This is a genomic window from Candidatus Zixiibacteriota bacterium, from assembly GCA_036480375.1.
GTDB lineage: Bacteria > Zixibacteria > MSB-5A5 > GN15 > JAAZOE01 > JAZGGI01.
The window spans coordinates 1-56,934 of record JAZGGI010000007.1 but is presented as its reverse complement, the minus strand read 5'-3'; the positions used below and the strand labels follow the sequence as shown (position 1 = coordinate 56,934).

Annotated in this window: 46 protein-coding genes, 2 tRNA genes and 1 pseudogene; 15 read left to right on the top strand and 34 right to left on the bottom strand. The window is 44.2% G+C overall.

Annotated elements, in window-relative coordinates; translation table 11 throughout:
• Positions 1-374: 374 nt before the first annotated feature.
• The 6 genes from V3V99_01635 (at position 375) to V3V99_01610 (ending at position 3,965) form a co-directional block, all read left to right on the top strand.
• A complete protein-coding gene (locus V3V99_01635; protein ID MEE9441351.1) occupies positions 375-683 on the top strand; it encodes a hypothetical protein in 309 nt (102 codons plus the stop codon).
• Complete coding sequence (locus tag V3V99_01630) at positions 680-940, top strand: hypothetical protein (protein MEE9441350.1); 261 nt, start codon at positions 680-682, stop codon at positions 938-940. The genes V3V99_01635 and V3V99_01630 overlap by 4 nt, the downstream gene beginning before the upstream one ends.
• Before the next feature lie 106 nt (positions 941-1,046).
• Positions 1,047-1,457 (top strand): hypothetical protein, encoded by a 411-nt coding sequence (locus tag V3V99_01625; GenBank protein ID MEE9441349.1) that lies wholly within the window; start codon positions 1,047-1,049, stop codon positions 1,455-1,457.
• 177 nt (positions 1,458-1,634) lie between these two features.
• A complete protein-coding gene (locus V3V99_01620) occupies positions 1,635-1,775 on the top strand; it encodes a hypothetical protein (GenBank protein ID MEE9441348.1) in 141 nt (46 codons plus the stop codon).
• Between the two features lie 280 nt (positions 1,776-2,055).
• Positions 2,056-2,607 (top strand): CHC2 zinc finger domain-containing protein, encoded by a 552-nt coding sequence (locus V3V99_01615; GenBank protein ID MEE9441347.1) that lies wholly within the window; start codon positions 2,056-2,058, stop codon positions 2,605-2,607.
• On the top strand, positions 2,604-3,965 hold the full coding sequence (locus tag V3V99_01610) for a hypothetical protein (GenBank protein ID MEE9441346.1): 1,362 nt from the start codon (positions 2,604-2,606) through the stop codon (positions 3,963-3,965). Before V3V99_01615 ends, V3V99_01610 begins: the two co-directional genes overlap by 4 nt.
• A gap of 1,800 nt (positions 3,966-5,765) precedes the next feature.
• Here the strand turns inward: V3V99_01610 and V3V99_01605 are convergent.
• From V3V99_01605 to V3V99_01595, 3 genes are all read right to left on the bottom strand, one after another.
• Positions 5,766-5,843: transfer RNA gene (locus V3V99_01605), tRNA-Glu, on the bottom strand.
• 84 nt (positions 5,844-5,927) lie between these two features.
• Positions 5,928-7,613, bottom strand: a complete 1,686-nt coding sequence (locus V3V99_01600; protein MEE9441345.1) for a protein kinase — start codon at positions 7,611-7,613, stop codon at positions 5,928-5,930.
• An 83-nt stretch (positions 7,614-7,696) separates the two neighbouring features.
• Positions 7,697-8,530, bottom strand: a complete 834-nt coding sequence (locus V3V99_01595) for a T9SS type A sorting domain-containing protein (protein MEE9441344.1) — start codon at positions 8,528-8,530, stop codon at positions 7,697-7,699.
• A gap of 222 nt (positions 8,531-8,752) precedes the next feature.
• Here V3V99_01595 and V3V99_01590 point away from each other — a divergent pair, with 222 nt between their 5' ends.
• Entirely contained in the window at positions 8,753-10,159 is a 1,407-nt protein-coding gene (locus tag V3V99_01590) for a hypothetical protein (GenBank protein ID MEE9441343.1), read from the top strand.
• Between the two features lie 16 nt (positions 10,160-10,175).
• Positions 10,176-11,573 carry a hypothetical protein gene (locus V3V99_01585; GenBank protein ID MEE9441342.1) on the top strand — a complete coding sequence of 466 codons (1,398 nt, stop codon included), beginning with the start codon at positions 10,176-10,178 and terminating at the stop codon, positions 11,571-11,573.
• 9 nt (positions 11,574-11,582) lie between these two features.
• Here V3V99_01585 and V3V99_01580 read toward each other — a convergent pair whose 3' ends face one another.
• Together V3V99_01580 and V3V99_01575 are read right to left on the bottom strand one after the other, a co-directional pair.
• Complete coding sequence (locus V3V99_01580; protein ID MEE9441341.1) at positions 11,583-13,001, bottom strand: PDZ domain-containing protein; 1,419 nt, start codon at positions 12,999-13,001, stop codon at positions 11,583-11,585.
• Positions 12,994-14,352: a trypsin-like peptidase domain-containing protein gene (locus V3V99_01575; protein ID MEE9441340.1), complete on the bottom strand. Its 1,359-nt coding sequence runs from the start codon at positions 14,350-14,352 to the stop codon at positions 12,994-12,996. The genes V3V99_01580 and V3V99_01575 overlap by 8 nt, the downstream gene beginning before the upstream one ends.
• A gap of 175 nt (positions 14,353-14,527) precedes the next feature.
• Here V3V99_01575 and V3V99_01570 point away from each other — a divergent pair.
• Positions 14,528-14,611 (top strand) — tRNA-Leu (locus V3V99_01570).
• A gap of 524 nt (positions 14,612-15,135) precedes the next feature.
• On the opposite strand, the gene V3V99_01565 is transcribed toward V3V99_01570, so the two are convergent.
• From V3V99_01565 to V3V99_01555, 3 genes are all read right to left on the bottom strand, one after another.
• Positions 15,136-15,384: a hypothetical protein gene (locus tag V3V99_01565; GenBank protein ID MEE9441339.1), complete on the bottom strand. Its 249-nt coding sequence runs from the start codon at positions 15,382-15,384 to the stop codon at positions 15,136-15,138.
• Positions 15,374-15,703: a hypothetical protein gene (locus tag V3V99_01560; GenBank protein ID MEE9441338.1), complete on the bottom strand. Its 330-nt coding sequence runs from the start codon at positions 15,701-15,703 to the stop codon at positions 15,374-15,376. Before V3V99_01560 ends, V3V99_01565 begins: the two co-directional genes overlap by 11 nt.
• 540 nt (positions 15,704-16,243) lie before the next feature.
• Positions 16,244-17,611, bottom strand: a complete 1,368-nt coding sequence (locus V3V99_01555) for a sigma-54 dependent transcriptional regulator (protein ID MEE9441337.1) — start codon at positions 17,609-17,611, stop codon at positions 16,244-16,246.
• A 442-nt stretch (positions 17,612-18,053) separates the two neighbouring features.
• On the opposite strand from V3V99_01555, the gene V3V99_01550 reads away from it, so the two are divergent.
• Positions 18,054-18,650 carry a fibronectin type III domain-containing protein gene (locus V3V99_01550; protein MEE9441336.1) on the top strand — a complete coding sequence of 199 codons (597 nt, stop codon included), beginning with the start codon at positions 18,054-18,056 and terminating at the stop codon, positions 18,648-18,650.
• A gap of 103 nt (positions 18,651-18,753) precedes the next feature.
• Here V3V99_01550 and V3V99_01545 read toward each other — a convergent pair whose 3' ends face one another.
• From V3V99_01545 to recG, 25 genes and pseudogenes are all read right to left on the bottom strand, one after another.
• On the bottom strand, positions 18,754-20,166 hold the full coding sequence (locus V3V99_01545; GenBank protein ID MEE9441335.1) for an alpha/beta hydrolase: 1,413 nt from the start codon (positions 20,164-20,166) through the stop codon (positions 18,754-18,756).
• A gap of 305 nt (positions 20,167-20,471) precedes the next feature.
• A complete protein-coding gene (gene tgt, locus V3V99_01540; GenBank protein MEE9441334.1) occupies positions 20,472-21,608 on the bottom strand; it encodes a tRNA guanosine(34) transglycosylase Tgt in 1,137 nt (378 codons plus the stop codon).
• A 101-nt stretch (positions 21,609-21,709) separates the two neighbouring features.
• Positions 21,710-22,144 (bottom strand): GNAT family N-acetyltransferase, encoded by a 435-nt coding sequence (locus tag V3V99_01535; protein ID MEE9441333.1) that lies wholly within the window; start codon positions 22,142-22,144, stop codon positions 21,710-21,712.
• A gap of 56 nt (positions 22,145-22,200) precedes the next feature.
• Positions 22,201-23,568: a DNA repair protein RadA gene (gene radA, locus V3V99_01530; protein ID MEE9441332.1), complete on the bottom strand. Its 1,368-nt coding sequence runs from the start codon at positions 23,566-23,568 to the stop codon at positions 22,201-22,203.
• Positions 23,569-23,629: 61 nt separating this feature from the next.
• Positions 23,630-24,451, bottom strand: coding sequence for a methyltransferase domain-containing protein (locus V3V99_01525; protein ID MEE9441331.1), 822 nt, complete (start codon positions 24,449-24,451; stop codon positions 23,630-23,632).
• Between the two features lie 564 nt (positions 24,452-25,015).
• On the bottom strand, positions 25,016-25,762 hold the full coding sequence (locus V3V99_01520; GenBank protein MEE9441330.1) for an ABC transporter ATP-binding protein: 747 nt from the start codon (positions 25,760-25,762) through the stop codon (positions 25,016-25,018).
• Complete coding sequence (locus V3V99_01515; protein ID MEE9441329.1) at positions 25,759-26,535, bottom strand: ABC transporter permease; 777 nt, start codon at positions 26,533-26,535, stop codon at positions 25,759-25,761. The genes V3V99_01520 and V3V99_01515 overlap by 4 nt, the downstream gene beginning before the upstream one ends.
• A gap of 5 nt (positions 26,536-26,540) precedes the next feature.
• Complete coding sequence (gene dnaB / locus V3V99_01510) at positions 26,541-27,956, bottom strand: replicative DNA helicase (GenBank protein ID MEE9441328.1); 1,416 nt, start codon at positions 27,954-27,956, stop codon at positions 26,541-26,543.
• On the bottom strand, positions 27,943-28,812 hold the full coding sequence (locus V3V99_01505) for a uracil-DNA glycosylase (GenBank protein MEE9441327.1): 870 nt from the start codon (positions 28,810-28,812) through the stop codon (positions 27,943-27,945). Before V3V99_01505 ends, dnaB begins: the two co-directional genes overlap by 14 nt.
• Positions 28,805-30,001 (bottom strand): bifunctional phosphopantothenoylcysteine decarboxylase/phosphopantothenate--cysteine ligase CoaBC, encoded by a 1,197-nt coding sequence (gene coaBC, locus V3V99_01500; protein MEE9441326.1) that lies wholly within the window; start codon positions 29,999-30,001, stop codon positions 28,805-28,807. The genes V3V99_01505 and coaBC overlap by 8 nt, the downstream gene beginning before the upstream one ends.
• Before the next feature lie 14 nt (positions 30,002-30,015).
• The gene (locus V3V99_01495) at positions 30,016-30,489 is read right to left on the bottom strand and encodes a DUF494 family protein (GenBank protein MEE9441325.1); all 474 of its coding nucleotides are present in this window, start codon (positions 30,487-30,489) and stop codon (positions 30,016-30,018) included.
• 73 nt (positions 30,490-30,562) lie between these two features.
• Positions 30,563-32,137, bottom strand: coding sequence for a bifunctional phosphoribosylaminoimidazolecarboxamide formyltransferase/IMP cyclohydrolase (gene purH / locus V3V99_01490; protein ID MEE9441324.1), 1,575 nt, complete (start codon positions 32,135-32,137; stop codon positions 30,563-30,565).
• Positions 32,138-32,165: 28 nt separating this feature from the next.
• The gene (locus V3V99_01485; GenBank protein ID MEE9441323.1) at positions 32,166-33,056 is read right to left on the bottom strand and encodes a phosphoribosylaminoimidazolesuccinocarboxamide synthase; all 891 of its coding nucleotides are present in this window, start codon (positions 33,054-33,056) and stop codon (positions 32,166-32,168) included.
• A gap of 4 nt (positions 33,057-33,060) precedes the next feature.
• Positions 33,061-33,666 carry a phosphoribosylglycinamide formyltransferase gene (purN, locus tag V3V99_01480; GenBank protein ID MEE9441322.1) on the bottom strand — a complete coding sequence of 202 codons (606 nt, stop codon included), beginning with the start codon at positions 33,664-33,666 and terminating at the stop codon, positions 33,061-33,063.
• A gap of 25 nt (positions 33,667-33,691) precedes the next feature.
• Positions 33,692-34,156: pseudogene (locus V3V99_01475) on the bottom strand (hypothetical protein).
• A gap of 40 nt (positions 34,157-34,196) precedes the next feature.
• Entirely contained in the window at positions 34,197-34,763 is a 567-nt protein-coding gene (locus tag V3V99_01470) for a hypothetical protein (protein ID MEE9441321.1), read from the bottom strand.
• Positions 34,760-35,551, bottom strand: a complete 792-nt coding sequence (locus V3V99_01465; protein ID MEE9441320.1) for an alpha/beta hydrolase — start codon at positions 35,549-35,551, stop codon at positions 34,760-34,762. The genes V3V99_01470 and V3V99_01465 overlap by 4 nt, the downstream gene beginning before the upstream one ends.
• A gap of 99 nt (positions 35,552-35,650) precedes the next feature.
• A complete protein-coding gene (locus tag V3V99_01460; protein ID MEE9441319.1) occupies positions 35,651-36,976 on the bottom strand; it encodes a glutamine synthetase family protein in 1,326 nt (441 codons plus the stop codon).
• Between the two features lie 157 nt (positions 36,977-37,133).
• A complete protein-coding gene (locus V3V99_01455) occupies positions 37,134-38,723 on the bottom strand; it encodes an amidohydrolase (protein MEE9441318.1) in 1,590 nt (529 codons plus the stop codon).
• Positions 38,704-40,605 carry a selenocysteine-specific translation elongation factor gene (gene selB, locus V3V99_01450; protein ID MEE9441317.1) on the bottom strand — a complete coding sequence of 634 codons (1,902 nt, stop codon included), beginning with the start codon at positions 40,603-40,605 and terminating at the stop codon, positions 38,704-38,706. Before selB ends, V3V99_01455 begins: the two co-directional genes overlap by 20 nt.
• Positions 40,605-41,987 carry an L-seryl-tRNA(Sec) selenium transferase gene (gene selA, locus V3V99_01445; GenBank protein ID MEE9441316.1) on the bottom strand — a complete coding sequence of 461 codons (1,383 nt, stop codon included), beginning with the start codon at positions 41,985-41,987 and terminating at the stop codon, positions 40,605-40,607. The genes selB and selA overlap by 1 nt, the downstream gene beginning before the upstream one ends.
• A 110-nt stretch (positions 41,988-42,097) precedes the next feature.
• Positions 42,098-48,037, bottom strand: coding sequence for a cell surface protein SprA (sprA, locus tag V3V99_01440; GenBank protein ID MEE9441315.1), 5,940 nt, complete (start codon positions 48,035-48,037; stop codon positions 42,098-42,100).
• A gap of 189 nt (positions 48,038-48,226) precedes the next feature.
• Positions 48,227-49,153 (bottom strand): UDP-N-acetylmuramate dehydrogenase, encoded by a 927-nt coding sequence (gene murB / locus V3V99_01435; protein ID MEE9441314.1) that lies wholly within the window; start codon positions 49,151-49,153, stop codon positions 48,227-48,229.
• 86 nt (positions 49,154-49,239) lie between these two features.
• Positions 49,240-49,605 (bottom strand): DUF1844 domain-containing protein, encoded by a 366-nt coding sequence (locus V3V99_01430; GenBank protein MEE9441313.1) that lies wholly within the window; start codon positions 49,603-49,605, stop codon positions 49,240-49,242.
• A 21-nt stretch (positions 49,606-49,626) separates the two neighbouring features.
• Positions 49,627-51,711 (bottom strand): ATP-dependent DNA helicase RecG, encoded by a 2,085-nt coding sequence (gene recG / locus V3V99_01425; protein ID MEE9441312.1) that lies wholly within the window; start codon positions 51,709-51,711, stop codon positions 49,627-49,629.
• Positions 51,712-51,973: 262 nt separating this feature from the next.
• On the opposite strand from recG, the gene V3V99_01420 reads away from it, so the two are divergent.
• The 5 genes from V3V99_01420 (at position 51,974) to V3V99_01400 (ending at position 56,575) form a co-directional block, all read left to right on the top strand.
• On the top strand, positions 51,974-52,858 hold the full coding sequence (locus V3V99_01420; protein ID MEE9441311.1) for a DNA/RNA non-specific endonuclease: 885 nt from the start codon (positions 51,974-51,976) through the stop codon (positions 52,856-52,858).
• Between the two features lie 258 nt (positions 52,859-53,116).
• The gene (locus tag V3V99_01415; GenBank protein ID MEE9441310.1) at positions 53,117-53,578 is read left to right on the top strand and encodes a prepilin-type N-terminal cleavage/methylation domain-containing protein; all 462 of its coding nucleotides are present in this window, start codon (positions 53,117-53,119) and stop codon (positions 53,576-53,578) included.
• 16 nt (positions 53,579-53,594) lie between these two features.
• Positions 53,595-54,167, top strand: a complete 573-nt coding sequence (locus tag V3V99_01410) for a prepilin-type N-terminal cleavage/methylation domain-containing protein (GenBank protein ID MEE9441309.1) — start codon at positions 53,595-53,597, stop codon at positions 54,165-54,167.
• Positions 54,168-54,183: 16 nt separating this feature from the next.
• Positions 54,184-55,353, top strand: a complete 1,170-nt coding sequence (locus V3V99_01405) for a pilus assembly PilX N-terminal domain-containing protein (protein ID MEE9441308.1) — start codon at positions 54,184-54,186, stop codon at positions 55,351-55,353.
• A 52-nt stretch (positions 55,354-55,405) separates the two neighbouring features.
• On the top strand, positions 55,406-56,575 hold the full coding sequence (locus V3V99_01400; GenBank protein MEE9441307.1) for a hypothetical protein: 1,170 nt from the start codon (positions 55,406-55,408) through the stop codon (positions 56,573-56,575).
• A 251-nt stretch (positions 56,576-56,826) separates the two neighbouring features.
• Here V3V99_01400 and V3V99_01395 read toward each other — a convergent pair.
• On the bottom strand, positions 56,827-56,934 hold a 108-nt coding region (locus V3V99_01395; protein ID MEE9441306.1), incomplete at its 5' end, for an IS110 family transposase.

The window sequence follows — 56,934 nt, the reverse complement described above, 5'->3', positions numbered from 1 at the left end:
ATGCCTCAAGCGCAACTCGGGACTTAAATTCGGCGGAAAAACTTCGTCGCTTTCTCATACTTAAGCTCCTCATAATAATGTCTCATTTCCACCTTAACACATTGTCCAAAATCCTGCAACCACCTCTCTGAGTGATAAAAAATAAATATTGACAAGAAATAAAATATTTTGTAATAATGAGTTATATAACCAGGGAGTGTGGTTAGTAGTATTGATTGCCAAATAAAGAAATTGTTGCACTGACTCTGGTTCAAGACGCTTGGAAAAGAGCGCACGAAGTACAGAATCATAGGAATAGCGATTATAAGTCGCCGTATTAAAGATATAAATGCATAAATAAAACTATCTTTGATGCGGACAGGTCTAATATCGTTATGCCTAAACTGTACTCCATCATTGAAACGATGATTCCCCGCCTACATAAAGCTCTCATGGGGAGTCGGCCCTACGTTCCAATAAATTGCGAAAAATCACCTGAAGCTGCCGAAGCGATTGAATTTGCTTTAGATACTTATCTCTACAAAGACCATTTTGAAGACAAAGGCTTACAGGGAATCAAAACCGGAAGTCTTTTTGGTACTGTATTCCTTGAACCGTTTCCGTTAAAGGAAATAAGTGGATATAGTCGAATAGGACTTTATTGGCAATATCAGAGTATTGTATCGAAAGAGGTGACAATATGAGGAATTTCGAAGCTCGTTTGAATAGACTTGAGGATAAAGCGACATCAAAGTTAGGAGCTATTGATCCGGTAATCATTGAATTAAGGCGACAAAAGGCTCGCCAGGGTTTATTAAGATATGGCATACAAATGATTCCTTCTTCGGTGGATGAGTTTGTTATCGAATACTTGAAACGGTTTGGCGGAGTTCATAAAACAGAGATTGAATTTATGTTGGCAAATCCCTGGAATGGAGGAGGTGTCGATGATATCAATTGAATGGAGATTAATGAAAATGGCAATGCGATTGGTGAATTATGTCAGTATTTCGTGAGACAAGAATATTAAACATAAGTAACTATCTCCCAGGGGGTTGGTTAAACGAATGAAAAATCCAAAATGTAATCATATTAAAGAAGATGGAAACCAGTGTGGAGCGTTTGCAATTGGCGGACGACCATATTGCTGGTATCACGACCCTGATTTGGCAGAAGAACGCAGCAGGGTTGGAAGGATTGGGGGCAAGAAGAGTAAAATTGCATCGACAAAAGTCCTGACCGAAGATACTCCGGATGTTTTAATAACTTCCGCACAGGATATCGAGGCGTTAATATCGGTAACAATTAGCCAGGTTAGACGCGGTGATATTGCGCCTAATGTTTCTAATGCCATCACTCTGCTTATCAATTCATGGATTAAAATCCGTGAGGTATGCGATATTGAAGATCGTTTGAAGCGACTTGAGGAATCGTCAGACAATGATTCAACTCAACCGTTATTCGTTAAAACTGGTTAAATGACAATGAGTTATGATGATTTATAAACATAATCTTAAACCAAAGTGTTAGCATAAGGAGATTGTATGAGAACAAATAAAAGTCCGCCTTGATGCGGGGAGAAACATAATAAAAAATAAAAACATTTTAACAAGGGGGTGCCCAATCTTACAATAGATTATTAAGGGGTGATTTTATTGAAACAACTTGATTCAAAAGTTAATAACCAGCTTCCAAGAGAACTGGATATGCTGGCAGATGTAATTGCAGAGATTCTCGTTAAGGAGTATCTGCGTGAACAAGGGGGACTAATTATTAAAGGTGGTGTTTATTACTAAATGTCGATACACAAAAAAAACAGTAAAAATGAGTACAGAACGACAGACATTTATCTCACTTCATTCCTCATTGCGGCCAAGCATGCTCGGCTTGTCCGTGTAGAATCATCGGGTATACGTCGCAAAACATTTGTTTTACACTCCTCTCCCGGTGAAGAAATTTTGCAATCATTTTATTCCAAGGGAGAATCTTCAAAAATTGTAGCTCTTGATATAATGAATGAGCTCCGCAATTTGAAAGTTTTAGTAATGAACCAGAACACTCCTAAAGGGGGTGGTAATGGTGAATGGAGTTGATTTAATTCTCAACAGTGTAACTATCAGTGATATCCTGGAGAACCATGGAATTGAAACCTCCAGGATAGGTCGTATTCCATGTCCAATTCATGGTGGTAACAATCCGTCATCATTTTCCCACAGGGATTCAATATTTAATTGCTTTTCATTCGGCGCGAGCGGTGGTCTGATTGATTTAGTCTGCCGCCTTCAAAATTGCAGGCGAAAAGATGCAATGGATTATCTTGCAAACATGACAGGCATTGAGTTGAAACGCGAAGAAGTGACTTCTTCCGGACCGTTACCGAAACGGAAATCCAGGAAACGATCAGCTATTATCGAGGGATTAAAATCGGATATATACGCCATCAATGCTCTTCGAGATAGTTACGGAGTAAGAATGCGCATCCTCGGTCAATTGCTCAAAGAAAACCAATTATTATTGGCAAAGCATATCGCTGGTATGCAATATTGCGAATATGAATTAGAGTATTGGGGTGCTGAGGTAATATGGCTGACACACCGTGTCCACTCCCTACAAAAGGGGGTAAAATGATGCAGGAAATCGCCCCAAGAGAATTTGGATTAGATGCTGATGGACATGAAACCTCCATCATTAAAAAGTACCAGGTAATAAAAGAGGTAATTACAGCCAATTTTGATGAGCGAGTCTGGTTTCTTGCCGATGCATGTCTGTCAGTTATTGCTACTCTCGGATTGAAGGATCAGCAGAATCCAGTTGGATTGAATATTATTGGTCCTGCATCATCAGAGAAAACTACAGTGTTGTCGTTTTTCTATGGCAACGATGACCTGATATATCACTCGGACAATTTCACTCCAGCATCATTTGTATCCCATTCGGCCAAAACTAAAAAGGAAAAACTCTCCGATGTAGATATGCTTCCAAAAATAAGAGGGAAATGTCTCGTTGTGCCAGAATTGGCTCCGATATTCGGCACTAACAAAGACGAGCTGCTACATAACTTCTCGGTATTGACCCGCGTATTTGACGGTGAAGGTCTAACAACCAATTCCGGAGTGCATGGAAAACGCGGCTATGAAGGCGATTACTATTTCGCTTGGTTGGGAGCATCAACGCCAATCCGGCAGGCTGTATGGAATACTATGGGCCAATTTGGCAGCCGCTTGTTATTTCTAACCGTTCCATCCAATCTCTCTATTGAAGCTAAACAAAACAAGATGCTGCAGGAGTTTTATGACCGGGAAGCTTATCGTGATCGTGTAAAGGCTTGTCACGCTGTTGTGCGAGATTTCCTTGAATATTTCATGGCTCAGTTTGATGGTGATGGTCCTAATCGGTATTATCGGGAAGTTGATTGGGACAGACACAACGAATCAAAGGATATTGTGGGGCAGATTATCAAATTGTCTTCGTTTACTGTCAAGGCACGTCAGGCTATTACTAACTGGGACGAAGAACGCGGCGGCAAAGTAGAAGTAAATTACAGCCAACCGATTCCCGAAGAACCCGATCGGCTGTTTTCTGTGCTCTATGGTCTCGCCCGCGGTCATGCGATTCTTAATGATCGAAAACGTTTGTCAGTGGATGATATGCCGCTGATTGTCGAAGTTGCGTTATCAACCATGCCTGATGATCGTCGTGATACGGTTGAGCTTCTCTTGGACAACCATCCTGATAAATCTACCGGTTCAGGCAGTTTGACATCATCAGATTTAACCGGCATCAAGAGTATCAGCAAACCAAAGGCATTGCGGATATTCGAGAAACTGGCCGTACTTGGACTGGTTAGCTTGGACAGATCAGAAGGCCCCGAGCCAAGTAGGATCACATTAAAAGCAGATTTCAATTGGCTTTTGAGTGATGATTTTCAGAAATATCGCTATACTTGGCAAAATCGGCAGCAATTTGATCCAGACCTTCCGTTTTGATTTAATATTGGAAATGGGAGTTTTGTGTCTCCCATTTCCTCAAATTTAAAGAAAGATAACAGCTTATAAGAAAAAGGAATGTAAGCATGGTGGTTACTTTAACACTTTTTAGGGTTGTGAGGGAAAACCGACACTTGCATTTTAATGACGTTCGGTCTATAATGAATCAACTCTTGGATTGGGGGAATTAAAATGAAATGTGCGATATATGCACGATACTCTTCAGATAATCAAAAAGAGACTTCGATAGAAGATCAGATACGAGAATGTAAATCCTATATTGATCAGCATGGGTGGGAATTGTCAGAGGAGCACCTCTACAAAGACTATGCTCTAAGTGGGGCCGACACTTCCCGCCCAAATTATTTGGCTCTCAAAAAGGCAGCATCGCTACAACAATTCGAAGCCATCATTGTCGATGACCTCAGTCGCCTCGGTCGTGACATGGGAGAATCAATCGTAATTTTCAAAGAGCTTCAATCATACGGTGTATTTACTGTCTCCGTTGCCGATGGCATCGACACCTCTCTCCCCTCAGGCAAGTTACCCTATTATTTTAAAGGCATTATGAACGAGGTTTTCCTTGATGACATGAAAGCTAAGGTCATCCGGGGACTCAAAGGTCAAGTCATGCGGGGATATTCTGCAGGGGGCCGCGTATATGGATATAAGACTGAATCCGTATTAGACCCGTCCGGTGAATTGGATAAATTTGGGAATCCTCGAAAATTGGGCAGTAAGATATTTGTTGATGCTGAGCAAGCCAATGTCGTGAGGCGAATCTTTGGGCTCCGATTAAATGGTTTAGGGTACCGCGCAATAGCACATAGTTTAAATCAAGAAAACGTGCCAGCTCCCCGCGCGGACACACCAACCGGAAATAGGCACTGGTCGCCCGGAACTGTTAGAACCATATTGATGAATAAAAAATATATTGGCGCATGGGAATACAATAAGGTCAAGCGACTCAATAAGCGCGTTCCCGACATGCGACGTTCGGTAGTGAATAAAGTTACTGACTGGGTTGAATATAAGTCGGAAGATTTACGCATTGTACCTGACTCTGATTTCTACGCGGTGGCGGCTCTCGTTAAATCGAGAAGTACCAAGACTGCTGCAGGCGCAAAGAAGTATTTACTCTCTGGGTTATTGCGATGTGCTAATTGTGGCGGCTCTATGGTTGTAGTAAACGCAGGGAGGTATTCAAGCTTAACCTGCAATACCGCCCGGAATAAGGGTCGCTCGGTATGTGAAAATGGTTATAAACTTGAAAGGTCAATAGTCGAAACTGAATTTCTCTCTGAATTACGAAAGGTACTTCTCGCACCATCCATGACAAAGCTCATACTAAAAAAGATACAAGAGAGAATAGATGTTATTATGACGGGTTCAACCCTCGACCCTAAATCACTGCAACGTGAAAAGCGAAAAGTGGAAGGGCAGCTCAACAATTTATTGCAATACATTGAGGCTGGAGATTCGTCCGAATCGGTGCGTTCTCGTATCGCACAGCGAGAAGAAGACCTTCGAGCATTAAACAATAAAATCGAACATGCCAAACAATCCCCGGTACATGTCAAAAAGGTAACACTGGAAAAAGTCCAAGATATGATTTTAGGATTTAATAAAATCATTACTAAACAGCAGGACAATATCCCACTGCTCAGAAGTGCACTATCAAAAGTCTTCCCGGAGAAAATTTCCGTAAGCCAAAAATTGGCGAGTAATGGCGTAAAATTTAAGTTATTGGGGAACGCTTACTTAGGGAATCTATTTGAGCCGATATTTACCAAAAATGTTTGGCGTCCCCAGGGGGATTTGAACCCCCGTCGCCGCCGTGAAAGGGCGGTGTCCTAGGCCGGACTAGACGATGGGGACGCGTACAATACAGGCCCTATAATATCAGTTTTGCACTCGCTGTCAAGGAAAATACACCTAATTAGGAAAGAATAATTAGTAGCCTCAATTAAATATCATATCCCCGTAAACCGCCAATAGAATGCCTATAAAGATTGCTACCAAGGCAAGAAAAACCGGTACCAGATTTCTGTGCTTTTTCTTCTCGGCCTCTTTCCGGGCTATTTTGACTTTGGGTTTCCCTTCCTCAGCTATAAATTCGGAATATTCAATCAACATCTCTTCCATTGATTGATACCGATTGGCGACTCGTATTTGCAGCAGTTTTTTAAGAATGTCTTTTACTTTATCCGATACCTTATTGCCGATTTCGGTTAGGTAAGGATTTCCCGACCGGTCATGTTGAGGAATCTTATTGGTTAAGAGAGAATGGAGAATGACACCCAGAGAAAACATATCCCCTTGCTTGGATCTTTTCTTCTCCGGCGGAGCGTACCAGTCCTTTTGCTTGGAATAATGGGGCGGTAAACCGAAATCGGTCAATTTCACTACGTCATTTTCATCGAATAGTATATTTGAGGGCCGCAGATTACCATGAATTATATTGTTATGATGAGCAAATTCCAATCCTTCGGCAATCTGGACCACGATTTTCATAGCCTCTCTCCAGGAATACTGCCGGGCCAGCCTGTCCGCTAATGATCCACCCTGAGCGTACTCAGTAACTACAACCGTTTTAGAGTTGTCTCCACCGGCACCCAGTATTGAGATAATATGTTTGTTTCGGAGACTGGAAAGGATCTGCGCCTCGCGCTTGCCTGCTTCTCCCTTTTTATTCTTTTTTATAATGTACAGTTTCTTGGTTTCCTTGTTCTCCACCAGAAACGTTGAGCTAAAACGATCTTCCTTTATGGTATCGAGAAAACGGCATTTGCCCATAAACGACTCGGCTCGTGCCATTGTTGCTTCGGCCTGTCCCGAAGTATATAATTGGCCGGAGAAGGCATTCAGGAGAGCGTCCTTGAGAGTCCCGGCGGAGGCAAAGCGTTCGCCCGGATTTTCGGCAAGACAGGTGGTGATAATCGAATCCATAGCCGTCGGGATCATCGAATTAATCTCAGACGGCATCTTAAAATGTCCTTCCGGTTTTTTACTGCAGCAGATTTCGTACAGAATAATTCCCAGAGCATATATATCAGTAGCCTGATCTACATTAGCAGATGAGAATTTCTGCTCGGGGGACATATACGCGACAGTGCCCATTACGATATCGGACGAAGTCATTTCGACGTCGGTTTTATCCCGCAGCTGGGCGATCCCAAAATCGGCAATCTTGGCGTTGCCCTGTTTATCAATGAGAATATTGCCCGGCTTTATGTCTCGGTGAACCACATCATTTTTATGAGCAAAATCAAGAGCCTTGCAGACTTGAACCATTAGCTCGATTTTTGCCTTAATATCTATCCGGGGATTATAAATTATATGCTTAAAATCGGTGCCGTCGACATACTCCATGACAAAATAATAACGCCCACCCTGAATGCCTTTATCGATCACATGAACAATATTGGGGTGATTAAGCTTGGCAATCATGATTGACTCGCGCTCAAATCTCTGGACAATATCCGAATCATGAGCCAAGTCCGGAGATAATACTTTTATGGCGACTTCCCGCTGGAGGGATGTTTGGAGAGCTTTATATACTTCAGCGATGCCCCCCTTGCCAATCCTGGAAATTATTTCATAATCGCCTATCCGTGGCAATTGCTGTTTAACCGCTTGTTCCGGCATTCCTTATTCCCCAATCAAAAAAATATAAGAGGGCTGGCAGAAACCTGACCCTCTTATTCTTTTCGGAAATAAGGAACAAATTTTTACTTCAGCAGCGTCATTTTTTTGGTGAGGATTTTGTCCTCAAAGGCCAGCCGATAGAAGTAAATGCCCGAGGCCGCCGTTCCGGAGCTCCAATCGATTTCATGATGTCCCGCCGGTTTGGTTTCATCTATCAGAGTCTTAATCTCCTGACCCAGGATATTATATATCTTGAGAGAAACATGGGCCTGTTCCGGCAAAGAATAAGAAATTGTGGTCGACGGATTGAATGGATTGGGGTAATTTTGTTTCAATTCCAGTACCGTCGGAATTCCGGCGAAACCCTCATCGGCGTCAAGAGGCGAAAAAATTGCAAGCGAACCCTCGTCAAAATCAGGGAAATATGTATTCAGGCCGGTAGAATCAGCTAATTCCAGTCGCGTCCAGAGTTCCAATTCCCCAAAATATTCAACGCTGTTAATCGAATCAATACTCACAATTTGTTCCAATGAACTGGCTGAAACTGAAAAATGTATATTGGCCAGGAGTCCATCGGAGGCGGTTATTAAAGGAATACCGCTTTGGGGCACGTAGGTAAATCTCACGGTTTGATTGCAATTATCAATATGAGCCAGGGCGGCCATATTGGGCTGAACCAACGAGCCGACAAACGAAATTGAATCCACATATACATCAGGACTCGAATATTTGAGCGGAACCGTCATAGAAGCTATATCTATATTATTATCGCTCAAATATACCGGAACAACTACCTCTTCTCCGGGATAGGCGTTAATCGACTCGACCGTAACCGTTCCGGCCTGCGATTCGGCACAAAACAACCCAAATAGGAAAAATAATGCCAGAAGGGTGAAATGCTTTGCCAGTTGTAACATGCGGGACTTTCCTTTCTATGTCTAATATATATTACAAATTACAGAGCTAAAAGTTTGCCTTTCTTTGAGTTTTAGCAAAATCCGTATTCCATTCTGCAAACCCTATGCCATAAATTCATTGCAAAACATAATAAATTCATCTATAATACTGGATTCGGGAGGACTGTAAGTAAAAACACTTCCACAAAACATATCAAATTTTTATTCTTCAAGGAGGATTTTATGCAATCCAAAATTACGAAGGTTTTAATCTGTTTGCTGAGCGCCAGCCTTTTTATATTTGGTGCCTGCAGTGAAGATGATACTACAGGGGGCCCCACGCCGCCAACCGTTGAAACCGATATGGATTCGATCATAGTTGCTTTTGGAGCCATGATGCAGGCCATGTTCGATTCTATGGAGTATGCGGAAAATCCGCAACTGGACAATTTCGACTTTTCACAAATGCATCAGATTTTTGTCAATTATGAAAATCTCAATCCCGGCAATCCTCAGGCCAGTTTCGGCGCGGCCATAACATCAATGTTATCGATCACCCAGAGTCAGGATTTAAATGATCTAATCGATACGATATTGGTCATGGATGAGTCCGGCATGTTTTTTAAAAGGCATATTCCTCTTCCCGACAAAGTCTCCGGTACCGGCGCGATGATCGGATTTCCGACTGATTTTGAGTCTTCGGGGGTTGAAAAGAATTTCCTCGCTCAGACAAATCTGGCTCTGGCCTCATTGGCGATTTCAAATCCGCCCAAGTTTTCTGAAATTCAGGCTATCATTCGCAACGATCTAATGCCGGCCATCACAAGCGCGACAACTTATATGGACCACGTTCTGGACGTTCCCAATTATGTTTTCTGGGTTACTCCCGAAATGATCGGCGAAACTTCTGATTCGATAGAAGTTGACCGAGCCGATTTCCTGACTTTTGCCGCCGGATTGCGGGTCGTTAAGAGCTTTTTCCACATGGCGATTGCCTATGATATTGACTTGCCCAGCTATGACGGCGCCGGACTGGCATATATGCTTGACCAAAGCAACAACTGGATGTCTTTGGCTGATGATGGCGAGACTCAGATGTCTTCAGCCAAAACCGGTTTTCTTGAAGCCATCACTTTTGTGGATAACGCCTTGACTGCCCTGGCCGCTGAATTAATATCCGATCCCGATCAATCAAATGAATTAATCGTTACCGACTGGACAGCCTATGACTTTATCGAAGCACATGTTATCATTGATTCGGTCCAGTTTTATATGAGCGGGACACAATGGGTCGTCGCCGATTTTGATAACGATGGTTTTGCTGACTCTTTGCAGGTAGATGCCGCAAATTTGTTTGACAATCCCATCGACGGCATCTTTTCCCTCCTGCCACCGTACAGCACCGAAATATCATCATTTATCGATACCACATGGATTTCCTATGATTACAATATCTTCTATGTCGACACATGTGATATGGTTACGATTACATGGGATGCCAACTCATATGAAGAATGGATCTTCCCCAATCCTTCGATAAATGGAATCTTTCCCGGCATTACAACCGACGCTGATCTGAAAGAATTTATCGAAGTAACCGCTCTTGATTGGGAAAAAACCATCAGTTTTGATTTGTGCATTTTTGAATAAGGCAGTTTGTGATTAAATGAGACTACGATCTCTCATAATAATATTCGGTCTGCTTCTGGCTCTGACGCCAGGTTCTGACGCGGCAGCCGAATCGGTCGAACTAATTGATAATGGAAGGAGCCTGACAAGTTCCTTCCGCCATTATATGTTTATCAATCATGATGAACATCACAGCCGGTTCGTTACATCCCGGGTGGGCGGCATCCTCGAATCTACTCCTTACAAAGGAGCCCGTATTGGCTGGTTAATCTCGGATAATAGACTGAATTTAAGAGATAATGGTCTCAATAAAACCAATATAAATATCACGCATCATGATAAATCGGGCTCAGTGTATATCGATATGCCCTTGTTTTCGGTCCTGGAACTAAGAACCCGGGCAACCGTATCCCGCAGTATTTCTCGAACTCAATTTATATTTGGAACGAAACTCTCATATACGCCGGTCGAAGCGCTCCTTTTAACTGTAGATATAGGAAAAAATTCAAAATCGCTGTTCTTAGACAGCTCCTATGACACCGAATTAATATCAATCCCATTTTCAGTCGATTGGTATCATTACGGGCTTTCGGTTAGAATAAAGCTCCACGAAAATCTAACTCTTTTCAGTGTCGTTAATGATATCGATCTTATGGAAGATATAATCCCAAATGACGAACCTTATAGCTCAAATATATCCGGTTCAGGAAATTACCGTTACTTCGGGATAATGTTTGAAAAAACAAACAGGGGCTATGTCAAATTCAGTGTCAGTCAAGTTAACGGTGGCGGGAAGATAAATCTTCATTATGACAATGTCCGGTTTGGTCAACTGTCAAAAATAATCGGAAATCTGAGCGAATGGCAATGTGATGTATCTTACAATCCGGTTTTGAGAAATTGGAAATTGTCTTTTGAGCGAATGCACTTTGCCGGAGATCTTTCCGGAAATGTTCAAAGCTGGCCTTTTGGGGATCAATTAACCGATCTATTGGGATTACGCCGTAATTTTACCGCCCAAGCTGATATAGTTTTGTGGAAGTTGACCGTCGACAATGATTTCAAGATTGGACGCAATGGCTTTTTCCGTCCTGCGTTAAATCTATTTCGGGCTTATCCTGATATGAGATTCAGTCATTGGCAGCCGGCATTTCTTGTATTCGGAGTCGCCGATTTGCAAAAATATGTCAGTAATTTGAAACGAGTTGATTTCGGCAGATTATTTATCTCCGCCGGAAAAAAATGGAATCGTTTTGTCTTAAGTTGCGATATTTCGCAGTTCTTCCCTATAAAAATCACTAAGTTTGAATCCGATGATAACGGTACTTCTTCCGCCCCGACTGAACCGGCAGAAGCATCAAATGGATCAAAGAAAAATCCGCTGAAATTAAACAGCGGGCGAAATATCCAGGTGCGTCTCCAATATCTTTTTTAATCTAAAGATTTATTCCCAGTGCGTCTTTACGTGTTTAAATTGTGTCTTGTGACGCCTCCAGACCATGAATACGGTTTCGCTTTCCTTGTTGGCTTCAATCTCCTTCATAATCGTCTCAAAATCTTTAACCGATTTTACTTCCTGATCATTAATCTTCATAATAATATGGCCGCCCCCAACTCCACCGACGTAGGCCCAACCTCCGGATTCAGATTTTTCTACAACAATCCCCTGAATTTCACCTTCATCCAAGTCGCGGTTATTAAAATCGGCGAAAACCAAATCCCGAACGGTTAGGTCATAATTTTTATCTTCGTAGCGCGGAGCGTCATTAGGAGAAATCGGACGCTGCGTTAATACAATCGTTACATGCCCGGTGTCGATCTTATCACCGCCCGGGCGAATATATTTCAAATTAATAGTGCCCCCGGCTCCGGCATCGGATATTTTTTTCTGAAAGACCGATAGACCGGCTTGTTCAGTAACTTCGATCGGTTTGCCATCAAATTCAACGATAAAATCTCCGGTTCTTATTCCAGCTTTTTCCGCGGGAGTATTTTTCAAAATATCGGTTACGATTATGCCACCCGAAACTTCGAAACCGAGCATACTTGCCACATCCGGATCAAGAGCCTGCATAGATACTCCCAGCCATCCCCGCTTGAATTCGTCCGGAGCGGGAGGATGCGCCAGGAGATTCTTGAATTTTTCCAGCGGCATAATCCCTACGGGCGGGCCAAAAACTGTTCCATAATCGAAAGGCGAGCTCGACGCCTGACCGGCCAGTGAGACTACTCCCGCCAGTTTTCCGTTACGCATTATAACCGGGGACATTATAAAATCCTGATTTATTTCACCGGTCAAATAAAACTCTTCGGGTTTTGACAGGACGTTAGTTATTACACTTTTCGCCACCTGGAACCGAGGCTCATAATTCTTCGGCAATAGCCAAAAGATATAAATACTGGTACCTAACTTCAAATCGGTATCCACAAACTCGGCCGGGATCACTTTACCGACATCGAATTCTTTCAGCCGCCCGAATGCGATTGAGGTGTAATCATCCACACCGATATAATCGAGCTCATAGGTATCGCCTTTATAATCCTTGATTTTCAAGGAGGTCGGCTTATCCACCCGGGGAGCCCCAAACATACTCGCTCCGAAGCCTGCACCATGACCGAACGGACTTCCATCAAAGATGATCAAATTCTCTCCGACTGCCAAACCAAGTACGCGACCTTCCATCCGTTCGCTCTGGCCCATGAAATTCATTTCTGCGACATATTCAACAACTACCAATGATTTGTTTATTTTATCATATACCTGTTTAATATCCGTTATAGACTCAGAGTCATTCGCGAAAACCAAACAGCCGGATAAAATTAAAATGCAGCTTAGCGCAATCGTAAATAATTTATTAATCATTTTCCACCTCGATTCCATCCAGTTTTAGCAAAACATAACGGGTTTCATCGCGTCTATTGATGGTCAATAAAATCTTTTCCTCACCGTTTAGGAATTCATATTGGTCTTTCAGGTTATTCAAATCCACCACTTTATCTTTATTGATTTTCTTGATCACGTCACCCCGGCGCAACCCGCCGTTAAAAGCCGGACCGGGTGCGGCCGCCTGTGTTATGTACACTCCAATTGTATCAGTCAGGCGATCATCTATTGCCATTTGCCTCGTTATCGATTTGGCCGTAAATCCCCAGCGGTCAAAATCAAAATCATCGCCCTGCAAAGCGCCCAATAATCGCGGAGTTATCTTGAGTCTTTTGTTATTTCCGTTGGACAGGATTACGACTTCCGTCTCTTCGCCCGGATTTGCCATCGATATTCGCTTGTAAAACGACGGCAGCTCTTCTTCAAATCGGGCCGAAACCTCATGCCCGTCAAAGCTAAGAATTATCTGGCCCGCTTCAATCCCCGCTTGCTCGGCAGGCGATCCGGGGTCAACCGAAGCAATGAGAACGCCCTTATTGGTTTCAGTGCCAAAGAAGTTTTCCAATTCCTGTAGAGGCTGCGCATGAACCCCAATCCAACTACGGTCAACGTTTCCTTTTTCGATTAGAATCGTTGACACCTCTTTAACGATATTTATTGGTATTGAAAATCCGATATTTTCGGCATAAAAAACGCCTCGGGTATTTATTCCCACGACTTCCCCGCGGAGATTTACCAGTGGTCCACCAGAATTTCCGGGATTGATGGCCGCATCGGTCTGAAGCCAGGTATTAAAGCGGCCCGTCTGCTCCCCGGAAGGCAGCCTGATTTCCCCCGAAAAGAAACGATTGAGAGTGGATATAACGCCGATTGAAACCGACCGGGATAACGCCAGCGGCGAGCCCATAGCCAGAACTGTCTGCCCCACCTGCAAATCATCGGAATTGCCCATCGTGGCCGGTTCAATCCTGCCCTTATAATCGGATAGATCGAGCTTTATAACCGCCAAATCAGTCGCCGGATCGCCGCCGATTAATTCCGCCGGAATCTGCTCTCTATCATGCAGAGTACATATAATTCTCTCGGCCCGACCGGCCACATGGTAATTAGTGACGGCATAGCCATTCCTTGAAATTATAACCCCGGAACCGACCGTTGAATGCTTTTTCTCCCGGCCGGATACATAATCATAAACTACCGGTTGAATATGAATCAAAGCCGGTAAAACTTTATCACGAGCGTCGTATATATCTTTTTGATAGCCTGATTGAGCGAAAATCGCGGATGACAACATTATCACCGCGGATGAAATTATGCATAGTTTTCTCATCAACTCTCCTTCGGTTCAATTAGCAAAAGAATACTTCTTTATTGCCCATCCAACAATAAAAAAAGTCGTTATTGCTTATAATTGAAAGACGGATAAAATGTTCCATTGTCCAAACATCTAATTCAAAAAACTATTGCCCTGACAGGTAATTTATATATATTGGAAGGTTCAAAATGCCGAAGTGGTGGAATTGGTAGACACGCTGTGTTCAGGGCGCAGTGTCCTTACGGGCGTGGGGGTTCGAGTCCCCCCTTCGGCATAAAGATTACATCTATCCCATTTTCCCCCGAGTTATCCCGATTTTTTTTGGCGAATGACTAAGATCGTGGACAATATTTTGGACACTTTTTAGGCAACATGAAGTTAAGGTAAGATATTATTAGGAGATCCTTGTCAACGTGAATTCGATTTAGTAATGTCCCAATTTGAGAAAACAGATATTATGTAATACTGGGCAGTCTTACTACTTTTTTATAGAAGTCCTTGCGAGTTCCTATGAATAGAAAAACTATTTCATTCTGTCTATCTTTTCTAATATATGCCAAACGACAATCTTGGGTTGGCTTGAATTTTCGTATGTTTCCATGCTTTCTTTTTAGCTTTTTATCTTGGAATTTTTCGTCTTTAAAATCGGCTGGGGGATTCAGCGGGTCTTTCATAAAGGTTTTAATTGACAGGGTTATTTTCTCTTCGATTTCAGGAGTACTTTTGATTAGTTTTTTATAGGCAGAATCAAACTTGGGTGTTTTCCTTAATGTAAAAAACCTATTTGGGGCCAACTGTCTATTCTCTGCATTTTAATGATTCTAAAAAACCCTCTACGGTATCATAGGTTGGGCATTGACTTAGATCATCAAGCTGATCGACGGCTTCATTAATATTCCTGATAGCCGACTTTTTTAAAATTACTTGACTTGAAGTATCCTGGTCAAAAACAAGAGAGGCGAATGGATTTTCACCAAAAGAAAACAATATGGCCACGGATGCAGTATCTAAGTCTAAATCAGGAGAAAATGTTAGGTTATTCATCATCCTTAACCTCTTTATTTTTCTTTTTTGAAGGTTTCTCGATATTAATTAGACCGCTTTCTTCCATTTCATCAAATTGGTTTATCAAAATATCTTTTAGACTGTAGGCCACATCCAAAGGTATTAATATTTCCTTAAAAATAATAAACTCATTGGATTCGGGATGGCTCTTACCAAACGATAAAAGCGATCCTCGCGCCCCCGACCTAACCCTAACATAGTCAAAAAACGCGAAATCTTTTGCGTGTTCGTCGATATATCTATAATTAGGAGCCTTCTTTGACTGCTTAGGGTTACTATTTTTCTTCGTAGTAGACTTCATTATTTAATCCTTTTTAATTCATCTCTTTTCTACTACAATATCGTCAATCATTGCTTGTTGCTTTAGATAAGTATTTCTACCCACATTGCTCACGTTTATTATACGCCCAAAATGCCAATTTGGCAATAAAATTATCGGCTGGCAACCAAAATTTTAAGTATATATCCAGGCAGAATTTTGGAGGTTTTGCACTGTTATTTAATGCAAAAGTGGGTTATTTTAAGCCAAATGCATAATATCTCGTTGTATTTCAAGCGGTTGCAATGTATTGAGACAGCGGAAATTTCAGAACCAGTATGCCATTATGGCGTTCTACATTGCAAACAAAATTCATGTGAATAGGAATCAGCTGTAATCATTCATACGTAAATCTCCAAATTCTTATTTGATTATTCTATATAATATGCAGAATTCATAATTAAAGGCACACTGGTAGAAAAATCGTTTATATTTATTCACTTCTAACCACTTTTGCCACTTCTTCTTTTCCCCATAAAAAAAAACCCGCCCAACGAGGCGGGTTTTTTGGCAATTGAATTATTATCTCTTTGCGTCAATCTTGTATCTCTTAATCTTATCGAACAAAGTTGTGTAGTCAATTTGTAGAATTTTGGCACAACGGCGTTTATTTCCTCGAACCTGATTCAATACTCTGAGAATTGCGGCTCGCTCCGCCTGTCCTTGGGCATGAGCCCCGATTTCCTTGAGTCCGGCGCCTTCACGAAGCTGTATTTCGTTGTTGCTTTTTAATCTAATAGCCATATGTTCCGGCTTGATTTTTTTGCCGTCACAGAGAATTATTGCCCGCTCTATAGTATTTTCCAACTCTCGGACATTACCCGGCCAATGATATTTTTCCATCAAGGTCAGAGCGTCTTTTGATAATGATTTGGATTTCTTGTTCATCTCCCGACAATAACGAGCAATAAAGTGATTGGCCAAAGATTCCAAATCATTTATCCTCACCCGCAATGGCGGAATTACTACCGGAAACACCGATAATCGATAATACAAATCCTCCCTGAATTTCTTCTGAGTTATTAAATCTTTCAGATCTGCATTCGAGGCCGCTATAACGCGCGTATCTATTTTTGTCGAACGAGTTCCTCCCAGCCGTTCGACCGTTCTTTCCTGCAGGACCCGAAGCAGTTTAGCCTGAAGCCCAATATCCATGTCGCCGATTTCGTCCAAAAATATCGTACCGCCGTCGGCAATCTCAAATTTCCCAATCTTGCGTGCCACCGATCCGGTAAAAGCCCCTCGTTCTGAACCAAACAATTCGTTTTCCAAAAGCTCGCGGGGAATGGCAGCGCAGTTAATTGCTATAAACGGCCCCTTCTTGCGAGGCGATAAATTATGAATCGCACGGGAGAACAGTTCCTTACCAGTGCCCGACTCACCCTGAAGCAAAACCGATGTGTCCGATACTGCAACCTTTTGGATAAGTTTGAGAACCTCGATCATTTTTTCGTTTGAGCCTATTATTTCACCCATCCCGAGACGATTGCCAAGCTCCTCTCGGAGGATTTCATTCTCGGCAATTACTCGTTGAGATTTCAGCGCCCGTTCAACCAGAAGCAACATATGCTCCGTATCGAACGGTTTAGTTAGAAAATCCTCAGCCCCTTTTTTCATAGCGTCCACGGCGGTTTCTATGGTGCCATAAGCGGTCATTACGATTACAGCCGTCTCATCATTGATTTCTTTGACGTTGGAGAGGACCTCCAAGCCATCAACGTCGGGCATCTTCAAATCGGTAATGACAAGATCAAATTGCTTATCCCGTGCCAAATTCAGACCTTCCGAGCCATTGGCCGCCATAGAAACATTATACCCTTCCTCGCTTAGAGTCTGGGCCACCATTTTGCGCATAGAATCCTTATCATCAATTACAAGTATTGAGGACATTTTTACTCCAGTGATAATGGTCTTTGAATATACGTTTCTACTGTAATTATCGGCTTTTCCCCATACTCCTGCATCATCTTAACTGTTCGAAATTAGCACAATTTTATGTTTGGCAAAAGGTTACAAATCACAAAGAGATTACCTGCCACATCATCTCCCATATCTACGAATACTTTTCTAAGTTAAATTTGATATATTTTACTAATAACCTTATTTTTAGCTTGTATTGCACTTTACGAATTACTATACTTGACGACGTTAAGTTACTTGGGAACAAACGGGCCATTATACGGCCCAAGGGAAGCCGCATATCGAGTGTTAGTGCTCACGCATACTTACTGATACTTGCTGAGTAATATCTTCAGCATGATGACATAATCGCTTGCCGAAAAAGGCTAAATGGATCCGGCCTAAGAGGTGAATAACGCCAGGGATAGGATACGTGAGGACATTTTGTAGATTTCTTATTTTGGCAGGGATTGGCCTGGGACTGACGGGTGTAAGCGCGAATACGGTCGATGAAGAAAACATCGCCCGGAGCGTTTCTATTCGACTTACCTGGACCGCTCCCAGGGATATCGGACCGGAATCAAAGGCGGCCGCCTATGATCTGCGGTTTTCAACAGATTCAATCACGGAAGAAAGATGGTATCGAGCCGCGCAGGTTTCCGGAGAACCCTTCCCCGAAATCAAAGGTGTTGTGCAGAGTTGTTATGTTTTTGGTTTGGTCGAAAATACCAAATACTATTTCGCCATTAAATCCGTAGATCGGGCCGGTAACTGGTCAAAAATCTCAAATGTTGTCTCACGGACAGCTCAAAGATATGCTCGGGGAGACATCAATGATAATGGTATCGCTTATGAGGCCGCCGACGCCATAATGCTTACCAATTTTTTCATTATTGGTCTCAGGGCTCTTGGAGACAAATACCTGGATGATTTTGTTTATGATATTAACGCCGATGGTACGCCCCTGAGGCTTGCCGACCTGATTTATATGATTCGTATTATCAGCGGCGACGCCAAGCCATTACCGTAATCATATTATCTTGTAGCGACAACTCCGGAGTTGTCGCCACAACGAAACAATACTATTTGATAGCCACCTTTATCGGCCTGAAGAACGGCTTCCTTGTCGTCTTCTATTTAATATTTTTATGAATCCAATCCGATATTATATTAAGCGCGATCGGTGAAAACGTCTCCTCAATCTCACTGTATTCCGATACCGCCCCGGTCTTACAGGTTTGGAACAAGTGATTCAAATCAGGTAATTCTTCTATGCGATAATTGGAATTACCGCCCTCTTTAAGAGCTTTCTCAATTGCAGACAAATTATCCCTGGCGTAAACCTGCACATCCTTTTCGCCATTGATGGCAAGAACCGGGCATTTTGTTTTCTGCAAAGCCGGACGCGGATCATAAGCCACGAAATATCGCATCCACGGCAATAAAGCCTGCTCAAAACTTTGCTGCATCTGAAAAATCATGGTCGAATCAAGGTCTTGAGAAATTTCCGGAGGTAATGCTTCTTCCCATGATTTGAATATCTGCTTCATTTCGATAACGGCTTCTTCATTTGAAATATCTTTGACGATCACACCGAGAATTTTCTTCTGCAGATCGCCATAGAGTGCAACTTCCTCTTCGCTTTTTCCGTCCAGTTTCATAATATCTATTGCCTGTCGTGTCAAAATCTCATGTCCCGGCACTCCCGGTCCGGCTAAAAGTACTATGAAGGCAATATCATCAGATTCTGAAGCTATCATTGGCGCGATCATCCCGCCTTCGCTATGCCCGATGAGCCCGATTTTATTTTTATCGACATCATCACGCGACTTGAGATACTCCACGCCCGCTTTCACATCTCCGGCAAAATCTTTTGAAGTAGCAGTCATTACTTCGCCGGTTGATTTTCCGGCTCCACGGTCATCGACGCGCAAAACGGCAATTCCGTTTCTCGTTAGATGATCGGCCAAAACCCAAAACGGCCGATGGCCAAATACCATCTCATCACGATCCTGCATGCCCGATCCGGTTATCAGAAGGACTGTCGGGAATGGCCCGCCGGTTTTCGGTTTGGATAACGTCCCCGCCAAAGATGAACCGCCTATTTCATTGAGATAGCTTATTTCTTCTTCGAGATATGGATACGGCGGTTTCGGCTCCTGCGGACGGCTAATAGTAACTTTCTCACCCCGTTCGAGATTGAGTTCCATGCTCATGCCGCCCTGCACCCAGGTTCCCGTCAGGCTGTTTTTATCATCACTCAGCTTTCCGGTATAGACTCCCATAATCTGAGTATTGGTAATCCTTATGTTCCCTTCCTCATAAACGCAGGAATCCATCGGGATTCCATAAGCCCCCTGGTCAGGGCTGTCCATCGTAGCCGTCAGCGTTCCGGACGTATCGCATATATGGAATGTTAGTCGCAGCGTTACCTCTTGAACCGACAGCTTCCCGTTCCATGTGCCGATTATATTCTGATTAGACTGCGCTACGGCAATATTGCCGCATAATAAAACAATTAGAAAAAACGCAAAACACTTTTTCATTTTGTACCCCCAAACAAGATTTGATATTTGCATTCTATAATATCTATATGCTTAAGGGGAGGATTTTATTCGATTTTTGGGAAAAATTAATAAAACAGTAGGTCGGGAGCCCTGCGCTCCCGACAATCCCGCGCAGCGGGATAAAAGAATTATCCGGCGGCATCACAGGGATGCCGCCCTACTTTCTTGAAACTTCCAAATTGTTTTTGGTACACGACACCAATGTAATTGCTAGAAAGCATAGCGCAAAATATTTTGACATGATCCCCTCCTATAGACAATGGTAAATCTATATATAAGACGAATCAATAATTGTATTTATCCAAATACTCCTTCTTAAACTTCCCAAACCTGTCTTCTCTAATCGCCGCTCTGATATCGCGGAGGAGCTCGATAAAGAAATTGACGCTGTGATACGATGCCAGCCGATGCGCTGTTATCTCGGAAACCGAATACAGATGTCTCAAATATGCCCGGCTATACCGCTGACACACATAACAATTGCAGTCGGCATCAAGAGGCTTATCGTCGTCGGTTGCCGATGCGTTGCGAAAATTATACGGGCCGCTTTTGGTAAACACCAATCCGGTACGGGCGTTGCGAGTCGGCAAAACGCAGTCAAACATATCGATACCCCGCTCGACGGCATTCAATATATCTTCCGGATACCCGACACCCATCAAATAACGTTGCTTTTCTTTTGGCAGAAGCGGCACCGTTACATCAAGCATCTCAATCATTTCTTCTTTCGGCTCGCCGACCGAGAGGCCACCGATAGAATATCCCGGAAAATCCAAGCTCAGAAGTTCATCGACCGACTGCTTTCTCAAATCCTCATAAACCGAACCCTGAACGATGCCGTGAAGTAACTGCGGAGGATACTCACCGGTCTCCTCCAGTTTCTCAAACGCCGCTATCCCCCGTTTGGCCCAGTCGGTGGTCCGTTTGAGTCCGGCCTGTGCCTGTTCGCGCGTCGCCGGATACGGCGTACATTCGTCGAACGACATGATAATATCCGCCCCCAGCTTTCTTTGAATGTCGATTACTTTTTCCGGCGTAAAATCATGATATGAGCCATCGAAATGCGATTGAAACCGCACCCCGTCATCCGATATTTTTATCCGGTCACGATGAGAAAAAACCTGATACCCGCCCGAGTCGGACAAAATCGCCTTAGGCCAGGCCGTCAGGCCATGAACCCGCCCCATCTTTTCGACAACATCGACACCGGGCCGTAAATAGAGATGATAAGTATTGACCAGGAAAATCTGCGCCCCCATCTGTTCGAGGTCTTCGCACGCCAGCGTCTTGACCGCTCCCTGGGTCCCGACCGGCATAAAAACGGGCGTATCAATAACAGCATGAGGTGTTGTCAACCGCCCCAACCGCGCATCACCGTCAGTGTGTATTACTTCAAACTCAAATCCTTCAGGATATTTCATGTTATCTTTCTAATTATCAATCGGTAGGTCGGGTTCCGAGCGAAGTGAGAAACCCGACAATTATTCCAATTCAGCAAGCTGTGGGGCTGTTGTCCGCGCCGCTATAACTCAAGCATCATTACTTTTTGGTCGTCTTGCCATTCTCCGGTTTCGACAAATCCCAACTTGGCATAGAACTGAGATGGATCGCCATCCCCAGACGCATAAGTAAGGCCAAATCGCGTCGCGTTGGGAAGGATTCGGACATGCTCAATGATAATTTTCATCGCTTGGTATCCAAATCCCTTCTTTTGGAATTTTTCGTCAATCATAAATCGCCAGAGCCAGTACTCCGCTTTTTCTGTATCGAGCCATAACATCACAAATCCAATCGGCGCTTCACCGTCATAGATAGCGCGAAACCAAGCGTTTTTATCAAAATACGCCTGGGCTATAGACACTGCATTTGGCTTTACAAAACTCTTCTGATTTTCGGCAACCTTGAGATCAATAATCGACCTAAGGGATTCCGCAGTAATCTCTCGGAGTGTTATCATAATTTTGTTTTCTTCTTTCTCATAGCAAGCTGTGGGGCACAGGTCATTCCAACCCTCTACTTTATCACCTGCAAAGCCTCTTCTATCGTGGCGACCGGGATGATTTCGAGTTTATTTTTTCCTGACAAACCATTCGCGTTGGCTTTGGGGATCATCGCTTTGGTCATTCCCAATCGGGCCGCTTCGGATAATCGCCGGTCGATGTGCCCGACACCGCGAACATCGCCGGACAATCCCGTTTCACCTATTACAATCATATTGGCGTCAACGGCGATATTCAGCCGCGATGACGCCGCCGCCAATAGAAACGCCAAATCGAGAGCGGTATCGTCAATCCGAAACCCTCCGGCAATATTGACAAATATATCGTTGCCCCCCAAATTAACTCCTCCTCTTTTTTCCAATACGGCGCTGATTATTGCCAAACGTTTATTATCAATGCCGGATGCTACTCGCTGTGGAATGCCGTAGTGCGACGTCGCTACCAGCGCTTCGACTTCAACGAGAAACGACCGACTGCCTTCCACTGCTGACGATAATATCCGACCGGGAGTGATGCTGTCATGCGAAGATGATAAAAATACCGCCGAAGGATTTGACACTTCGGCCAGTCCGTTTCCGGTCATTTCAAAAACGCCAATCTCGCCCGCCGGACCGAACCGATTTTTCTGCGAGCGCAAAATCCGGTACATATGATTGCGGTCGCCCTCAAAATACAAAACGGCGTCAACCATATGCTCCATCACCTTCGGCCCCGCGACGGCGCCGTCTTTGGTGATATGTCCGACGAGAAATAATATCTTGCCTGTTTGCTTGGCCAGTTCGATCAGCCGCGATGATGATTCCCGCACCTGCCCGACCGTTCCGGGAGGCGAATCAAACGCCGCCGACGCCACCGTTTGAATCGAATCGATGATTATAACGCCGTAATCCCCGCGGCATAATTCAAGGATACTTTCCAGTTCGGTGAGATTGGCAACCGAGATAGACTTACCCGTGATGCCAAACCGCCCGGCCCGTTCTTTTATCTGATGCGTCGATTCTTCGCCCGAGATGTACAGGACGTTATGTCCATTTTGGGAATACTCTTCGGCGACTTGAAGGAGAAGTGATGATTTGCCGATCCCCGGTTCGCCGCCAACCAACATTGCCGACCCAGGAACCGCTCCGCCGCCGAGAACCCGGTCAAATTCATTTATCCGGCATAGAAGACGCGACCGATCTTCGATTTTAATATCAGGCATCGCGACCGCTTCATTTTTGCTCAGTGATTTTATTTGAGTCTGTTTCTGCGGAGATACGATTGTCTCTTCATGCAGAGTATTCCATTCGCCACACTCGCGGCATTGCCCCTGCCAGCGGTGGTGCATCATCCCGCATGAAGTACAAAAATACGCTGTCTTTTTTTTCGGAGCCGCCTTCATTTATGTCGCCTTTCTCCTCCACAAAGTAAGTTGTGGATTACTCTATCCAAGCTATCTGAGCTTAAAGCCGTACTTTAAGTGAATGGCCGAGTTCGCTCTTTTTTCTCGGTATAGTTTTCAGGATAATTAAGACAAAACCTAAATATTTACCCGCATCCGCTGAAATTGTTTCGGCGTCACTGGGGAATCCGGAAAAACCTCCTCCGTCTTTTATCTCCTCCCATTCCAGCCACAGCTTCCAGCCATCCGGAATGATTTCGGCGACTTCAATATCGACAATTCCCGGGTACGAGAAATGGTCTATCCACCAATCGAGAGTGTGAAGGGTTCGGCATTCTTTTTGATCCCAAAAAATTCCGCCTGATTCTTGTTTGTGGATTAGATGGCCCGGAGGTTTGTCAAACTCTTTCATCGTTGCCGGCATGACCAGTCCCAATTGTCCTCCGTCTTTAAGAAATCTGGTGATATATCCCAGGTACAAATCATCGGTACCAAAATACTGGTAAGAATCAACACTAATGATTGATTCAAAATATCTTGCGGCATAGGGGAGGTTGTGGGCTTCGGCCTGAATCGGAAATACACCGTCCTCCATCCCAGCTTCTGAAACTACAGACCAGATATCATCGACATTAATCCACAAATCAGTCGCGCAAACATTGACCTGGTAAGTTTTGGCCAAAAATATACTGGTCATCCCCCGTCCGCATCCGAGATCTAAAAGGCGCATATCTTTTTTCAAATTCATTCGTTCAGCGAGAATTTCAGTCAGCCATATAGCGTTTGGCCCCATTTCATTGGCCAGCATCCATTCTATATCGAATTGACTACTCTTCGGGCAGAGTTTTTTATGTAAGAGGTCTTTGTTTTTATTTTTATTCAATATTTACCTTCCGTTTTCCCACAGCAAGCTGTGAGCCACCCTGTCTAATTGATTTTAATTCCATAATGAGATTGTAATTTTATCAAATCTCCCTCTATGGGATAATTCCAAGTCTTACAGACTGACTGAATCAAATAATTTATTATCGCCTCTTTTTTATCTATTGATGTACTTATTGGAATTTTCGCATTTGCACCATATAAAATAAATTGAGTGCCCACGGTTATTCTATCAATTTTATTATATTGTATCTGCAAAATTTTAATGTTTCTATATTCAATATAATTATCTGTTACGATTATTCGTGTTCTGATTAAAGATAGAATTAAATAGACACTTAGTATTAAGGCAAAGAGGCATAATAGAAGACCAATATAATTATTGGATATAATGTGTGCCTTTAAATATAAAGTTATATACAACCATGCTATCACAATTCCCATAAGCATGTATAATTTACTAAACAAATTAAGTCGTCCAACTATCATCGTTTTATGCATTTATCTTTTCATCCCTTGTAGGTCGAAACCCCTGCGGTTTCGACAATATTATATTTTCCTAATCTCACTGCACCTGTATCGGGCCGGTTGAGGAGCCGGATATAAATTGTTTAACGGTTTCATTATCGGTTTGCCTGATTTCATCCGGAGTGCCATCCCAGACAATATTGCCGTCGTGGAGCATAATAATTCTATGCGCGATTTTGTAGGCCGAAGCCATATCATGCGTCACTGCTATCGAGGTCACTCCCAATTTTTTATTCACATCGACGATCAGTTCGTTAATCATATCAGCCGTTATCGGATCAAGCCCGGTCGTCGGTTCGTCATAAAGTAAAATATCCGGCTCGGTAGCGATGGCGCGTGCCAATGCGACCCGCTTTTTCATCCCGCCCGAAATTTCAGACGGCATTTTCTCTTCGCTACCGGACAGCCCGACAAGTTTGAGTTTCTCGGCGACGATTGGCCGGATATCGTTCCATTTCATTTTAGCGCTTTCCCGCAAACTGAATCCAACATTTTCACCAACCGTCATCGAATCAAACAAGGCTCCAAATTGAAAAAGAACGCCAACTCTCCGGCGGTATTTCATCAACTGCTTTTGAGTAAGATCGAAAATATGCTGTCCGTCAACAATCACATTTCCATTGTCGGGCCGAAGTAGTGCGACAATATGCTTGAGAAGGACTGATTTCCCGCATCCCGACTGGCCGATAACGACAACCGACTCGCCTTGATTGATGTTTAGATCAATCCCGGAAAGAACCCGCAGTTCGCCAAAACTCTTATGTAAATTTTCGATTCGAATCATAATTGAAACAAAAGCGTTGCCATAACATAGTCCGCGACCAAAACCAAAACCGCCGCCGACACAACCGCTTGTGTGGTCGAAATCCCGACTCCCTGCGCGCCTCCCGTCGTGTTGAATCCGTGATAGCAGCCCATAATGGAAATAATGGCGCCAAATCCCGCGGCCTTAATCAAGCCGGAAGTAAAATCACTCAAGACAAAAAACTGCTCGAATCCGTTTATGAAAGTTTCCGTTGGCATCCCGACCAGGTTGACTGCCACGATCATGGCTCCCATCATGGCGATAAAATCGGCTAAGATCGTCAGAACCGGAAGCATAATTAAACCGGCCAGAAAGCGCGGCATGACGAGATAGCGCACCGGATCGACCGCCATCGATTCCATCGCGTCAATTTGTTCGGTAACTTTCATGGAACCAAGTTCGGCGGCGATGCCCGCCCCGACTCGTCCCGCTATCACCAGCGCCGTTAGTACCGGAGCCAGCTCGATCAGCACCGCCTTACCGACGGCGCCCCCGAGATACCTGATAGGGACATAATCTTTAAACTGATAAGCCGCCTGCCAGGCTGAAACGCCTCCGGTAAATATCGAAGTGATTGCTATCAACCAGATCGACTTGACGCCGATGTAATACATCTGATTGAGGATGAGACCTATTGATGAAAATAGAAATCTGATAGATGCGATCGTCCGGCTGAACAATATAAATAACCGCCCGACGCCTTTGATAAGCGTGGACGGTCGGATATCAATTATTTGCTGCGTTTCTTCCATAAAACCTAAAACGGAGTATCTCCCGATTCAACCGGCGGCCCGGGAGCTTCCCGGTAGCCTATGGCGAGGTTTTCAAAACGTGCGAATTCTTTAAGGAATGAAACATTAATTTTCCCGGTCGGGCCGTTACGCTGCTTGGCGACGATCAGTTCAGCTTTATTTTCGGCCTGCAGACGTTTCGGATCATCCTCAGGTAATTCCTTGGCCAGGTAATAATCTTCGCGATACACAAATATAACCAAATCAGCATCCTGCTCAATTGCGCCTGATTCACGCAAATCGGATAATTGCGGGCGCTTGTTGGGCCGCATCTCAACCCCGCGCGACAGCTGACTGACGGCAATAACCGGAACGTTGAGTTCACGGGCCAAACTTTTCAAGCTTCTGGTTATCATTGAGATTTCTTGTACCCTGTTTTCGGCGTAACGGCTCCCAGTCATTAATTGAAGGTAGTCTATAATTATCAAACCCAATTCATTCTTTGAAGCAAGTCTTCTTGCTTTGGCTCTCATCTGTAAAACGGTCATCGAGGGAGAATCATCTATAAACAAATCAACTTCGTAAAATGGGCCGGCGGCAACTGCCAAATGATGCAATTCATCCCCTGAGACCATTCCCCGCCTTAGCCTATGCGATGATATTTTCCCCCGGCCACAGATTAAGCGAAGCGCCAGTTGTTCCTTTGACATTTCCAGAGAGAAAAATGCAGCGGCCTTTTTCGTTTCCAGACAATAATTTTCAATAATATTTAAAGCCAGCGCCGACTTACCCATTGATGGACGCCCCGCGATTACTATTAAATCACCGGCATGTAATCCGGCAGTCATGTTGTCTAATTCGACGAAGCCTGTGGGCGCCCCCAGCAATCCACCTTTTGTTTCTTTGTATTCTTCAATTTCCAAAAACGTATGTGGAACTAATTCTCTAATATTAGCGAAATCGGTACGGAGACGCCCCTCCGATATATCGAATATTTTCTGCTCGGCCTCATCGAGAAGTTCATCAGCGTTCTTTTCCTGACGATAACAAAGGTCTATTATTTCCGCCGAAGAGTATATCATATCACGGAGTGTCGCGGCTTCCAAAACGTTTTCGGCGTAATAAACGACGTTGGCCGAAGTCGCCACGCCGCTGGCCAGCTCGGTTAGATATTTGCGCCCGCCGCAATCTTCGAGCATCCCGTTTTTTTCAAGATGATTTGAAACGGTTACAATATCTGCCGGCTGTGATTTTTCAAACAGATCTAAGATGGCATCAAAAATCTTACGATGACCGGGCGAGTAAAATCTTCGGCTCGACTGCAATACCTCAATCGCCTGACCGATCGCGCTCTCGCTGGTCAGCATCGATCCCAGAACCGCTTGTTCGGCGTCCAGTGAATGCGGTGGTTGCCGGTCAATTTTAGTTCTATTGGTCGTCATTGTTTATCCGTTCATATTCTTTCATCAATACCTGCATATCTTCCCAGGTATCCCGTTTATATTTAGCAAATCTCAGTAATGCCGCCGGGTGATAAGTTGCCAGAAAAGGAATCCCTTCAAACCGATGCCATTTGCGCCGAAGGCTCCCCAGAGGCGCTGTCGTATCCAATAACCCCTGAACGGCAATGCGCCCCAACGCGCAAATGAACTGCGGTTTTATCAGCCGAATCTGCTCTTTCAGATACGGCATGCACAAATTCATTTCATCCGGTTGCGGATCGCGATTATTAGGCGGACGGCACTTCAGTATATTGGCAATATAAACATCCTCGCGAGCAAATCCAATGGCCGCGATAATTTTATCGAGCAATTTTCCGGCCCGACCGACAAACGGCTCGCCCTGCATATCCTCATCGCGCCCGGGCGCTTCGCCGATAAACATTATTTTCGCCCGGGGATTTCCAACCCCATAAACAAATTTGGTACGGGTCTGCCCCAGAGGACATTTGCTGCAGTCACATATCGCCTCGCGATGCGATTCCAAATCCGAATATTTCGGCGCAGATACATCTTCCGATTGGGTCAGTAAATCTGTAGTAGTTTCCATAGGTGGTATCTTACCGTAATCAGGAATCGGTTTGGACGCGGTTTCATTTACGGGTAAATTTTCTTTTGAATCATTTTTCGGAATTGATGATGAGGTCTTAACCATTGTTTCTCCCGGTTGTGCGTTTTCGATACTACTCAAATGCGTGAGCGTGGATTTTTCGAGGATTAATTCCCGATGACCAAATTCAGCCTGGCACGATAATGCTCGTGACGCCAGTTCATAGAGTTCTTTTAATTCATCATTCATGCGGCAGGATTATTTCCCATAAATTGCGCGCTATAATATTTTTATCATCTTTTTGAAGTTCGCAAGTTTGCCCCGATTTTGAAATCACGGTAACGCGATTGGTGTCGCTATCAAACCCGGCCCCATCTTCGGTCGCTTTATTGACGACAATAAAATCGAGCTTTTTATCTTCCAATTTCTTTTGCGCGTTGTCAATCTCGTTTTCGGTCTCGAGCGCAAACCCGACGACAACCTGATTATCACGGCGTTTTGAAATCAGAGACTTCAATATATCAATTGTAGGCGATAATTCAACCAACATTCCCTTGTCGCATTTCTTTATTTTCTGATCAAAACTAATAGTCGGCTTGTAATCGGCGGGTGCGGCCGCCATGATAAGATAATCCGCATCATCAAAAGATACATTTACGGCCGTTGCCATTTCCTCGGTCGTTTCAACCGATATTTTACTTACTCCGTCCGGGGTATTCAATACCACCGGTCCCGATATTAATTTAACATTACCGCCCAATTTAACCGCTTCGGAGGCAATCGCATAACCCATCTTCCCCGATGAGCGATTGGAAATAAACCGAACCGGATCAATCGCTTCCCGACACGGCCCGGCCGTAACGACTACATTTTTCGCCGCCAACGGTCCGGTTCTTTTCAGAATTTGTGAAATGCGCTCAAGAATCGCCTCAGGTTCAGCCATCCTGCCGGGACCATAGGTCTTGCAGGCCATCTCACCGACGCCAACATCCATGATTAAAAGACCGCGGCGATGCAGCTCGCCCAGGTTTTTCTGAACCGCCTGATTGGAAAACATCCCCTCATTCATTGCCGGAGCCAGAAGTATCGGGCGTTTGGTAGCACAGCAGACGGCCGAAAGTAGACTTGAGCAAAAACCATGAGTTATTTGCGCGATAAAATCCGCCGTTGCCGGAGCGACGACAATTAAATCAGGCCAATCGGCCAGAGTGATATGATGCGTTCCAACAAAACGATCTTCGGGGAACATCTTGACGGATACCGGCCGTCCGGTGAGTGATTCAAAAGTCAGGGGCGTAACAAATTTCGTACCGGCTTCGGTCATTATCGTCTGCACTTCGCATCCGGCTTTGATCAGCAGTCGCGTGAGATACGCAGATTTATAAGCGGCAATACCGCCCGTGACGCCAAGAACTATTTTTCTATTGATTAATTCCATCGAGACCGACCAGACTAATTGATCGGTTCGCTTTCGGGATCACCAGCCCAGATTGCAAAAGGCATTTCCGAGGAACCGGTTTCAAACATGGCCGCCGACGCGAAAAACTTTATATCCTCGATACCGATCGGATCTGAGGCAAACAGCGCACAGCGATCGAGAATTAATTCAAGTTGTTCGGCGGATAAAAGTCGAAGCTGGCGAAGCTGCAATAGATACCCGTATGCTTCCGGTATAATAATTTTTCGCTCGGCTTCGGAAAGAATCCGTACCGAGCAGACATCAATCTCATTATGCGGCATCGAAAAACTCTCCGGATAATCCTCAAAATGTTTCAAAAGCCAGCTATAGGCCGACGAAATTTCCTTATCGGTAAACCCCATAGAACGTAAATCGGCCGACATCTCATCTATATTATTAATTGTCCCCTGGTGATCAGACAGTTGATTCATCAGGTAAACAACGATTTCAAGTATCTTATCCTGCAAGTTCGCCTTTCAAATTGTCACTAAGAAATTTACATCTTAGTAAACAGTTATGCAAGAGGATTTGTTTCTTTTTTTAGTGCCGAAAATGTCTGATTCCCGTAAAAACCATGGCCACACCGTATTTATCAGCCGCGGCAATCACATCCGGATCGCCCTTGGAACCGCCGGGCTGAATAACGGCCGAAACCCCCGCCTCGGCGACAACTTCCAATCCATCCGGCATGGGGAAAAAGGCGTCGGAAGCGCAAGTGCCGCCTTTGGCTCGATCTCCGGCTCTCTTGACCGCCAGATGCGACGAATCGACCCTTGAGGTTTGTCCCATTCCGATTCCGACAGCGGCCTTGCCGTTGCAAATCAATACTGCGTTTGACTTTACGTATTTGATTAGCTTATAGCCGAAAGTCAGTGATTCCATCTGTTCATCGGTCGGTTTATTCTTAGTCGGGATAGTAATCTTATCCGGATCAACATCGAGATTATCAAATCCCTGAGTCAAAACCCCTCCCCGAACAAATTTGAATACCTTGTCGGGATTTGGCAATTTATCAAGAATTGACGGCAATGACAAAAGACGTCGGGCTTTTTTACGCCTCAATTTGGCCAATGCCTCATCAGTAAATCCGGGAGCTAAAATACACTCGACAAATGGGGTTTTGTGAAGCAGCATGGCCGTATCCATATCGACGATACGGTTAAGACCGATAATTGATCCAAAGGCGGATAATGGATCGGTTTCATAAGCCATTTGATAAGCTTCGGCCAGGGTTTCGGCCGATGCCGCCCCGCATGGATTGGCATGTTTGACAACAACCGCGAAAGGACCATTGTATTCCAATATCATATCAAGGGTCGCGTCAATATCGGCAATATTGTTATATGACAGTTCTTTTCCGGAATGCTGCTCAGCATCGGCAATTGTCACGCCGCTAAAGCCTTTCATGCGGTAAAATCCGGCTGATTGATGAGGATTTTCACCATAACGCAAATCCTGCACTTTGGTATATTCCAAATGAAACTCATCGTCGATGGATATTTGCTTTTCCTTTTTACCGGTCTCCGAGAAATACCCTGATATGGCCGTGTCATACCGGGAAGTTAAGGCAAACGCTTTACGGGCAAGATTTCGGCGGCTTTCTCCTGATAAAGCGCCTTCATTGGCTTGCATTTCCGAAATTAACTCCGAATAATCTTTCGGACTTGTAACTACCGCCACGGAATCAAAATTTTTGGCCGCCGCTCTTATCATCGTCGGGCCGCCGACATCTATATTTTCAATTTTATCGCTGTCGGTGGAGTTGGGATTAGCCAGTGTTTCCTCGAATGGATATAAATTAACGACTGCCAGATCTATCGGTTTATATTCCTGCTGCAACATTTCACTTTGATGTTCTTCGCTATCGCGTTTGTATAAGATGCCGGCATGTACTTTGGGATGCAAAGTCTTGACCCGACCGCCAAGAATTTCCGGAGCGCCGGTAAATGTCGCGATTGAGATAACATGCACTCCAGCTTCTTTCAAAGCCGCTAGGGTTCCTCCGGTTGAGATAATCTCTACGCCCATCTCACAAAGTCTCTCACCCAATTCTACCAAACCCGATTTATCTGAAACCGATATCAGAACTCTTTTTATTTTCATCATATCCTGCATTATCCAATAACCTCCGTGCCTGCGGTCTTTAACCGGTTAAACGGTCAACCACCTCTGTATAACGCGCCAACGCCCGATCGACTATTTCATCGGGCAATTTCGGGCCGGGCGGCGTCTTGTCCCAATCGAGCCCGTCAAGATAATCCCGGATAATCTGTTTGTCAAACGAAGGCTGAGATTTTCCCGGCTCGTATTCGTCGGCCGGCCAGAATCTCGATGAATCCGGAGTCAAAACTTCATCGATGACAATTAATTTATCGCCCACGAATCCAAATTCAAACTTGGTATCGGCTATTATAATCCCTTTTTTCCGCGCGAAATCAGCCGCTTTGGTATATATCGCCAGCGATTTGTCCCGGCATAGTTGAGCCGTCTCATTCCCGACAACATCAACCATTTTTTCATAAGAAATATTTTCATCATGTCCTGATTCGGCTTTGGTAGATGGCGTGAATATCGCCTCCGCTAATTTATCCGATTCCTTCATATCTGCCGGAAATTCAAAACCATGCACTGTCGTCGTCCCCGATTTAACGGCTTCTTTATACTCTTTCCACATCGAACCGGATATATAACCCCGAACAATACATTCAATGTCGATTCGATTGGCCCTGGTAACCAGCATCGAACGGCCCTCGAGGACATCTTTATACTGCTGCAAATCTTTGGGATATTCTTCGACTTTAGCAGAAATAAGATGATTATCGATTATGTCTTTCAGATAATCGAACCAGAACACCGATACACCGGTCAATACTTTTCCTCTCCCGGGAATGCCGTTGGGAAGAACAACGTCAAAAGCGGAAATGCGATCGGTGGCAATAATTAACAGCTTATCATCGAGGTCATATACATCGCGGACCTTTCCACGGGATAACAATGGGTATTCCTTAATATCGGTTGTTAAAACAGAGTCCATTTTTTTAAGATTCCTTCCTGTATTTTTCAACAAGAAATTTGATTACTTCGGGATATAGCTCATGCTCCACTTTCAGCACACGGGCGGCCAGCTCATCGGGAGTATCATCGGGCAAAACCGGTATTTTCCGTTCAGCCATTATCTGACCATGATCATAAATCTCATCGACATAATGTATCGTTACCGCCGTCTCCTTCTCGCCCGCTTCGATAACGGCTTTATGAACCCGGGAACCGAACATTCCCTTCCCGCCATATTTGGGCAAAGTTCCGGGATGAATATTGACTATTCTGCCGCGATATTTATCAATCACCGGAGGAGCGATCATTTTCAGATATCCGGCCAGAACGATAATATCGATACGATATTCATCAAGCAAATTCAAAAGAAATTCATCGGCCTCATTTCCATTTGAGAATTTTTTGCGTTTATAAACGACCGTATCTATACCCGCTTCCGAGGCGCGGACGAGACCGTAAGCCTTTTTCTTATTGGATAGAACCAAAACAACTTCGGCGTCGATATTGCCCGCCGAACAATTATCCATAATAGATTGCAAATTTGAGCCGCCCCCCGAAACGAAAACAGCCAGTCTCACTTTCTCATTCATTTGAGTTTATCCCTCAAAATTATCCTTATTTTTTTCGGGTCGCCCTGCCTCCGGTTTTTTTCATTACCAGACCCATAAAATAATCAAAAAGTTTGATTTTTCCATACTTATATTGATTTACTTTATCATTTTCTTGACCGAGAATGGAGTCAATAATACTTTCTAATTCCGAAGTTTCCGAAATTGGTTCAAGAGACTGGCTTACAATAACCTCATCTGATGATTTTCCGGAAGATGCCATTTCGGAAAATATCTCTTTAGCCAATAATCTGGATATTTCTCCGGATTCGATACGTTCCAAAAGTCCGGCTAACTTCGTCGAAGTGACATTGAAATCCAAAATACCGATTATTGCCTGATTTAAATGAGCAAAACTCCCATCCCGATGAATCAATTTTCCAGCGTCTTTCTCAAGATGAATTTGATTTATTGGTATTTCGAATCGTTTGCCATCCCAATCAAACGCGACCATTCCACCCCGCCCGATAGGATTGTTATTTTGTGCCTAAATCGAGGATCATGACTAATCGCTAATTAAAGGCGGCCCATAGCCATTCCCGCAACCCCGTTAATTCGACTGTCAAAAGAATTATAACGGCCATCAGAAATAATTTTATTGTTTTGGCCCCCGCTGTTTTGCGAAATTCGGTAGTATCGATACCCGCCTTATCAATTAACGTATAAGGCCCGTCGGCGGCGTATCCGACAAACTCGATAAACCAGAAAAACGGATTGAATAATTGAAAGAACGCCCGACTTTTCATGGTTTCATATTTTACTACGGTTGCTTCCAGGGCCTGCATAGGAGCATCGTCTTCCAGATTGAAATTTCGCACCAGTGATTCGCGAAAAATCGCCTTAATAATATTGATCTTATAGCGCTTAGATCCACGGGCGGGAGCGTCATGAGTCACGATTGTTCCCACTTTTGCCTCGCGCATCGAGTCAATCGTCATCGGAACCAGCGGCCGCATTTTTTTCAAAAGCATTTGAGCGGCCGGATTCTCAAATCGATTGGTGAAACTGATATAATCCAAATACAATTTTCTGAATTTTTTAATCGCCGCCAGCCTTTTATTAATCTCAAAATAATTCACCGGTTTTCCTCCACCCTGTCCAAAAATTGCTCCAGACGCATATTAAATCTGTTCGAATCCTCCATATTGACCATATGCCCCACCTCGGAGACGATATCCATCTCACTGTTTTCTATATTTTGGTGAAGTTTTTTGGCTAAGGGTAGGAAAAATTTATCTTTTTCACCTATAAAAATAAGAGTCGGAATTTTGATTTTTGATGATAAGACGACATCATCGCGGTCTTTATAAGTCCCTCTTTGGGGATCGGTCCATAAATTTCCGCAATGACCGTCCATCATTTCCGCCAGTTCATCGCGCAATTGCGGATTTTTTCGGGCATAATAAAAAAGAGCATTGCGTTTCCAGACCCGTTTTATATCGGCAATAGTCATGCTCTCCACCCGTTCCCGCATATCTTTGTATTTGGGCGGAGGTTGAAACCCAGCCGCGGCGGTATCGGCCAGGGTTAAGGACAACAACGACTCAGGATGGTCAATGGCATAACCCAGGGCAGTCGCCCCTCCCATCGAAAGTCCGACGATATGAAACGGAGCCAGCCTTAATTTTTCTACCAGGGCAGCCAAATCCCGTACGCGATCGGCACGGGAGTATCCCGATTCGGGGCAGCCTGATTTTCCATGACCGCGAGAATCATAGACAAGCGTCCGAAACCTTTTTGAAAAATACTCGACCTGCGTCCCCCACATCCGCCTGTCAAGAGTAAATCCATGAAGAAAAACAATCGTTGAACCCCGCCCCTTGGTTTCGTAATAGATTGAAACTTCCTGGGTATCAACGTGAGGCATTTTCTTCTCCCGCTAATTTTTCTTGATTTGACCACCGTCGCGATTTGACCGGCGGTCAGCGATTCATCTTGTTTGAACATTACGCCTGAAAATCATTTTTTATAGAAAAGGCAGATATTTTTTTATCTCATATTGCGAAACGCGAATATGGTGATCATCCCATTCAACCCGTTTGTTGGCCAAAAATCTCTCAAAAAGATCGTCGCCCATAGTTTCTCGAATCAAATCTGATTTTTCAGTAATGGCGATTGCTTCTTCCAGAGTAGCGGGCAGTCCTTTAATATTCAGCTTTTCCCGCTCGTTCGGAGTCATATGAAAAATATTTTGCTCTATCGGCTCTGGCAATTCATATTTTCCTTCAAGTCCTTTCATACCGGCCGCCAGAATTACTGCGAAAGACAAATAAGGGTTACAGGCCGGATCGGGAGAGCGAAGCTCGATTCGGGTCGACTTTTCTTTGCCCACGCGATACATCGGAACCCGCACCAATGAGGACCGATTGCGACGACCCCAGGAAATATAAACCGGCGCTTCATATCCAGCGACAAGTCGCTTATACGAGTTTACCCATTGATTGGTAATGAGCGTTATTTCGCTTATATGCTTAAGAATTCCGGCCAGAAAATGACGGGCCATATCGGACAGATGATATGGCTTATCGCCGTCAAAAAACAGGTTGCGGCCATTTTCAAAGATTGACATGTGGGTATGCATACCCGAACCGTTTTCACCAAAAAGGGGCTTGGGCATAAACGTGGCGTAATATCCGTTATCCTGTGCGATTTCCTTAACGATAAATTTATAAAGCTGAGCGAAATCCGCCATAACCAGGGCGTCCTGGTATTTCAGATCAATTTCCTGTTGCGAGGGGGCTACTTCATGATGCGAGCATTCTACCGGAATTCCAATACTCTCGAGAGCATTGACGGTTTTCTTCCGTAATGTTGTGCTGATATCGACTGTATTATAGTCAAAGTAACCGCCTTTATCGATGATTTCAGGCGCCTGGTCATTCTTGAAATAGAAATATTCAATCTCCGGTCCGGTATAGAAAGTCCAGTTTTTATCATCCAGCTTTTTCAACGCGCGCCTGAGGACATATCGGGGATCACCGCCGTAAGGCTGGCCATCGGGAGTTTGTATGTCGCAAAACATCATAGCGACGCGTTCCCCACCGATTAGCCAGGGGAAAATACGGAAAGACTTGACATCGGGAATTGCCATCAAATCCGATTCTTCAATGCGCACAAAACCTTCAATTGATGAACCGTCAAATCCCTGTCCGCCTTCCAAAGCCTCCGGAATCTCCGACCGGGTCAGAGCCATTCCCTTTATTCGCCCGAGAATATCAGTAAAACAGAGGCGAATATATTTCACACCGGCGGCGTCAATTCGATCAAGAACCTCTTCAATTGTCTTAACCATTTTTCAATCTCCCATAAAATTCACCAAACTAATATATTAGAAAAATCTACAACCAAAATCAAAATAAAAATTCAATGGGTACGATAAAAATATAAATACGAAGACTGAAGTAGTACTTATTGCAAATAATTAAGGATTCTGGGCAGTCGAACAAAAATTAGAATATTTTTAAACAGGAATTTTGATAAACTATCTTTCCGTCGAAAATAGTCGCCGCCACTAATGCCTGATATATTTTTGATTTGGGCATCGTAAAGATATTATCTTCAAGAATAACCAGGTCGGCCTGATAGCCCGGGGCTATTTTGCCGGAAAAACTCTCCCGGCCCGAAGCGTATGCTGGTCCGGCCGTAAACCCATGAACCGCATTTGAGACCGATATCGATTCTTCAGCATAAAAACTACCGCCCCGTTCGCCGCAACCGGTTCGATTGACGGCGGCGCTAATCCCGGCCAGAGGATCAAGCGGTTCAATGGGACAATCCGAACCGAAGGCCAACGGGATATTTTGATTCAGAAGAGTTTTGAATATATAGGCTCCCTGACCCCGTATACCCCAGTACTCGGCCACCAATTGCCGGTCCGAAGGACAATGGCTCGGCTGCATTGACGCGATTGCGCCGATTCTTTTCAAACGGCCAATATCCCCTTTTGAGATTAACTGAAGATGCTCGATTCTGTGGCGAAGATTTCTGTTCGATACCAATTCGAAAGCAGAAATAACATTTGATACCGCCCGGTCTCCGATGGCATGAACGGCGCAGGCGAGATTATTTCGGGCGGCTTTCCTAACCTGCTTTTTTAAATCTCCGAATTTAGTGACTTCCAAACCAATGTTATTTTTTGATCCTAAATAAGGCTTCTTCATTAGCGCTGTTTGCGATCCCAAAGCGCCGTCAACGAATATTTTAACGCCGCCGATTCTCAGCTTATCATCACCCATTTCACTATGTATTCCCTGTTCGATAAGTTCATCAAGCATTTTTACCGGGAAATAATAATGAATCCGGAAACTCAGTTTATTCTGGTTATTCAATTGCTCAAAATAATCATACCCTTCCGGGCCATCCATTGAATGAAATCCGGTCACTCCTCGGCTATAGGCAATTTTTGAAGCGGCTTTCCACGACCTTAAAATCTGTTCCGGAATGGCCCGATTCATCAACTTATAAACGGGAAAATACGCAGGTGTCTCACGCAAAATCCCCAGCGGCTCATTCGTCGCAGAGTCTCGATCGATTTTCCCACCCGGCGGATCAGGATAGTTTTTGTCAATTCCGGCCATTCTCAGAGCCCTGGAATTGACCCAGATAGTATGTTGATCTTTACTGAATAATCCGGCCGGATGATTACCGGTTACGGCATCAAGCTCCTTTGCGGTCGGCAAATAATATTCATCCCAACGGTCAGCCGACCAGCCATCGCCGATGATCCACTCGCCGGGCGGAGTTTTGGAGGCGTAAGATCTAATCTTCCCGAGAGCCTCATTGTATGATCTAATGCCGTCCAGATGAACCGAGTGAAAGGTTTTGGCCCAGAAGTAGAAATGCGTATGGCTGTCCACCATACCGGGGATAATAGCCCTTCCTCTTACATTTATTTTCTTATGCCGCGGATAATTTCTTTTTATCCGGGAAACGTCATAACCAATCTCGGAAATCACTTTACCCGTAATTACTAATACAGTCGGCCTTCGGGAAACTCGATACTGTGGATAAATTTGGGCGTTATATAGAATGGCGTTCATCGAAACTGGCTCCCTTGATGCGAAAATCCCCGTCGCGTTTGGTTATTTTGATTTGGTCTAAAAATTCCAAAAGAGGAAGAACATATTTGCGCGTGGTCTGGAAATGATTTCGAAATTCGGCCAATGTCAATTTCCCGTTTTCGTCAAATTTATTCTCCAAATACTCAAGAATTTCTTTCCACGAATCAGAACTTACGATAAATTCAGGAGCGACAATCCGGATTTTTCCCTCGTCCCGCAGGAAATTTATTGTCCGGCGACTATTTTCAAATTTCCTTTCGATTTCAGCTATCGTCAAATAACTATGCCCGGCGGTTTTAATTGCTCCCAATATTTTTTCCGATTGATCGCGCATCGCATCGTCCAGAGACGGCTTGAATCCCGGTAGATGATAAAATTGATTGACCCGTCCTGCTTTATTTTCATTCTCAAGATATTTAAGAAACAGGATAAACTGCGAGTCGAATACTTGTTTTGTCCTTCCAGCAATATTTTCCCCGGTCATACCTCTCAAATATGACTTTTTCTTGTGAAGATTACCCAGCAATATGCTGATTTTCTCAGTCAAATCATTTATTCTCGCGGCCAGACCGACATAATCGCCGTTTATTATAATCTTTCCTGATATTTCGAGTGTTTTAAGCGTTTCAAAAATTTGCCTATCGGAAAAAATGGAATAAAATAGAATGTCATTGGCGTTCATAAATAATTGTTTTTCGAGTTCGGTTAAAAGCAACGACTCAAGACTACCATCAATCCTTTTTGCCCAAACCGGCAGTAAAGAATTCAAGACTTTGCGGCGAGGCATATTCTCAAGAATATCAAGTATCTTCCCGCCGCCAATCGTTTTTTGAGGAGTCGGCAGACGCAAAATAAAATAATCACCGACAAAAGCACATATTGGGCTCAGTGATTTTATTACCGCTATTCCGGTTTCGCCTGGCTTAATTCCTGAATCAGAGACCGGTCTTAGGATAGCCTCCGCTTCCGTTGTGCCATAAATCAGAAGGACTTTTCTTCCCTCGCTTAGAACCAATGCCGAATCGGCGAGGTTTGAAATATCCGCCGTGAAAACCTCCGGTTTCTTCTTATATGGAAATCCGCAAATGACATCGCCTCTTTTAACCTTTTCTTTATCAGCCCCCGTAAGATTAATTGCTACTCTCGTTCCCGGTCCGACGTTATCGACCTGTTTCTCGTGAGATTGTAATGACCTGATTCGTATTTTATCACCGGAGGGGAAATGATAAACCTCGCTGTCGGCCGAAAATCCTCCTCCCCGGCTGGTTCCGGTTATGACAACACCGATGCCGGTCAGGATAAAAGACCTGTCGATAAACAGTCGCGGCTTTCCGATATCTTCCACGGCCTTGATTTGCATAGCCATCTCACCAACGGCATTTACGATTTCCGGAATGCCTTCGCCGGTCTCGGATGAACAGGGAATAATCGGAGCATTTTCGAGAAAGGAGCCTTTGATCTTTTCTTTGATATCCGACGATATCAACCCAACCCAATCAGATTCCACCAAATCAGTTTTAGTTAATGCGATTAAGCCATATTCGAGGTTGAGAAGTTTGAGGATATCAAAATGTTCCTGGGTTTGGGGCATCCAACCATCATCGGCGGCAATAACCAGAAGGGCGGCGTTTATTCCGCCCGCCCCGGCGACCATATTTCGTACAAATCGCTCATGACCGGGAACGTCAACAAGACCGATTTCTTCACCATTGGTAAGTTTCATCCAGGCAAACCCAAGGTCAATTGTCATACCCCGTTGTTTTTCCTCCGGCAGGCGATCGGGATCTATGCCGGTAATGGCCTCGATTAATGAGGATTTGCCATGATCAATATGTCCGGCCGTACCAAGAACAAACATCATCAATTTACCAGGTATGTTATGGCCGCGACAATATCACCGTCGTGTTTGGGAAATACCGTGCGCAAATCGATTAAGAATTCATCATTTTCAACCCGGCCGATTATGGGCGGTGAAAAATTTCTGAATGAAGCTGCAAATTTATTTGGATTGGATTTTGTTTTAATTGATATGACCAGCGAAGGGATAGACTGCTCCGGAGTGCTGCCCCCGCCGAGATAAGCTTTCGATGCCCGGAGAATTATATTTTTCTTTCCAGCGGCGGTCAAAATCGCTTCGCCCCGTTTCTTTAATTCCGCCGGAGTCGCGCTTATCATTTTCCAGATCGGGATTTCCTCAAACCGCTCGCCTTGTAAATACAAGGACAATATTTTGGCCATGACCGCGAACGATATTTTATCGCATCGAACAGTTCTGAATATGGGATTGCTCTTGATTTTTTTAACTAATTTATCTGACCCGACGATTAATCCTGCCTGAACCGCCCCAAAGAGCTTATCGCCCGAAAAACAGGTTAAATCGGCTCCGGCCTGAACCGATTCGGAAACGACCGGTTCATTTTTTATTTTGAATCCCGGTGGGAGAGACATCAAACCCGAACCGATATCATGGGTTAGCAGGATATCATGCTCTCGACACAGTCCGGCCAAATATTTCAATGATGTCTCCTCAACAAAACCGCTTTGGACAAAATTTGAGCGGTGCACTTTGAGAATCATTTTTGTTTTGGATGTTATCGCTTTTTTATAATCATTCAATGATGTCCGATTCGTCGTTCCTATTTCTATCAACTTAACTCCGGCCCGTGTCATAATTTCCGGAATCTTGAATCCTCCCCCGATTTGAACCAACTCACCCCGAGATATAATCACTTCTTTGCGATTGGCAAGGGTATTTAAGATCACAAATAATGCCGCGGCGTTATTGTTGACCATGGTGCCGCTTTCAGTCCCGCAAAGTGATGATAGCAGACTCTCGACCAGGATTCCTCGTTTGCCTCTCTTTCCCGTATAAATATCATATTCAAGATTGCTATAGCCGCAGGCCATCTCGACAGCGTCTTCAAGATGACGATGAGCCAGTGGAGCGCGCCCCAAATTGGTGTGTATAATTATGCCGGTGCCGTTTATGACCGGTTTCAGATTTTGATGTGCCAGCTTGTTTATCTCGGCGCAGATTGAGCCTGTTAGCTTTTCGATAGTAATCGATTTGTCACCGGCTCTGAACCTTTCTTTTTCATTCGCTACCGTTTCTTTGATTATTTTCAGAATTAAAGGCTTCGGAATAATGTTATCAAATCGTTTTATTTGGGGATACCCCGAGAGAATCTCCACTGAAGGAAAATCCCGTAAGCCTGAAAATAATTCGGATTTATTTTTAGTCATTGGTCGATTCCGTTATTTTTCGATGATAATCGAGAGTCAATATAATGTAATAGACAGCCAAGCGCTATTATGATTTTCATCTCCAACTGAAAATAATTCGCGGGATTATGTTAGAATCTCATCTCAACCCAGAAACCAAGTTCGCGTGTGTGCCTCTTCGTGCGGGTTATCGAATCGCTGCTATCCTGCCAGCGGGCCCTAAGACCTCCTTTCACCGTCGTCGAGAAACTGTATGACGCCTGCGGCGAAATCGCAAGATTTGTCTTATCCTCGGTAATATTGAATTTATAACCGCCCGTTTTGCGAGCGCTTTCAGATTTATTCTTCTTGTATGACACATCAATTGACAAAGACATTTGAGATTGGAATTTTATACGGCCAAAAATCGGTAATTTAATTCCGCGGGGGCTTTTGAATGAATAGGACGTTTTAAATGAAATACTTTGCTGACCGCGTTTGGTTATATCGGTTACATTGCCTAAAACGCCGTTAATCTTTTTTGTCGTGGTTGTGCTTTTCTCGATCCGGATTGACGATCGCATCGCTTTGAACATCACGAATGAAAATGAAAACAACGGTGAAAATGACTCTTTAATATTCTCATTATGAGGATGAGGTTCGTTTGTTCTTTGTTTTGTGGATTTGACTCGCGAATATTTACAGCTCGGTGATATCTTATTCAGGAGTTTCCCGATAATCCAGAGGCCTTTGACTGATCTGAAATTGAAATTTATATTCGGCCAGATTTGATTTATAGATATCGTCGGACTCGATAAAAATGTCTCGCGTTCATCTCGGCCATATTTAAGATCCGCGCTTATTCCTGAAAATAAACTAACCCCCGAATTGGCGCTAATTGATCGATTTAACGATTTGGATTGGCGAACGGTGCCGGTGTTAATTGAAATATGATCGACTCCGGGGCTCTCGGAAAGACCAAACCTGAATTTAAGATTTGCCTTTTGAGATAAGGATGGGTAGGCAAGGCTTCGTCCGGCACCAAATCTGAACGAAACAGGTTTTATCGCGTCGGTAATATACCTGATACCGGTGAGGGCTTTTCCGAAAATACTAAATACCGAACCACCCCCCTCATCCGCGGTTCGCCGAATACCTCTCGATCGCTTGTTGGTACCAAATAAAGCCCCATGCTTCAGAGATAGATTTAGATTGATATTTAATTTGTTCGAAACGCTGTGATATGGACCGGTATTTTGACTGCTTCGATAAGTATCCGCATAATTGGTTGAATAGTCTATTTTGTGGGTCAGGAAACTAAATATTTTCGGCTGATAGTTGACCTTGAAATCCTGTCGATAGCTCTGCTCGACCCCCAGCTTAAATTCCTTGGGATTAAGAGTAATATTTATCGTTTTGGGATCAATTAAATCACGATTGGTACTGAAATTATAATTTCCGGCCAGATTGTCGAAGACCTTGAAACCCATTCTCATACTGCCTTTAAAATCCCTGCGAATCGTTGTCGGATTGGCGCCGGTTTGATTCAAAGATTGAGAGAATTTACTGCTCATCGATCCGTTCAATTCAAATTGAGTCGGATATAGATAGAGATTAGTCCCGGAAATTCCGAACGGAACCTTAAAGGATTTCATCCAGAATAACGGTTGTATTTTGGGGACCTTTTTAACCGAAAGCGAGAATGAGGCGTTGGCCGAGTAGTTTTCCCGGAAAAAATGCGGCTGATTAGCCGAATGGCCATTTGAAACATTATAACGGAATTTCGTCTTTAAACGATTAAGGAAAGCGGCGAAAAGAATGTTCTTCGTCTTCTTATTAAATGATTGAGAAACGGTAAATCCTTTATTAATGGTGACAGCCGTCTCGATTTTCTTCAATTCATCGGGAACCGTGATATCGGTTCCTGATCTCAGAAGCGGTTCCTGAACCGCCTGAGACCAGTTAAAGTTTATCGGTAATTTTAATTCCAGAGAACGAGGGAAGAATTTTTCTATTCGGAGTGAACCGGAAAACGCATAATTTTTCCTGGTTGTTCCTGAACCCAGATTATTCGCCGCACCGCCTTTAGTAGCCGATGAAACTCCGCGATAATAGGCGTCACGATTGGAATAATTGAAATTATAGGTCATTAGATCAGATAAATTTCCACTAAGACTGATACTGGCCGCCATTCCGACATCATCACGCACATCCGTTAAGCGCAGTTCGTCAATCCAGACCTCACCGGTCGCGGCTTCGGTTGTATCCAGATTGACCACGCCCATGGCGAAGTATTGGATATTGGTTAAAGACGGTTCACGCAAAGAACGGCGAACCTTCACATAATATTTCCCCGTCTCATCGGTTCGAGCAAGCGATGAATCTAAGCCATTTTTATAATCATCAATTATTTTTGCTTTCAGACCAGTGATCCTATCAAAATCAATATCGACATGATTATCATTATGCCAGCCCGGATTGAGTACGGTGCGATATTCATAATACGAATCCTTCTCGTTTCCTACCCGGAAGAAGAACATGACCGAATCTTCATCGGTCTGATCGCCGCCGTGAACAAAAGCCTTGAGGTGCCCGTAACCCATGAAATTACTGGCCCGGAAAAATTTCCGTACCGCCAGCCCCGTATCGGCGGCCAGGACAAAACCCGAATCGGGAGAATGCACCATGACTCTCGCGTTCAGATTGGAATATGACAATAATAAAGATTGTTCGGCCTCAACAACGTCGCGCGTTTGGTCAAAGAAACCTTCCACTCCGGGCGGAGAAGTATATCGCTCATCGACTTCATCATTAATCACAGCCACATCGAAACTCACCGGCCCGCTTCTGATGGAATCGGCGATAAATAGAGAATCACCCCAGGTTGTCGAGACTAAATCAATATCCGCAACCCGGACAACATACGGATTTTCCAAATTTTGCGCCGGCGCGCTGTCAAACCATATTCGCGCGAATTGAATCTGTTCCCAGACCGGTTCGCCGATAATTGTGTCTATTGCGGCGGGATCCCGGAGCGGAATACGAATTGTCCGCCAGTTATATTCATTACGCGTTCCAATAACTTCAAACTGCGTTGTATCCGACAAATCTATTCTATATGAGAAATAACCGTTTACCTTTTCAAAACCATCGTTATCGACATCCTCGGTATCGGGAATATAGCCCCCGTCCGGATCTACATTCGGTTCGGTGCCGTCGCCTTCGGTACCGTTAATCCGCCAGATATCATCAATATTAAAATTATCCTCAGCCGGGTCGGTGATCCCGTTATCCGGATCATAGCCTAGCTCAAGCGAATCCGGAATACCGTCTATACCGACATCCTCGCCTTCATCAAGAACCTTAAAACCATCTCTATCTTCGGTTGTCATTATTCCGTCACCGTTGATATCTTCGGTAATACGCCCCAGATCGATATGCATAATCCCGACATCACCATTTATTCGCATTTCAAGGAGTTGAGCGTGGGCAAGCTGTAACACGGCACCCTCCGGAATGTTTCGCATAAATCCATTCCAGGTTACCTCGGGTTCGACGGCTAAAGTATCGATTGCGGTTGTATCCCCAGCGTTTTGTCGAATATAATAATCGACCGGCTTGTATTGAATTTCGAGGATATTAGTACCTGCTTGCTCTCCAGTACCAATATCTCTTTGAGGATAAATCTCATTGATGGAAATCTGCTCAATTGGATTATGCCACGCGATCTTACCGCGTACGTTAAGAGAATCATCTATAAACGCCGGCGTCGATGCATTTCGCCAGGCACCCCGAAATATGCTAAGTGAAAAATTATCGCGACTCCCTTCAAAGTCATCAATATATACTTGCCCATCGACATTTGGATTTGGGCGTGATTGCGCCAATTCCGCCGATATTTGCATTTTGGAAGGCGATTCCGACGAATAAAAAGGAAGCGCATTCAAAAGCTTTGTAAATACCTGGTTCTCAAATCGGTACCTTAAATCGGCGTCCCATACGAGCGTTTTCGACGTTTCTTCGCCAACCCTTGGTTTACGATTCGTGGATTTATCCGATTTGTATAAAACCGTCGCCCCCGCCCTAAAATCATTGCTGGGGGCGTACTCGAGGCGCGTTCCAAATAAAGATTTCTTGGCCAATGAAAAGAAAGGAGCCTTTTCAAACATAATCGACAAATTCGAATTAATATCAGTGTACTTTTCGTCAAGTAACGTTAACCGTCCAAAATCGGTGTCAATACGATAATCTTTTCCCCGGGTGAGTCTTTGGCCGTTCCATGTAACAACTTCTGAACCCTCAATAATATTCGTGGCATTTAGAGCGATTTCCGATTGCCCGCGTCCTTTGGTAGCGACCGCCAAATAATAGCCCGATGATTGTTGCTGAATGCTCGTCTGGGGATTGACATATATCTCCGGAATCGAATCCTGTAAGGCGACATATTGCTCGGGAATTTCTCCGCTTGATATATAGACTAATGAATCCCCGACAGTATCGAGCGCAAATCGAGAATTAAAGGGATGCCTCGTGGGAAAGAACAATAAGCCAAGAATTTCATCGACATGCACGACCCGATCGAGCTCGCCGTCCGGCGCTCCGTTTCCAAAGTTATCACCGCCGTCAAGACCCAGAATCTGCAAATACGGGATACCATCCTGATTTTCGAGATCGTCCGGATCGACCGCCCGTCCGACCGGAGTACCTCGGAATATATTGATATCGAGTTCATTGAGCTCTAAATTGGTCCCACCAAGAAAATAAACGTTTTTCCATTCATATTCCCAGACATGATGATTGGCTTTTGTAATACTAACCGGCTTAATCAATTTCAACCTGAGCGTGTCGCTAATGCTTCCAATTGTGTCAACCTGGCCGGTGGCAACCCGGTAAATTTCCAGATAGACCGCCATCAAATCTCTGGAATTCAAAGCGCGACGCATGAAATGGATATAATGTTCGGTCGGATGCATGAAATAATCGATATCTTCCATCACTTCGAAATAACCTTCTTTGCGGTATTCAACTCCTGAAATATCGTCAGATGCCGTGTCTTGCGGATCGATATAGCAAATACCGAATTGGCGCGAATATCTTTCAGCATCATCATTAGTATTGTCATCAAGATATACGATTATTTTGGTGATGGAATCCCTGGGCGCGAAATCATATTTGTCAGGCTCGGGTAACTTATCCGAAAAGGCTCGTATCAGAGGCTTACGGCCCAAATCAAATATCGTATTTTTCCGGTACCCAATGTCCTTTATTATGTTTGTTGCCGACGCTGATCCCCCGGCCGAAATTTCAATTGACTCAGTTGTTCCCTTTTCCTGGGAAACGATCGCGGTGACTGATAAATCGGCCAGTTTAGCGGTAGCCTTAATTCCAAACAAGCCCTGAACCCTGGTTGAATAAGCGAGAAACTTGGTCGAGGGTAAATTCAAGGTCGTATTTCCCGCTTCAATTGTCTGCAAAATGTCATCGTCATTACCGCGGTATCGAAGAATCAGTCTATTCGCCAGAGGGATATCGTTACGAGAATCCTGACTGACCTTGACGCTGATTTTCGAACCGATTGTTCCCTCAATATCGAAGCGATAGATTTGTTCCATCTGCAGGGTAGGAAATTTCGATTGCCGATTAAAAGCCGTTTTAGGTTTATCCGTCCAGGTCGAACGCCCCATAAATGAGATTTTTCGATACCCTGATACTCTGAGGCTGGCGCCGCCTTCGCCAAAAATCGATTCAAATGCCCGAGAAGGGATGGGAATACTTATCTGGAATAATCCACCCGCCTTATTACGCTGGGCCTTCGCCAACGATCCCCGAGTTGTCTCATAGTTCAACAAGTTCAAATTCGATTCAAGACGCCGTGTCAGAAAGGAGTCATATCCGGAAGTGACCGGAGTCAGTTTACTGTTATCTCGCAGTAACTTGGTATAAGTGACGGAAAAATCTGACGGATCATATACAAACTCATATTGCTTTCCAAAACGCAAATTCACCAGGGATACATTTTCCTCGGGAGTAATAGTCGCGATTAATCGTTTCCGAAAATCAGGCGGCCTGCCGTCGGGGAAAGGAGTAAACATATTTGTCGGATACTTTAAGGACCCTTGGAATTGAGGAGGCGCAGCCTGCGCTATCACACACACACACAGAACCCCCAAAATAATGGGGATAATACGAATTATAAATTTGTCGAGCCTTATAATCATTAAACGAAAAAATTAAGGCGTTAAGTTTACATAATTATCAAGTCGCTATAAATACCTCCTTTATTAAAAATCTCCGAGACAAATAACTTCTTCTCGCAAATCAATATCAAATTTTTTCTTTACTTCTCGTTTCAATTTATCGGCCAAATGTCTGATATCTTTTGACGTCGCATTTCCCCTATTGATAATAATGTTGGCATGCTTTTCAAAAACTCCGGCGCCTCCATAAGTCATCTCTTTAGCCCCGATTTCATCAAGAAGTTTTCCCGCCGGCAATTTTCCGTGAGGCTGCGCCGCATCCTCGACATTCTTGAAGAAGCAACCGGCGCTGCAGGCGTCCGATGGATGTTTCCGCAATCGATCGCCACGAATTTCCTCTATCCTGACTTTGATTTCATCCTTATTTCCCGGTACAAGTCCAAAGGTTGCAAAGATTATCAAATCATTAGTTTCCTTCAATCGGGAATGCCGATAGGCGAATCCCAGATTTTCCCGGTTGACCATTTTTACAAAACCGTCCTCAGTCAAAATTTCCGCGGACTTTAATATCTTTCCGACGTTACTGCCATAGGCTCCGGCATTTCCATAAACAGCACCGCCAATCGTTCCCCAGATTCCTGCGGCAAATTCAAATCCTGTCAATGAACATTCGGCCGAAAAATCTACAATCTCATCGAGCATCTCTCCGGCTCCGGCGATTATATCATTGCCTTGTACCTCAATACGCCGGATGCAGTTCCGAATTATTAATCCACGATAGCCGGAATCACTGACCAACAGGTTACTGCCCTGACCGATTACAAAATATGGAATCGATAACTTTCTCGCGAGTACAATAGCCCGTGACAGGCTGTCAGTATCCGAAGCATCTATAAAAAGATCCGCTTGTCCTCCTGTCCCAAACGTGGTGTACGCGGACATTAACTCGTTTTCCCTGACCGATCGTCCAAAGCCTTCAATAAAACGTGTATATTTATCCGATCGGTTCATATCAACATCTTGCCCCTTAAAATATACTTATAGGATAAAAAAAAACAAGCCGTTTCGACATATTTAAGCGATTGTTTTCTAATAGTTTACTTATCTTCCGGCGAGTCGGTTCCGGAATTTTCATCATTTTCTTCAGACGCTTTTTCGGTTGATGAAATATCATCTTCTGCCTTAGGTTCTTTTTTGTCTTTTTCCAACTCATCAATATAATTCATCTGAAGATTATATACCGTTGAATCGATAATTTTTTGCTCTTCTTCCAGCAAATTTCCCTTGGTTTTTTCCTGAAGCATATTCAAAAGATCAATCGATACTTTAGCCTGGATCAAGTCCCGTTCGATTTTTCCAGATACCGGCGAGATCGTCTTTCCCATTTGATACCAGGCGGCCGACTGCAGTGAAATAATCAGTTGCAGAAAAAGAGGATTAATTGTTTTGGTCTCATCAGTCATATAATACTCCCAATTACTTAATTAAGCGACATCCACTAAATCCGGATTCATATTAGAAAAAATCGCGGCATGGTTCAATAAAAATCGTATTTCATTTTCTTTATCGCGGCGATGACGGAACAAGACTTCCGCCCATTTGCGAGCCGAGACAAGCAGTTCCTGATCCAATACCAGGTTGGCGACTCGAAACTCAGGCAAACCATGTTGTCGAGTGCCAAAAAATTCGCCCGGACCTCGCAGTTCCAAATCAGCCTCGGCAATCTTAAAACCGTCCGTAGTTGACGTAAAATACTCCAGACGCTTCCGCCCGATATCCGACATCGGTTTATACGCTACCGCAACGGTCAATCCCTGCCGTTCGCCCCGACCAACCCGGCCCCTCATCTGATGAAGCTGCGACAACCCAAACCGCTCAGCGTGCTGAATCACCAAAATATTGGCGTTGGGAATATCAAGACCTACTTCAATAACGGTTGTGGCTGCCAAAATATCGAGCTTCCCGTCATGAAAATCGTCTATCGTTTTATCCCGCTTATCCGCTTTGACCCGCCCGTGGACCAGTCCGATCTTTCTATGCGGCAAAAGTTCGACAAGTTCCTGATACCCTTCTTCGGCCGCCTGCAAATCCATCTTTTCCGATTTCTCAACCAACGGATATATAACAAAAGCCTGGTTGCCCTTATTCAATTCCGAATCGATATATTTGTAAATCTCACCGATTTTCGAGGCGAATCGCCACACCGTTTGGACCGGTTTTCTTCCCGGAGGTAAATCAGGAATGGTGGATACATCTAAATCTCCATACAGCGTCATCGCCAGCGTCCGCGGGATTGGCGTCGCGGTCATCACCAGACGATCCGGCATGTCCCCCTTCTCGGCCAGTTTGCTCCTCTGCATGACGCCGAAACGATGCTGTTCATCAATGACAACCAGACTCAAATTGGAAAAAGTTACCGTTTTGCTGATAATGGCATGGGTTCCGAATATAATGTCTATCTCGCCCGATTCCAATGCGCTGTTAATTTCTTTTTTTTCTTTTCCTTTGATCGATCCGATTAGTAAACGTGATTTAATTCCGCATCTATCCAGAATATCTTTCCAGCCCGAATAATGCTGCGACGCCAGTATCTCAGTCGGAGCCATCACCGCCGCCTGACCGCCGTTTTCAACCGCCAGGACCGCCGCCAGTATCGCCACGACGGTTTTGCCCGAACCGACATCACCCTGCAGCAAACGATTCATCGACTTTTTCGAAGTCATATCGTTTACGATATCATCAACACTACTCTTCTGTCCCGGCGTTAGCTGAAACGGCAAACCGTCTAATATCTGAGTAAATAATTTGCCCGGCCGGGTGCACGGTTTGGCTTTCTCTTTTTCTTTATACTTGGCTTTGCGGTTATAAATCAGATATTGCAAAAACAACAACTCATCAAAAGCCAATCGTTGCCTCGCCTCCCGAGCGGATTTTGCATCCTCAGGATAATGGATATTGACAATCGCTTCGGGAAGATATTTTAATTTCTCATTTTTAATGATTTCATCCGGTAAATATTCTTCAATATTTTCCTCAAGCGAATCCAGCGCGGTTTTAATCAGTTTGCGAATCGTCCGGGATGTCAAACCGACTTTGTTCAACTCCGCCGTGCCATGATAAATCGGAACGATTCGGCCGGTATGAATCTGTTCATCGCCTTCCCCACCGATAAACTCATACTCGGGATGGAGCATCTGATAATTCTGAAAATAAGTCACCGTCCCGGTTACAGCCAGCAAATCGCCCTTTTTGAATTGCTTCTCCAGATATCTATATCCGGCAAACCACATTAGCGATAAATGCCCGGTCTCGTCGCCGATAATAACTTCCAGCCTTGTTTTTCCGCCTTTGAGGAGCCCTTTGCCGAGGACTTTTCCGATAACCGTCTTATAATCGTTTTCCTGCAGGGAAGCGATGGTATCGACTTCGGAGCGGTCAATATATTTTCGAGGAAAATAATAGAGCAATTTCCCGACGGTATCGATGCCATGCGCTTTGAGAACTTCTCCCCTCTTGGGACCGACTCCTTTGAGAAATTGAATATCGGTTGTAAATTCCAACTTCGCCACGAGGACAAACTAATCTCGGATTTCCCTTAAGTCAATCATTAACGAGAACTTTGAGAGACCTTAGTAAAGAATGCGTCACGGTTAATTAATCTATGCCCAAATACTTCAGCGATTGTTATTTATCATAGATATCGAATCAAAACCATTTTAGTTGTATATGCATTATTTTACTTGACATACTTATAATAAGTATTTATTATTTATTGGAATCACACTATAAACATCACCGAAAAACAATCCAAAATTGAACCGGGAGGTAACAATGAAATCAATATGCCTTCTCGCCTTTTGTATGACTGCGCCGCTTTTTTTTGCGGTACTAATAAGTTGCGATAAAACTGACACCGCCGGTCCGGATTTGTCGCAGCGAATTCGGCCAAATGACATATCAGACCTTTCTGATCGCCAGCCAATATTTGATCCGGGTAATCAAACAATCCTTTCAGATTCGACTAATTTACGCTGGGGGATTTCCTGCGATTCGGGCGACTGGCTGGCAAAAGAATGGTTCACCATCAATTTTAATTGCGACTGGAAAATCCCCTACTGGGCGGCCTATTATTTGAATGATTCAATGCTGTCTCTTGATACCACTCGTTCAGCCAATAACAAAATTGATCAGGATATTAGCAGTGATTGTCAGGCCCGGGATTACGATTATTCATATAATCCTTACGATAAAGGGCATGTCGCTCCGGCCGCTGCATTTAGATATTGCTCGCTGGCCTACGCTTCAACTTATTATTGGACCAACATAAGCCCCCAGCATGAAAAAATAAATCAGTACAAATGGAAGGCGCTGGAAGTGTCAATCAGAAATCGTATCATGTCTATTGGCAATGGATGGATTATCACCGGACATTTTTTTGATACTCCCAATCAGCAGCCGGATACTTTTCTCAATAATCGGGTGGCTATTCCAACCCATCTTTATAAAGCAGTTCTTTTTATGAATGATGACAGCGTCTTTTCAATGGCGGCTTATCTAATACCCAACGCTTCAGATACCCTGCCATACACATTTGAAGAATATTGCCTGTGTGTTGATCAGCTTGAGCTAATTACTGGTTATGATTTTTTCCCTCTGCTGGAAGACGGATTGGAAAATTATTTGGAGGGTGGAAACATTACATCTGTGGGGCCTTGATCAATAGCCTTGCCATCTCGGGAAGATTCTTGGCTGTTTTTGAATGCAATTACGCATTAAGAACTATGGGAAACGTCCAATAATTATAGTCTTTGACCCATAAAATTCCCGAAAAAAACTGGCCCGGTCCGGACTCGCCCGCCAATCCTATCTATTATCATTACAATAAGATACGAGGCTTTTTACACCTCTACCCCAATATATTCCGGGACGGCATGGAATCTGTACATATTTCTTGTGAAAATGAGGAATAGGTTTATGTCTAAGATGATAAAAAATGAAAAAGGCGTGAGTTTACTCGAAGTCATGATCGCGATTTTAATCCTGGCTTTTGGAGTGTTGGGTTTGGCGCCCATGTTTATAATTTCCGTTAAGGGAAACGTAATTGCTCGTGATAATTCGTTTGTCTCCAATCTCATCAAGGAAAAAATCGAGCTTTATGAGGGGATGGACCCGTTGCCGGCCCTTCCGTTTAATGACGCCGATTTGGTTGTCTGGGAAAGAGGCGAGGTCGGCCAAACTGAAATGGGCCGCGATACTGTTTGCACCGGTTATTCATCGGGCGATCCAGGAGTATTCACGCGAACCATCGTGATGGAAGACAACGCCACCGACTCTCTTATCCCTGCCGGATTGGTCCAGATAACCGTAGCCGTATCGTGGCTGGATCATCAGAATCTGAATAGATCATCGTCATCGAGTACATATATATTCCAATAGATGAGGTTTGAAGGAAATGAAGAAAATAAAGAATTCCAAAGGAAGCACGGTCATTGAAATTATGATAGCCTTGTTGATAACCGGTATCGTCTCGGCCGCCGCTTTCCAATTTTATGTCAAGATGCACGGCCAGACAATGACTCAGGAACAGATTTCGGATATGCAACAAAATAGCCGAGCCAGCCTTCAGGAAATAGTCAAGGCTCTGCGTACCGCCGGATACAAAGTAGGCGCGCATGATTCTTATGCCATAGTGGGCGACAGCCTCTATGTCTTCACCAGCATTACCCAACCGGTGGATACGATTATTTATTTTCTGCAACCTTACTCCATCCTTGAATACCCGGCTATCGCGAGTTTACCCGAAGAATTACATCCCAAAAAGCTGATGAAGCAGGTTAATGGTGGATCTCCCGAGATATTTTCGGACTTCATCAATGATATCGATTTTACGGCTGTAACCGCCAATACTATAGAAGTAGTTGTCAAAGTTCAGGCCGAAAGCCCTGATTTGGATTATGAGGATAATGAAGGTTATCGAGTCTATACTGCGGCCGAACGAGTTTTGATTCGTAATATGACGCTGTAATGAAAGAGGATTAGTCATGATAAATTTAATTCGAAATAATCGCGGCGGAGCCCTGTTTATATCGCTCAGTCTCCTGGCTATGCTGACTATCATCGGTCTGTTGGCGGTGCAAACTTCCAATACCGACATAGAATTGTCGGGTTATCAGGTCGAATCCGATAAATCATTCTATATTGCTGACGCCGGAGCAAAACGAGCGGTCTTGGAAGTTGTCAGCGACTACACCTGGCGAACCGGATTTGCCGATGTCGCCCTTGCCAATGGAGCCTACACTGTGATAGTTGAGGACAGCGCCGCCGATTCAACTTTGGCCGATACAATTCTAATAACCGCCAGCGGGACTTTCAGAGATGGTGTCACCAATATCGAAGTGGTCATGACGCCGGTAATTGTCAATCCATTTAGTAAAGCCATGTTTGGCGACAGTTGGATTGATTTGGATCGTGAAACATGTACTGATTCGTACAATTCGGATTCCGGCACATACGCCGGGACCGTTTTGGACACGTTGGCCGATATTGGTTCTAACGGCACTATCAGTTCCAGTAAATCAGTTACTTTTGGCGGAGGGATTCAGGTCGCGACCGAAGGCGGAATTTCTCTCGGGCCATTTAATACCATCAACGGTGACACCACCTCAACCGCCGACTCGGTCTCACTGGATATTATTCCCGCTTCAGAATACACTTGGGCGGAATCAGTCAGTAAAGCCATGACTGGAATATCCGGAAGTAATTTTAATTATGATAACGGCACCAAAGATTTAATTCTTGGATCTACAGGCGATGTTGTCCTTCAGAGCGGCGTCTATTTCTTCAACGATCTAACTTTGGGATCTGATTCGCGAATTTCCCTCGCCGCCGGAGCTCAAATAACTATTTATGTTACTGGCACTGTACACTTCGCTCAAAACTCTGTCTTTAACGAAAACGGCAAACCGTCTGACGCAATGATTTATTCCAGCGGCCCGACAATGCAATTCGACCAGGGCAATATTTTCTACGGCGCGTTTTACGGGCCCAATGCTCATGTCCAGTATGACCAGACTACTGAGGTTTACGGCTCATTAATAGGTGGTTCTATTCGACTGGATAGAGGCGCCTGCTTCCATTATGACCGCAATCTGGCAAACATAACCAGGCGTTTAGTCGATAAATACGAGTCCTTCGCCTGGCGGGAATTGTAAAATTCGGAGATTTAGAATTAGTTCCAATATACACAATACCCGGGGGGGCAGTATGGATGATGATATGAGACACAAAGTATTAAATGAGAGAGGTGGAGCATTACTAATATCTCTTAGTTTGGTGGCAATGCTGACACTCCTTGGCATCTTGGCAGTAGAAACATCAAATACCGGCATCGAATTATCCGGTTATCAAGTCCAGTCCGATAAATCATTCTATATCGCCAACGCCGGAGCCAATCGAGCAATTATGAAATTGACCAATGACGCTACATGGCGCGCCGGATTTAACGATGAACCCTGGACTAACGGCGTTTATACAGTAGCCATCACAGACAGTTTAACCGACACGACCTTAGCCGATACAGTCATTTTAACGGCTACTGGAACATATGAACACGGCTTGTCGACGATTGAAGTGACCTTGGTGCCCGCTATATTCAATCCATTCTTGCACGCCATGTTCGGAAGGAATAGTGTTGACATTCGTAATAATATGACTATCGATTCATATAATTCGGACTCGGGTACTTATGAAGCTACTCAAGAAAACCTTGGAGGAGACCTGGGATCGAATGGAAATATCATAGTCAAGAATGGTGCAACCGTGGGAGGTGATGTTTCTACTTCTTTGACCGGAGGACTCACTATTCACAATCGGAGTGATGTTTTGGGTGATACAACCGATGCCGCGCCTGTTTATGATGTTCCCGATACGCCTCAATCAACATTCAATGCTATGGAAGCAAGTAATGACAACTCTTCCGGCTTGTCCGGAAGTTATACATATAACCCGTTGAATCATACTTTTCAAACTACGGGAAACGTAACCTTTGGTGACGGTGTGTATTATTTTAGCGATTTTACATTGAAAAATTCCGCATCGGTCACTATAGCGCCGGGAGCCAATGTTGAAATATATATTACCGGGGCCGTCGAAATTAAAAATTCCGGTACAATAAATGCCAGCGGTAATCCCAGCGAACTTAAAATGTTTATCCAGAATGATTTTGTCTTAAAAAACAGCGCCGAAATGAGTGCGGTCATCTATGCCCCAAGCGCTCAGATAGACCTCCGCAACTCTGCGGATTATTATGGAGCGGTTGTAGGCAACGATGTCCTTTGCCATAACAGCGCAACTTTTCATTATGACCAAAGTCTCGCCGATTTAACATTCGGAGGTGGAGCAACCATGCAACCCGTTGCCTGGCGCGTACCATAAAATAACCTATTATAAAAAATTCCAGGGCGGGCCCACCCAGACCCGCCTTTTTTTATATTTTCATATCATTCACCTTACAAACTCAAACTACATTCAAAAAACTTGAATTTATCCTCTTAATTTGATATACCGCGCGACAGCCAAAAAGGGATGACATCCCCGACAACCTCGGGTTGTCGTCGAGAGCAATTCTCTCGTCATTGCGAGGAGCAAAGCGACGTGGCAATCTATAGTAGCGACTGTCTTTAATGTCAAGCTAATTTAGGGTTCCACCTTTCTTTTTTTGCGAGCATCGTGTTAAGAATGGTTATCATTTTCCTCATCACTGCAACCAAGGCGGTCATTTTGCTTTTTCCTTG

Bases quoted from the DNA above. Each gene is read 5' to 3' on its own strand.
- V3V99_01635 (MEE9441351.1), top strand. From the start codon at position 375: ATGCCTAAACTGTACTCCATCATTGAAACGATGATTCCCCGCCTACAT.
- V3V99_01630 (MEE9441350.1), top strand. From the start codon at position 680: ATGAGGAATTTCGAAGCTCGTTTGAATAGACTTGAGGATAAAGCGACA.
- V3V99_01625 (MEE9441349.1), top strand. From the start codon at position 1,047: ATGAAAAATCCAAAATGTAATCATATTAAAGAAGATGGAAACCAGTGT.
- V3V99_01615 (MEE9441347.1), top strand. From the start codon at position 2,056: ATGGTGAATGGAGTTGATTTAATTCTCAACAGTGTAACTATCAGTGAT.
- V3V99_01610 (MEE9441346.1), top strand. From the start codon at position 2,604: ATGATGCAGGAAATCGCCCCAAGAGAATTTGGATTAGATGCTGATGGA.
- V3V99_01600 (MEE9441345.1), bottom strand. From the start codon at position 7,613: ATGCCGGAACAAGCGGTTAAACAGCAATTGCCACGGATAGGCGATTAT.
- V3V99_01595 (MEE9441344.1), bottom strand. From the start codon at position 8,530: ATGTTACAACTGGCAAAGCATTTCACCCTTCTGGCATTATTTTTCCTA.
- V3V99_01590 (MEE9441343.1), top strand. From the start codon at position 8,753: ATGCAATCCAAAATTACGAAGGTTTTAATCTGTTTGCTGAGCGCCAGC.
- V3V99_01585 (MEE9441342.1), top strand. From the start codon at position 10,176: ATGAGACTACGATCTCTCATAATAATATTCGGTCTGCTTCTGGCTCTG.
- V3V99_01580 (MEE9441341.1), bottom strand. From the start codon at position 13,001: ATGATTAATAAATTATTTACGATTGCGCTAAGCTGCATTTTAATTTTA.
- V3V99_01575 (MEE9441340.1), bottom strand. From the start codon at position 14,352: ATGAGAAAACTATGCATAATTTCATCCGCGGTGATAATGTTGTCATCC.
- V3V99_01565 (MEE9441339.1), bottom strand. From the start codon at position 15,384: ATGATGAATAACCTAACATTTTCTCCTGATTTAGACTTAGATACTGCA.
- V3V99_01560 (MEE9441338.1), bottom strand. From the start codon at position 15,703: ATGAAGTCTACTACGAAGAAAAATAGTAACCCTAAGCAGTCAAAGAAG.
- V3V99_01555 (MEE9441337.1), bottom strand. From the start codon at position 17,611: ATGTCCTCAATACTTGTAATTGATGATAAGGATTCTATGCGCAAAATG.
- V3V99_01545 (MEE9441335.1), bottom strand. From the start codon at position 20,166: ATGAAAAAGTGTTTTGCGTTTTTTCTAATTGTTTTATTATGCGGCAAT.
- tgt (MEE9441334.1), bottom strand. From the start codon at position 21,608: ATGAAATATCCTGAAGGATTTGAGTTTGAAGTAATACACACTGACGGT.
- V3V99_01535 (MEE9441333.1), bottom strand. From the start codon at position 22,144: ATGATAACACTCCGAGAGATTACTGCGGAATCCCTTAGGTCGATTATT.
- radA (MEE9441332.1), bottom strand. From the start codon at position 23,568: ATGAAGGCGGCTCCGAAAAAAAAGACAGCGTATTTTTGTACTTCATGC.
- V3V99_01520 (MEE9441330.1), bottom strand. From the start codon at position 25,762: ATGATTCGAATCGAAAATTTACATAAGAGTTTTGGCGAACTGCGGGTT.
- V3V99_01515 (MEE9441329.1), bottom strand. From the start codon at position 26,535: ATGGAAGAAACGCAGCAAATAATTGATATCCGACCGTCCACGCTTATC.
- dnaB (MEE9441328.1), bottom strand. From the start codon at position 27,956: ATGACGACCAATAGAACTAAAATTGACCGGCAACCACCGCATTCACTG.
- V3V99_01505 (MEE9441327.1), bottom strand. From the start codon at position 28,812: ATGAATGATGAATTAAAAGAACTCTATGAACTGGCGTCACGAGCATTA.
- coaBC (MEE9441326.1), bottom strand. From the start codon at position 30,001: ATGGAATTAATCAATAGAAAAATAGTTCTTGGCGTCACGGGCGGTATT.
- purH (MEE9441324.1), bottom strand. From the start codon at position 32,137: ATGCAGGATATGATGAAAATAAAAAGAGTTCTGATATCGGTTTCAGAT.
- V3V99_01485 (MEE9441323.1), bottom strand. From the start codon at position 33,056: ATGGACTCTGTTTTAACAACCGATATTAAGGAATACCCATTGTTATCC.
- purN (MEE9441322.1), bottom strand. From the start codon at position 33,666: ATGAATGAGAAAGTGAGACTGGCTGTTTTCGTTTCGGGGGGCGGCTCA.
- V3V99_01465 (MEE9441320.1), bottom strand. From the start codon at position 35,551: ATGCCTCACGTTGATACCCAGGAAGTTTCAATCTATTACGAAACCAAG.
- V3V99_01460 (MEE9441319.1), bottom strand. From the start codon at position 36,976: ATGGTTAAGACAATTGAAGAGGTTCTTGATCGAATTGACGCCGCCGGT.
- V3V99_01455 (MEE9441318.1), bottom strand. From the start codon at position 38,723: ATGAACGCCATTCTATATAACGCCCAAATTTATCCACAGTATCGAGTT.
- selB (MEE9441317.1), bottom strand. From the start codon at position 40,605: ATGATGTTTGTTCTTGGTACGGCCGGACATATTGATCATGGCAAATCC.
- selA (MEE9441316.1), bottom strand. From the start codon at position 41,987: ATGACTAAAAATAAATCCGAATTATTTTCAGGCTTACGGGATTTTCCT.
- sprA (MEE9441315.1), bottom strand. From the start codon at position 48,037: ATGTTTACTCCTTTCCCCGACGGCAGGCCGCCTGATTTTCGGAAACGA.
- murB (MEE9441314.1), bottom strand. From the start codon at position 49,153: ATGAACCGATCGGATAAATATACACGTTTTATTGAAGGCTTTGGACGA.
- V3V99_01430 (MEE9441313.1), bottom strand. From the start codon at position 49,605: ATGACTGATGAGACCAAAACAATTAATCCTCTTTTTCTGCAACTGATT.
- V3V99_01420 (MEE9441311.1), top strand. From the start codon at position 51,974: ATGAAATCAATATGCCTTCTCGCCTTTTGTATGACTGCGCCGCTTTTT.
- V3V99_01415 (MEE9441310.1), top strand. From the start codon at position 53,117: ATGTCTAAGATGATAAAAAATGAAAAAGGCGTGAGTTTACTCGAAGTC.
- V3V99_01410 (MEE9441309.1), top strand. From the start codon at position 53,595: ATGAAGAAAATAAAGAATTCCAAAGGAAGCACGGTCATTGAAATTATG.
- V3V99_01405 (MEE9441308.1), top strand. From the start codon at position 54,184: ATGATAAATTTAATTCGAAATAATCGCGGCGGAGCCCTGTTTATATCG.
- V3V99_01400 (MEE9441307.1), top strand. From the start codon at position 55,406: ATGGATGATGATATGAGACACAAAGTATTAAATGAGAGAGGTGGAGCA.